We start from the raw sequence: 55,477 nt of genomic DNA on the forward strand, positions 1-55,477 counted from the left end.
TATCATCGAAGTCAATTGGTTCGAGAGGCGGCATTGGACAAAAATATTGAACTTCATTATTTGCCACCATACAGCCCAAATCTAAACTCAATAGAGCGCTTATGGAAGGTGATGAATGAAGAGATAAGAAATAACGTCTTTTTCTCTTCCGCCAAAATGTTTCGTGATGCCATCAATGGATTTTTTGATGATACTTTGCCAAAAATTGCGCAATCACTCCGAGGGCGCATTAATGATAATTTTCAGACGATAAAACCAGCACCTTCAAGTTGAATGGGTATAATTTTAGACTCTTTCCAGAATGGAATCAGAAAAATAGGGATACGCAGCATCAGTAAAAGGCAAATAGCAGATCCAAAGCCGGGATGCATTAACAAGAATAGTAGAAATATCAACACACCCTGATGGATTTGTGTTATTTTATGCACTCTTGGGTTTTCAGTAAAATCCAATATCAATGGGAATTTTACAACTTCTTTCACGTATTTCATTCGTTCAGATTAACAAAAGGGGAAGCATTTGTGCGCAACAGTCGTTTTTACTTTGCCAACCGCGAAAACGTTAGTCGCTATATTAATCGCTGGGATTTGTTACTACTCATCCTTATCTTTTCTATTCTTTTTTTTCTTGCGTGGGCTGGCAAGCAAATGGCAAGCCCCTATCAACTAGGGGAACCACTACCCATTTCCTTGGAACCCGCAAAATTGCCTTTTTATGCTTTACGTACAATTCTGCGCATGTTTATTGCCTTATTCTTATCTCTTTTGTTCACCTTTACAGTAGGTGCTTTTGCCGCCAAAAATCGCCGTGCCGAGCAAGTCATTATTCCCGCAATTGATATTTTACAATCAGTTCCCGTATTAAGTTTTTTATCAATTACCGTGACAGGTTTCATTCTTTTATTTCCTGGCAGCTTATTAGGCCCCGAATGTGCATCCATTTTTGCCATTTTTACCTCACAGGTCTGGAATATTACTTTTGGCTTTTATCAATCATTAAAAACCTTACCTCATGATTTAAAAGAAGCCGCGGCGATGTTTCAACTCTCTGCCTGGCAACGTTTTTGGAAAGTAGAAGTTCCTTTTTCCATGTCAGGTTTAATATGGAATATGATGATTTCCATGTCAGCCAGTTGGTTTTTTGTGGTTCTTTCCGAAGCGATTGCTGTAGCGCATCAGGATATTCGCTTGCCTGGCGTAGGATCTTATATTGCTCTGGCCATAGAAAAACGTGATTTACATGCCGTAGGATATGCTATTTTAACCATGATCATTGTTATTTTCCTTTATGATCAAATATTTTTTAGACCTCTCATTGCCTGGTCGGAAAAATTTAAGATGGAACCATCACCCGACGACGAAGAATATCAATCATGGCTTATTGATTTACTACGCAATAGTCGATTAATGAAACATGTTGGTCAAGGCATAAAAATAGTAAAAGACCATTTCGTGAACATTTATTGGCTGCGCAATCACACGATGAATGAAGTGAAAGAAACGGATTCCCATCGCCAGAAACATCTTGACTGGTTATGGAACGGACTTATTTTATTAACTGTTTTCACAGGTGGATGGCTACTCCTGAAATTTATTCTCGCCGAACTTAAAGTAAGTGAAATTCTGCATGTTTTACTACTTGGGGGAGCGACTGGATTGAGAGTAATTATTCTTATTCTTATTAGCTCTTTAATTTGGATCCCTATTGGCGTCTGGATTGGTTTAAGACCCCGTCTGGCGCAAAAGATTCAACCTATTATTCAGTTTTTTGCCGCTTTTCCTGCTAATTTATTTTACCCGCTGTTTGTTATTGCAATTGTTCGTTTCCATCTCAGTATTGAAATCTGGGTAACTCCACTTATGATTTTAGGTACTCAATGGTACATTTTATTTAATGTCATTGCTGGTGCCTCAACCATTCCCCGCGATTTATACCTGGCAGCCGATAATTTTGGTGTTAAAGGGTGGCAATGGTGGAAACGTTTGGCCTTACCTGGCATTTTCCCTTTTTATATTACAGGAGCCATTACAGCGGCAGGAGGCGCATGGAACGCCAGTATTGTTGCCGAATGGGTCAGTTGGGGAAACACCACACTACAAGCTACCGGTCTGGGTGAGTACATTCATGCTAATACGATAGCAGGTAATTTCCCTAAAATAGCACTGGGAACAGCGATGATGTGTGTGTATGTCCTGGTATTTAATCATCTAATCTGGCGTCCGCTCTATCGATTAGCGGAAGAGCGCTTTCATTTCAGTTAAGAGACAGCTATGTCAGAAACTATTATTACTATTGAAAATTGCCGTAAATCGTTTAAAAAAGCTTCTTCTTCTCAGGATCTGCTCGTGTTAGAAGATGTTAATTTTAAATTACGAGAAGGAGAAATCGTTGCTCTCCTTGGCAAATCCGGCTCAGGCAAGTCCACACTTTTGCGTATCATCGCAGGACTTGCACCGCCCTCGGCAGGAACAGTAACCTATCGTGGACAACCCGTTACAGGGCCAGTACCTGGCATTGCCATGGTGTTTCAATCCTTTGCTCTTATGCCTTGGTTAACTGTCCTTGAAAACGTCGAACTGGGCCTGGAGGCCCAGGGAGTCAACAGGGAAGAACGGCGGCGGCGGGCAATTGCCGCCATTGATACCATCGGCCTTGACGGTTTTGAATCAGCGTTTCCCAAAGAATTGTCAGGAGGGATGCGCCAACGCGTAGGTTTCGCTCGTGCTTTGGTTATCAATCCTGATGTTTTATTAATGGACGAACCTTTTTCCGCCCTGGACGTACTCACCGCTGAAAACCTGAAATCGGATCTGTTAGAGTTATGGCAAGAAAAGAAAACGAATACCAACGGCATTCTTCTAGTCACTCATAATATTGAAGAAGCAGCAACCCTTGCTGATCGGATCATCATTTTTGGTAGTGACCCCGGTTATATACGTGCCGAATTACAAGTCAACATCACACAACCGCGTGATCCTGAAACACCCGAGTTTCGTGCTTTAGTCGATAAAATATATACTTTAATGACTACCGGACCTAAAGAAAAAGCGAAAGGCGCACAGCGCGAACGTCAAATCAGTTTAGGATATCGCCTTCCTGATGTGGAACCTTCCGAATTATCAGGTCTGATTGAAACAATGAAGTCCTTTGAGGAGCGTATTGACCTGCCTGAATTAGCGGATGAATTAATGATGAATATTGATGATCTTTTCCCCATTCTGGAAACCTTGGAAATTTTAGGGTTTGCCCGAGTATCGGATGGTGATATTCAGTTAAGTGAATTAGGCAAACAATTTTCTGAAGCCGATTTACAGGAGCGTAAGCAACTGTTTGCCAGACGTTTGTTGGAAAAAGTCCCGTTGGCGCGCTATATTTGCCGTATTTTAGATGAAAAAATTGGCCATCGAGTTTCTGAAGAACGCTTTCTAACCAAACTTGAAGATTATTTAAGTGAAAAGGAAGCGGAACGTGTGTTACGTACAATGATTGATTGGGGACGCTATGCCGAGCTTTTTGCCTATGATTTTAATACAGGAGTTTTAAGCCTGGAAAATCCGGGTACCTCCGTTCAATAACGGTTGTTTAAAGGACGTAGAATTCAACTTATATTGGAATAAACAAACTTGGGCCGGATAACCAGGGTAAACGCATCTAAATTGAAGACATCTATCAGATGCGTTTACCTTGAGTCTAATTCCTTTTTCAATAAATTATTGTAAGCACGTTATCTACATTGACCCTCACTTTTAAAAAGGTAAAAACTCACTGTCTATTTTGGTTTCCATCTCTTTGTCATTTTCTGAACCAGGAAGGGTAAGCGCTGGAGCAGGATTTTTAAGTGCTTCGGTTAAACTGATAAATTTATAACCATTTTGCTTATACATTTGGATAATATCACTTAATAAATAACTGTTAAGCAAATTAGCGTGAAGTAAGAGGATCTGCTTAACTGGCTGGCCGTTAGCTCGATGTTCAGCCTTTAATGTCTGTTGCCAGATATAATCAAGATAACGTGCCTTCATGCGGGTTAACGCGTATTTTTCCCTCTCCCGATAGGGAACTTTGTATAGCTGCTCGTTAAAACGAAAATCTTTACTATCGACAGTAACAGGGGCAACGGTGTAATGATTTTCCTTAAGAAAATCAAGTACCTTGGGTTTGGTTATTCTATTACCTTCAGCAAGGTAAGGATAACGGAAATATTTAGGTTCTGTAAGCACGGGGCTAAGGACTTTATCAGCCCGGGCAATATCGGCGATATATTTATCCGCATTCATTCCATTCAAATTGGCATGGGAATAGGTGTGATTCCCAAGCATAAATCCTGCTTTGCGAAATTGCTCAAGAAAAGCCCACTGCCCTTTGGCTATTGCACCGGCAATGACAAAACCTGTCGCGGGTACGTCATTGTCACTAAGTGCCTGAACTATTTTAGCAAAACGTTCAGTTGCTCGCTGTTGATTACCTGCTGTATCCATTTTTGAAGCGACAAGAGGCAGGTCATCAATGGTAATGGCAATTTCACGCACCTGGGCAAAGCAATGAGATACAAACAACAAGATAAAGACTGTATATAATTTTCGCATCGATAATCCTTTATCGGCTGAGTTGTAATATGAGTGTAACAAGGGTTGCATCAGAGGAAAAGAAAAATTCTCCTCAGGCCGACTGTGTTGGCAGAGAAATTAATAAATTAACTCCATTTTTTCTCTGATTTTTATTAGAATTAGAATACAGAGAAAACTTCCCCCAGGCCGGACTGATTTTTAGCGTTTCCAATTTGGGTAAGTCATCATATTCTTTGCAAGGTTCAAGAGACGATGTTATTGTCATTTTCATTCCTTTCCTATTTCCTTGCAGTTTATTTTCAAGTGCAATCGATGTCGTGTTTTGTACCTCGAATTTCTTAATCGATTTGCCTGCTCGTTCCATAATTTCACCTTCCAGCAAGTAGCTTAAAAATGCACGCATTCCCTTTGCTGCACCACCAAAATAAAGATCATTATCTTTTTTATCACTTACTTTTTGCTCACTTTTATATTTTTTTTCTTCTATGTATTCACCAAACCGGCTAAGATAATTTTCTGGAAATCCTCCCGCATTATCGCTAATTTCCACTACGATTTTATTATCGTCTATAGATAAATTAATTGACATTTCTAATTTTTCTTTTTCGTAATCTATTGCTTGGTTTTTTGATAAATTATCAAGAAAGGCGTCAATTGTATTTTTTAATAATTCAGTAAATGAACTATTCAAACTACTAATAGCCATAGGAAGCATTTTATCGTCGTTGTCGAAAAACCGTTCGGTAAACTTTATTTTTTCATTGTCTCTATCCCATCGCAGGGCCAATTCTTTTTTTATCTCCAACCAAAGCATTTCGCCTTTTATATCCGTTAGTTCATCTAAAAATAAATTTTTTTGATGATCAAAAGTTTCTGTACAATCAGCGCATGAGTTATCACCTTTCATTAGATAGGATTGATAATATTCTAATACATCGATTTGCAAGATTACTGGTAAGTGACTACTTTTTAAAATAGTTATTTTAGCCATGACTTCTCTCATCAACAAAATTTGTTCTTTAATTTTACAATTTGATTATTAATAAATTATTAAGCCTACCGATAAAATAGATTTTTTTTTCACAAAAAAAATAGATAACGCATTGAATTTAAAGAAATTAATATAAAGTTTGGCCGGAAAAAATTATATAAACAGCATCTGCAGAAAATACTGGTAAAATTTGGTTTGACTCAGGTATTTACAGGGAGTTCAAAACGCCTTATTTCTAGTTTTACCCCCTTGTCCCGAACAAAAATCGATCTTGAATACAGTCTTGACAGAGGAATTGCTTCACTTTATTTCGTAATGATGGAAGAAAAAAACATTTGTCCAGCATTAGGGTTTTTACCATGTGCAGTAATTGCGAGAACCTCTCCTTTTATCTTAAACAAATACACTGATTTCCTCTTAAGATAGGAAATATTATAGCGTAGAGACACCTGTTTTTTGGGCTACTAAAATTTTGTCTGCCCGTCGTTTGGCAAACAAACCATTTTCAACTACTCCCGGAATAAGCTTGATAGTTTCTTCCAGAATAGTTGCTTCAGAAAGATCCAAATTATAAACATCAAGAATAATATTGCCATTATCTGTAATAAAACCATCTCTGTACTCAGGATCACCGCCCAGCTTAACAATCTCACGTGCAACAAAACTTCGCGCCAGTGGAATAACTTCAATAGCAAGAGGGAAAGAACCTAAGTCGTTGACTACTTTGGATTCATCAACAATGCAAATAAACTGATGAGCTACGGTAGCAATAATTTTCTCCCGTGTCAGAGCACCACCACCTCCTTTGATCATTTCACGGTGTTGATTAACCTCATCAGCACCATCAATGTAAAGAGGTAAATCACTTACTGCATTTAAATCAATAATGGGGATTCCTGCTGCACGCAACCGTACTTCAGTCGCTTTTGAACTCGCCACACAAGCATCAATACGATGTTTGATGGTTGCTAACTCATCAATAAAATAATTAACGGTTGAACCTGTACCGACGCCAACTACCATATCATCATCGATAAAAGCAAGAGCAGCCTTTGCCGCATGTGCCTTCAGTATACTCATTAGCTAAACTCAATCAGAAAAAATTAATTTTAACGTTATCAATCGGTTTTCAGCAAATGTTATGAAAATCTACTCATAGATAAGGCGACGTAAAGCACGACATTTACGCCACCTGTTTCATTAATTACCAGTATTTACTGTGGGAGCCGATATAGTTGCGGGCGATGGCTGATTTATGATGGGTGCAGCAGGAATTACCACCGTGTTATTTGATCGAGTGGACGCAGAAGAACTTCCTGTCGCACTGGGTGCCATACTAGGCGCAGCAGGCCCTGCACTTGGCACTTTAGTCGTTGAACGATGATGCACAACAGGCGCGTCAGCAGGAACCACCGTTGTAGTTGGTTTACGGACTGGATTACGATGAACGGGAGTATTGCCAGTAGCTGATGGAGCAGGAGATTTATAAGTTCGGCCATCATGATGACGGGCAGGCGCTTCCATACGACCATACGTATCCTGGCTATAAGAAGGCTCACCAAAAAAATTCCCCAACGCCTGGCAGCCCGTTAAGAAGAAAGGAGATAAAAAAAGAGCAACAGAGGTAACATTAAAGAAAATATTTTTTTTCATCGTGTCGTCCTTGATAGTTAATTAATTAGCTTTTTCATTCTAACTGCTGAAAAGTCACTTGTAAAATCAATTAAACCACGTATTAGCGAAGATTCACTCGATAGTCTTTATAATTCTGATTAATTAGAATAATTCTGATTTACGAATTGACGAGCGACCAGTATTTCATCGTATACTGACGTAAACTCCTCTTATAATAAATTTTTATGATCTATCAAACTATTCTTGATACCATAGGCCGCACACCCGTAGTAAAAATTAATCGCATCAGTAAAAATCTATCCTGCGAACTGTATGCCAAGTGTGAATTTTTTAACCCTGGCGGCTCAGTAAAAGATCGTATTGGTTATGAAATGGTAAAAAATGCGGAACGCGATGGGCTTATTAAACCAGGAGACACCTTAATTGAGCCTACGTCAGGCAATACCGGAATTGGTATCGCTCTGGCTGGTGCCGTGATGGGTTATAAGGTTATCATTACCATGCCTCATAAAATGAGTCAGGAGAAACAGGTCATTCTGGAGCGATTAGGGGCAACCATTTATCGTACCCGGACTGAAGCAGCGTGGGATGATCCTGACAGCCATATTTCTCTGGCCAAAGAATTACATAGAAAACTGCCTGATTCTCATATTCTTGATCAATACGCAAACCCTCATAATCCCAACGCTCATTATCTCGGCACAGCACAGGAAATTATTGAAGACTTTGGAAAAGATTTACATATGGTTGTAGCCAGTGTGGGTACAGGAGGAACCATTACCGGTCTTGCCAAACGCTTAAAAGAATACAATCCGGCTATTGAAATTGTAGGTGTTGATCCCGAAGGTTCCATATTGGGTGGCGGTGATGAAATCAAACCTTACCATGTAGAAGGAATAGGATATGATTTCTTTCCCGAAGTACTTAACAATAATTTGGTTGATCGATATATCAAGACAAATGATGCAAACTCCTTTGATATGGCTCGACGTTTGATTCGTGAAGAAGGTTTGTTAGTGGGCGGTTCCTCTGGCGCAGCGGTGTGGGGCGCTTTGCAAGCGGCATCTTCCTTAGCAAAAGGACAAAAATGCCTCGTGATTTTGCCTGACTCCATTCGTAATTACATGTCCAAATATGCGAATGACGAATGGATGAAAGAGCAAGGATTTTTATAGAGAGCCGATTTCTCCTTAAGGAGAGCCTAAGGTGAGTTTTTCTTCTCTTTCGTAAACCCAGGCAGGATCTAACTGGCCAATACACAATTCGCATGCTGCGGCATAGATAAGATCCTCAGAATTCCCGGCTGGTAACGTGACAGGATGAACTCCCTTTGCCAGCATTTGGACCGCTTCAAAAAAAGATTGATATCCATACTCAAGACCTGCGTATTTCATTCGTTTTTGTAAGTCAGCCCTGTCAGCCAATCCTCGGATACGAATAGCAAGTAAATCTTCATGACTTAACTCTTTAAGCTCAATCATTTTGCTTAACCGCCTCACATGCTTTACTAATTCGTCATATAAGCGAATGGCCAGTAATTTTATTCCATCCTCAGCATCAATATCTACAGGGATTTTCTCCTCCTTTGCATCGATATCCATAGACTCTGTTTCATTCTGCGAGTCAACATCCATGGGTTCGATTACATACTGTGCATCAATGTCCATGGGTTCTGCTTCATTCTTTGGATAAAGCTCTACTTTTTCGCCGTGATTTAACCCTTTAAAAAACTCGCTGTTATCCACCAGTGGAATATAATAATTATGATCAGCTATTAATTGAATAATGACCGGCCTACCTACTGGTTTTGCGGCTCCTCCATTAAAAATGAGTGATTTAAACAGCGACTTATTAGATTCTACCGCCTGAACGATGATGGGGATCTGTAATGCATTCGCCAAAGGGATCATAGCAAACTCATTAAGCCAGGCATCCTGCAAACGCATTGCCTTGAGCGATAGATGTCTATTACTCATAAGAACATTGCAATAATAAAGAGGATGGGCACGTAATTCATCAACGGTCACTTGTCGCAAAACAAAAGCTAATTCATTAACAAATGTTGCTCGCCCGGTGGCTTTAATACGAAAGGTAAAATAATCAGCGGGAGTCAAATAACGTTCTGTCATTAACTCTATCGTAAAATACTTATAATAGTGGTCCAGTAATTTTCTTGCCAGCTGTTGATTAAAAGCAGGGTGAAAGACAATATGACTAACCATTGCAGCAGCCACTGATCTAAATCCACAATCCTTTTCACCACCGACATCAATAAAAGCAAGATCTGTTGTTTTCCCGCTAAAAAACCCCGATGGATTTGCGCCCATGGTGTTCTCCCCGCTCTTCTTAATCTCTAAATTTATTTTAAATCATCCTGATTAAGTAAGTATTAACAGAATTTCAGTATAGTGTATAAATTAAAACTTATCAGAAATAATTATAAACAATTTGCGCGAATAAACCCGTTTATTTTGTCGGTAAAATCATTGTCCCACAAATTATTATGGCCTTTAGTTTCCATAACCAACAATTTTTTCGGTTCATTAGCCTGATTAAAGAGGGTCAACCCCTGGGTAAAAGGCACAATTTTATCCTGTTTACCATGGACAATAAGCACGGGTACTTTAATAGCAGCCATACGGTTTAAAGAATCAAATTTATCGCGTGGTTGTATAAGTAACCAAGGATAATGATATCGTGCCAAAGCAGCCAGAGACGTGTAAGGAGATTGAAGTATCAAAGCACAAGCGGGTGCCTCTATAGCCAACTGCGTAGCAACCCCGGTACCAAGTGACTCCCCATACAGAACCAGCTTTTTAGCAGGCACCCCCTGCTGATATAAAAATTGCAGCCCGGTCCGTCCATCGGTATATAAACCCTGTTCCGAAGGACTGCCTTTATTACCGCCATAGCCTCGATAATCGAAAATAAGCACCCCAAATCCCACAGTTAAAAATTGACGAATTAAAGTCATACGATGCCCCATATGTCCTGCATTGCCATGCAAATACAATAATGTGGGTTGATTGGGAGCCGCTGGCTTATACCAGGCGTTTAAAGATAGACCATCGGGAGTGTGGAGAGTAACTTGCTGCATATCTTCAGCATGAAAAGTTTGCTGGTCAGGTCTTTCTTTTGCCGGGAAATAAATTAAATGCCTTTGCAGCAAAAAAATTAAACTACTCACAACAAGTAACACTAAAAAGCTAACGATAAAAAGCTGTTTAATCATAGTAGTATCCCAAAAGGAGTTGGAGGCGCCAACCTGAAGCAAACACAGTTTGCCAGTTGTCTTTGCCAATTGCGAGCAATAACAGGGATTCTCACATTTCAAAGGCGATAATCATGTTTTTTTTATTTCCAGGATGTCTGGAAATAATGAATACTTTGCTTTAATTACAAATTTTAATTGCAGTATAGGTAAAAAAAGCGATAGCATGAAAAACTAAAAATTTATCACTAACAAAATTCTATTGTAACAAGAGACAGTTCAGTAATTAGACTTAGGAGAAAGGCATGGAACGCGATCAAGATCTAATGAAACTAAAAGAATTATTGCGTCATACGGGCGAATTTATTGCCTATTTTGAACTCGCTGAAAGTAAAATGATGGAATGGCGTCATGACATCGAACAACAGGCGCAGGCTCATCAACATAAAGCACAACAGCAGCTTCAAAGTTTACATAATGAACTGGACGCCTTACAGGAAGTATTGACTCAGGCAGGTTTGGCACGTTTCCGGCTAGCTGCCGAAAAAGCATTGCAGCAAGGAGAAGAACATCTGGAATTGCTCCACCGAACAAGTCAACAATTAATTACAGACATTGAGAACAAGCATCAGACACTTTCAGAACTGATGGAAAAAAATTTACTGCAAGTAGAGCAACATACGCTCCGCGCCATAGAATGCATTGACGCCCAATTAATGCAATATGATGTTCAACATTTTCGCAGAGTTGCAAGTGACAGCTGCGAGCAGGTCGAGCGAACTGCTACAAATGCTATCGTTAAAAGTGAACGCTTTTTACGCACGTTTCAATGGCGAGCCATGATCATAGCCATTTTTACCACCATTATTACTGCTTTTGCTATTGGTTTATATATTAATAATGAATTCCCCTGGGAAATTCATCAACATGCCATGAATGAGCGTGAAGCAGGCAAAGCATTAATCCATGCCTGGCCTGCACTATCTCAGGAAGAAAAAGCTAAAATTTTAAATAATCATAGTCACCAGAAGGCCTGATATGTGGCTAACACTCGCTATTACCAGCGTTTTGAGCCTGGTTTGCCTCCTTTTTTTACGATCAGGCTGGCAACAGCATGCCGCAATTAGAACATGGCGAAAAGCTTTTGCAATCAATAAGCATCTTTTGGTTTATCAACAACTTTATGCTGATGTAGACGGGTTTGCATTATCGAAGGCAGCAAGAACAAATCAGGATGCTTTGGAATATGTGTATGGAGAAATTGATTTTGAATCTTTCGTAGCTTTGTTAGGGCTGTGTAAACCCGATATCTCGACAGTGTTTTATGATCTGGGTAGCGGTACAGGCAAAGCGGTATTAGCTTGCGCTATGGTCTTTAATGTACAAAAATGCTGTGGCGTGGAACTCTTTGCTTCTCTTCATCAAAGCGCCCTAAAGCAACAGCAGCGTTTAAGCCATATACCAGCTTATCGTGACAAAGCAGCCCGTATTGAATTTAAACAGGCTAATTTTTTTGACACTCAATTTACGGATGCATCACTGATTTTTGTTAATGCTACTGCTTTTTTAGGTGAGACCTGGCTTGCTCTTAGCAAACATATTGAACAAGTTAAACCCGGCGCTGTGGTAATTAGCACCACAAAAAGCTTACGCTCCAATCTATTTACTTTGCTCACAAGAACTCAGGTCGCTATGAGCTGGGGAATTGTTGAAGCATTTATTCAAAAGCGTCTGGGCTGGGGAGATTGAAAAAATTATAGTAGAGGATAAAATAGAGTTACAGTTATTTGATAACATTGAATATTTTTTTTCTCTGACTATACTGAAATTAAACAAGGTCTATTGGCCTTTGTTTATGATCGTTTTGACATTTGCTAACTTTGTCAACACGCTCTGGTTAAGCTGAGAAGATGATTAATAATAAAGAAGATAGAAAATCAGAATTTCAGCAATAATGGAATAATAATTAATAGGCCTGTTATGAGGTCAGCACCTCAGGTGTCTTGGTGTGACGTCCCTGAAACGCGGCTAACAGAGGTAGGTATGATTAAATCCGAACTCATTGCGAAACTTGCTGCAAAAATGACTCATCTTCCAGAAAAGCAGGTTGCTGACTGCGTGAATCATATTCTGGAATTAATGGCTAAATCTCTCGTTGAAAATCAACGGATAGAAATTCGTGGATTTGGCAGTTTTTCCTTACATTATCGGCCACCCCGCAATGCACACAATCCCAAAACAGGAGAGAAAGTAGTGACGGAAGCCAAATATAGCCCTCACTTTAAGCCAGGTAAGGAGCTGCGAGAACGGGTCGATGCTTCTCGAGCAAAAATACCTTTAAGAAATGAAGATTAAGACTTAGCTACTCAGACCTACTTTACTTCCAGCAAGGCATCTTCTGCCTTACGTCCGAGGCAAAGTCACGCCCGTTTGCCCTTGATATTTTCCGTTTCTATCACGGTAGGATACAGCACACACTTCGTCTGATTCTAAAAATAACATTTGGGCGACGCCTTCATGCGCATAAATTTTAGCTGGAAGTGGTGTTGTATTGGAAAACTCCAGAGTAACATGGCCTTCCCATTCCGGTTCCAAAGGCGTCACATTCACAATAATTCCGCATCTCGCATACGTAGACTTCCCTAAACAAATAGTAAGCACATTACGAGGGATACGAAAATACTCAACTGTCCGCGCCAACGCAAAAGAATTAGGCGGAATAATGCAGACATCTGATTTTAAATCGACAAAACTATTCGCATCGAAGGCTTTGGGATCAACGATTGCCGAATTAATATTAGTGAAAATTTTAAACTCATCCGCGCAGCGCACATCATAACCATAGCTGGACACACCATAGGAAATAATACGTCCACCCTCTGTTTCACGGACCTGTCTTCTATGAAAAGGATAAATCATGTCATGATCCATCGCCATTTTCTCTATCCATTGATCAGATTTTATCGCCATAACGACCCTCATGCGTTTACATTATCAAAAAAATATTCTTCTATCACAAAGTAAGTGTCAGAGGAAGAAAAGAATGAAAAATCTTACTTTTTCACCAGACCTCCAGAAAAGTACAAGAAGACACGAGCAAGAGCCAGATTATACATAATTCGAGCACCGTATCGACGAAGTAAATTCCCTCTGGGGTATCGTGTCGAAGTTCTGCTATTTCTCTGCGATTTTACGCAATAACTCACCTAATTCAAGGGGCATTGGGAAGACAATCGTTGTAGGATTACTACTCGACAAAGCGCTCAATGTCTGTAAATAACGTAGTTGCATCGATTGTGGTTGCTGGGCCAGAACCTGCGCTGCCTGTGACAATTTTTCTGAAGCCTGCAACTCTCCTTCAGCGTGGATGACTTTCGCTCGTCTGTCACGTTCTGCCTCCGCTTGCTTCGCTATTGCACGTACCATACTTTCATCCAGATCAACTCGCTTTATTTCTACATTAGACACTTTAATTCCCCAACCATCTGTTTGAGCATCCAATATTTTTTGTACGTCAGAATTTAATCTGTCCCGCTCCGCCAGCATCTCATCAAGCTCGTGTTGCCCTAATACCGAACGGAGGGTCGTTTGAGCTAATTGACTTGTTGCTTCAAGGTAGTTTTCGACTTGTATAATGGCTTTTTGCGCATCGACCACGCGAAAATAGAGTACGGCATTAACACGCACCGAAACATTGTCGCGCGAAATAACATCCTGACTAGGCACATCCATCACAACCGTGCGTAAATCCACGCGAACCATCTGTTGTACAACGGGAATAATAATTACCAACCCTGGGCCTTTAACACGCCAAAAACGCCCCAACATGAAAACCACGCCACGCTCATATTCTCGCAACACTCGAAAGGTCGACATCAGTAAAAAAACACTAATGGTCAGTATAAATCCCAAAGTCACCATAATTTTCTCCTCAAACGTCAGATTTTAATTCCTCTACTTCAAGCTGCAATCCTGAAACAGCAATCACTTTTACCCGTTTATCTGCTGCAATAGGCTCGTTCGCATGAATACTCCAGATCTCACCTTTTATCACTGCTTGCCCACTAGGATCAATGTTATCCAAAGTTCTCCCTTCAGCGCCTAATAACATCTCTACGCCGTGCTGCACCTTACGTTTTCTTGATTTAACAGCCATAATCAGGAGGCTTAATAAAATAAAAATATTGACCGCAGCCATCGCATAAATTATCGACCAGGCAATCTGGTAATTCTGCTGATCACTTTGCAGCAGAAAAACTGAACCAATAATGAAGGCTACAGTACCACCTAAACCTAAAATACCAAAACTTTGAGTAAATGCCTCCGCAACAATAAAAGCCAAACCGAGGACAATTAAACCAAGTCCCGCGTAATTAACGGGTAATAATTGCAGAGCATACAAGGCTATCAACATAGCTATGGCCCCAATAACACCAGGCAGTACAAATCCAGGACTCACTAATTCAAAAAAAATGCCATAAACACCCAGAATAAAAAGTAGATAAGCAATATTAGGGTCCGTGATAACCTGTAAAAAGCGTGTCCGCCAGTCAGGGGTAAGGCGTTCAAGGGGAACGTTTTCGGTAGCTAATTGAATTTTCTGGCCATCTTGTGTAACAACCAATCCATTAAGTTGTGTAAACAACGCTTGTTCATTGACAGCAATCATATCAATTATTTTATTTTTGAGTGCCTCGTTAGCCGTTAAAGTTTCCGCGTTCAACACCGCTTTTTCAGCAAAAACAGCATCCCGTCCCCGTAGTTGCGCCAGCGAACGGATATACGCGACGGTATCATTAATCATCTTTTTATTCATCACTGTTTTAGAACCGTTACCCTTATCTGTTTCTCCCATCCCCGTGGAGAATGTGACAGGGCTTGCCGCACCTAAATGAGTCCCAGGCGCCATTGCAGCAATCGTGCTGGCATAAAGTATAAACGTTCCGGCGCTAGCGGCCCGTGCACCAACCGGTGCGACATAGGTTACTACCGGAACTTTAGAGTGCAAAATAGCTTGCACGATCTGACGAGTGGATTGATCCAAACCACCCGGCGTATCCATCTGAATGAGGATCAGTGTTGCATGTTGTGCCTGAGCAATACCTCGCACTAAATAATCCGCTGTAGCAGGCCCTATAGCGCCTTTAATCGTAAACTCTACTATTTTACTGGCATAGGCTGTAACAGTAATGATCGTAGATAACAAAAAAACAACGAAAGTGCGTAACCAAAAAAATTGGGTCATCCCGACCTCCTCTTTCTGCTAACGGTATAAGCTTAAATTGATTATACGCAATAAGTTCGAAAAATTTTAAATTTAAAAGCTATTATTTCCCAAGAATAAATACCTGACTCACGAATTGACTTTATAACGTTTCTTCCGCAGCAGAAATGCCGTAATGGGATTGGGCAAATTTCCAACTTAAATGCTGATCATAAAAAATGAACAAAAAGGAAACATTTATCGATCTAAGTGATTATTTTTTGATATAATACCAAAAAAATAATTCACTTCCTGAATTCGATCAGTTGTGAAGGAGACTTCTTATATTAAAGCGAGAACAATTGGCTGAAGCCGCAGAAATTGCATTGCCAGCTTGTTAGGTAAATAATTGTAATTAGTCAATGACAATCCTATTATTAAGATTACTTGATCAGTATGATTTATTCCTGGCTATTGAAGGAACCCTCCATGTTAATGAAAAGATATCAAAACGAGCGAGGATATACTCACCTTAATTGGCTAAAAAGCATGCACAGTTTCTCTTTTGGTGATTATTACAATCCGAATCATCGGGGATTTGCTTCCCTGCGTGTCATTAATGAAGATCGAGTCATACCCGGGGCTGGATTTGCTACTCATGCCCATAAAAACATGGAAATTATTTCTTACGTATTAAAAGGCGCATTAGCTCATAAAGACAGTATGGGGAATGGTTCTGTCATTAAATCTGGAGATGTTCAGATCATGAGTGCGGGTACTGGTGTAACACATAGTGAATATAATGCTTCGGATGATGAGGAAGTTCATTTTTTACAAATTTGGATCACACCGAATGTCCAGAATGAGTTACCCACTTACCAGCAAAAATCATTCCTGTTCGAAGAGGTACATGACAGATTTCATGTAGTAGTTTCTCCTGACGGCGAAGACAATTCTTTATTAATTAAACAAAATGCTCGAATGCTTGTAGGAAAGTTTAGTAAAAATAATAAAACAATCGTTCAGACACAACTTAATCATCAATATTGGTTACAAATGGCGCAAGGCATAGCCGAAATTAATGGTATAACCCTTTCTGCCGGCGATGGGTTAGCCTTGCAAAATGAAGAAATGATAAACATATTCTCTTTAACAGAGAACAATGTTCTTCTTTTTGATTTGTTTTGAGCAAAAATTATATTTTTTTATTAATTGGCGCAGGTTATTGCTCTATTTAAAAATATACTCCTATCTGCGCAATTAAGGCATTTGCCGAACGACCAGTACCTATAGTATCCAGGTTTAACAACCCAGGAGCCGGTATGCCATTAGCGTACTGACTTGGTTTGAAATCAACATCGTGACGATATTCAAGACTTTCCACAGTATCTTTCCAAATGGAAATATTAAAAACACCACTTATACGACGCTGTGGTAAATTTAATGCCAGAGTATCCTTCGACCATTGATAACCAAGGGCTGCTGATGCAGGTTTATCAAAAGCCATAAAGGTAACTCCTGCTTCCAGCTGGGCGGCTTGCGGTTTTGCACCTCTGCCATTGAAACTTAAATCTTCTCGCATGAAAGATCGGGAAGCTCCAACCCATTCTGCAGTTAAACTATACCGATCGAAACTTAGGTTCCCATGAACATCGATACCCGGTACTTTATGAATTAGTTCACTGCCATTGGTAGCGGACGCAAAACCACCAAAGGTAGTAAATGGCGTAGAGCCTGTGTTTTGCATGCCGGAAGAGTCCGTAAGTGAACTGATGTAACCTGCGCCAATATCACCGGAGAGTTCGCCTGACTTAATTGTATAGCCCAAATTAACCCCCCCAATACCAGAATGTCCTAAATTCGTTTCTGATTTAAAACCATATACCGCCGCATAGGGACCAAAATCTTCCTGCGATTTATATCCTACAATAAAAGGTCTTGATTTCGTTCTCGCCAAACTCAAAGGAAGAGGCGAACTAATCATTGAGCTTGAATAACGGCCAAACGGTACATACATTTGCCCGGCGGTAAAATAGAACGGTGATTGATCAAGATTTCCCACATTAACAAAACCCATATTCAGACTAAACGCTGAATTAGATACTCGGGGACCTATAGGAGGACGGGTTTCATCATAAGCAATTGACATAAAAGCCTCTACCTTATTATTTAAAGCAGCAGCTACATCCAGTTCACTGGAACCCAAATTGATATCACCCACATTTCTTCCCACATAGGGACGGTTAATCATCCCTACCGGCTCTGCTTTACCACTTATGGCAATAATAGGAATATCAGGTGTCGGATAACCAAGACCTTCATAAGCACGGTATAAACGTCGGCGCTGCTGCATTAACCTGATATCGCGATTGATACTGGAAATGTTGACAATATAGTCTGAGCCGTCAAACGCTGGCCTGTCACCTAAATAGGGAGATGTTACCACGGGTGTTCCAGCTATATAACTTATTACCTTATTGTCTGCAATAAGAGCAGTCGGATAAAAACCTATTGATTCGGGATTGGAATCCACGGCATGAACTACTAATGGACTCGTATGAAAATATTTGTTTTTTTCGTTGGTAACTGGTTTAGCTGAAGGCGTTGGGGATAATACAGCCGGCTGTTTCTTTGTCTGAACCTTTGCTGGGGATTTGGCCTCTTTTTTTACTTCCAGTTTAACTACCGGTTGTTTAATTAATTGTTTTTGTAAATGATTTAACTGTAATTGAAGTTGTTGTGTTTGTTTTTGTAACCGTTGTATTTCACGTTGCAGTTGCTGACTATCTGCCGCAAAAAGAGAACTGGACAATGCTGAGATAGCGATTATTAGTGCTTTATGTTTCAAAAGATATACTCCTGCTCGTTTTATTTTCTTCCTGGATTATTTAGGGCTGGATTATATATTGCGATGGACGCAATGACTAGAGAATGATCATGAATTTTTACTGCCTTTTTTAAAGGCAATATTATAATTGACTTCTGTACCTTCTAAATTTTAAGTATAAAGATAAGCATGACGTGCGCTTTTATGTTGAACAATATGCTTTTAAATAAAAGCATAGGAAAGATAAGTTATTTTGTTTCAAACCATGCCAACTTGAGAAAAACAATAATAATTGAAAGAATTATTCTGGCCGCGCTGAAAATATCTACAGGATTTAGAATACTATGCTTGCATTAGTCTGAAATCCCTTTCGCTCAGCTTTCAGAGCGAAAGGGGTACCAGACTAATCTTTTTGAGACACAAAAACAAGTTGATCAAATTTAAACGTTGCCTACCCATTTGGCGCCAAAATAGGGTCCATAGAGCGCAAAATTACTACTGGCTAAAGAAAGATTTTGCAAACCAACCAGTACTCTTTGAGACTCAAATGCATCGAAATAGTTAATAGCTTGATAGCCACCTTCCAGATGAAGTACGCCCTCGGCAAATCCATATCCATATTTCAGCCCCAGTTTGGCTCCCATCCCAGGTACTATATTTTTTCGGCTATTTGAAAATGCGTTCTCAACTAATCCATTTGGACCAATTACATAACCGGTAACGTGACGAGTAGAACCATAAAGGGCAGAGAAAGCGGTATTAGCGGTCACACTAAACCCATAGGCCAAATCGTATGAATAATCAATGCCAAGAACTGGACCAATGCCATCAAAAGAATCATTCCTGAATTGTTGCAAACTGGTTGCTCCTGCTGCCACCACTAGAGCCAAAGGAACCGTTCTGTAATTATCTATTGAGTCGACACGTATTTTGGCATATTGCAAACCGCCATAAAAATGAGCCCTGTTGCGAGCGCCTAAATTAACATGCTGCCCCAGTGCTAAATTGGCCTGATCAAATTTGTTATCTAAAGTCAAATGATAAGAAAGTGGTGATTGAGAAAAAGGAGTTAACTCAGAAAAGCCATTCCGTCTGGTAGTATTGTCATAATGCATCCAGGTCATACTTAAATCATTACCCGTATTAAAATGGTAGGACCCTTCCAAACGATAACCCCAACCCCATTTTGCAATCTCTCTTCCAGAATTATTTCCTGAATTGTAATTTTCATAATTAGTATAGGCAGGTTGAAAATAGAGTGCCTGCAAGCCAATATCCCATTGTCGAACTTCACAAGGTACAGTTACGTCACCCGGAACACAAGAAGGCGCAGGTGGAGCTGAATACATTCCCGCAAATGTAAAGCCACTCCCTATCAAACCAAAAATTGCTATGGTTGTTTTTTTCAACATGATCACTCCGTTTATCAAAAAAAAGCCCATCAACAGGTGATGGGCTTTACTAAAACACTGCTAGATCAGCAATTATACGTTACCAACCCATTTCAAACCAAGGTATGGACCGTTTATGCCAAAGTTACTTTCACGGACATCAACAGCAACAGGAGTAGCAGAACCACCCAGGAACACAGGGTTTACACTACGTTGTGCATTGAAGTAATTGACCCACATGTAACCAGCATCCAGAGTTATATCACCTTGTGCCATAGCATAAGTATATTTAGCACCTAATTTACCTTCAAGCTCTGGAACAACTGTAGATCTTGAACGATCACGTGATGGATAGTAGTTAGGATCAAATACAGGATCAATAGGATATAAGTCACTGCTGTAATCTATACGGTTGCTGCCAACTAACAATGCTGTAGCACCTTTTGCGTATACAGAAAGACCATTTCCTAATTGATAGCCTAGATCAGCACCAATACGGGGACCGAATCCATTGAATGTACTACGATCTCTTCTGGCCAAAGCGCCCAGGTAGTAGTGACGGTGATGATGACCAATGCGACCATACTGTGCACCACCATGGAAACGGATAGTACTCCACTCGCTGAAATCAACATGCTGACCTAATTCAAAGTTTACAGCATCCCAACGTGGACGTTGATTGAAGCTGTAGAAACCATCAAAAGAACGGTCAGAACCACTAGAAGTTAAATGATACCAATTCACATTGAAATCATTGCCAGTCTGGAAGTGGTAAGAGCCTTCGATTTGGAAACCCCATGCCCAGTTATTATCTCCAAAATTACGGAGACCAGCAGGAGCAGTCACATCACCAAAACCGAAAAATCGATCACCATTGCTCAGGGTTGTTTGTAAGTATAAAGCTTGAGCACCGAAATCCCAGGCAGTTCTCTCGCAAGGAACGGTGACATTACCAGGGGTACAAACAGGACCCATAGTACCAGCAAATACTGCACTGCTACCTAAAGCAAGAACAGCTACCGCTGTTTTCTTCAAATTTAACATGCTTCATCTCCACTTTTTTATTATTAATTTCCCGTTTAGCCGTCAAACCACAACATGGTGTTGACCACAGTACGCAATCATCGCTCTATCCGAGAACGTACATAGGCAAATTATCAAGCGCCAGTTTATCAAAGTCAACACTATTTCCACAAAATTTCTCTACTAATTCTGCAAATTATTTAACCTGACAATCGATAATGTTTTTTTTATGCTCACAGTAATTAATCTGCCATCACTATCGAGTGTAAAGCTATAAATCCCGCAGCACAAACTCATCGGAGCGTTTCAATAAATCGATGATGCAACTTATTAACTATTTGGAATCAATACCTTGGCTAAACCGTTAATACTGTATCAGATAAAACTGATAACTTACAAGGTAATTAATTATTTTCGGTATTTATATCCTTATGCGGAAAAAAGTGTTTATATTTTTATGTGCATCATTGATAATTGCTAACTATTTCTTGGGAAAAAGAACGATTAACGATACCAGGTTATAACCTCGTTTTAATAACGCAACATACACTGTTTTTACACTCAATTAATTATTTGATAATCTTAATGACAACTCGACGATTAGCAGCTTTTCCTGCTTCCGTATCATTGGGTTCAGCCGGGTTTTTCACCCCAAACCAGGTTATATCCAGATAATTTTCCTGCAAGCCAAGGTTTAACAAATATTCTTTTACTGATTTGGCTCGTTCTTCTGATACTGCATTATTATACGATTTTCGTCCTGTATCATCGGTATAACCTCCAATCCAGATACGTTTTACCATTTGATCGGCGAGACTATATTCTGCAACTCGTTGTAATTGTTGTTTCGCCTTATCACTCAGCTCAAAACTATCGGTATCAAAGAGTAATACAGTCTGGCGAACACTAGAGTAATCGAAAGATAATAAATTACCAAGGCAGCGTTGATAACGTGCATAGACTTTTTGAAAACGTACAGGTGAAAGCGATACAGAAGTAGGAAAACCTTGTTCGGAAAGATATTGAAAACTGGCTTGATAACCTTCAGCCAGATAATTTAATAGTTTAATAGTCGTATTTTGCGGCAAATAAAAACCATACTCTCCCGGGTTTACTGTTGTTTTGGTTATTAGAAAAACCTGTTGCCCCGGTTTCCAGACAGGGGGTTTGGCAAAAACAACAGCCGGATGTTGGCGAGTATTCTGTTGCCATTTACTCATAATAAAATGAGCTGGTTTTGCAGCATATTGTTCAAAATAAGCAATTCCATAATCAGGTATGGTTAAAGCCAGACCGCAACGAAGGCGACTGCCACTCATTCGCCATTTTTCTTCACCCATAGGGCTTGAGTAATTAATTGTCACAGGTTGAGCAATACCTGGTAGAGTAAAGAATAGTATAATTCCTGTAAGCAGGAGTGTGATTAATTGCCGTAATCCCATTTTTTGCTCATCCAGTTTATAAATTATGTTATTCTTCAGTATCGGCAAACTCACTGGAACCTTTATTGTGCAAACTTTGATAATCACTCAGCCTGATGATTGGCATGTTCATTTTCGTGACGGTTTATTTTTGCAACATACAGTGCCCGCAACAGCGCGGCACTTCTCACGTGCTCTGGTAATGCCAAATTTGAAACCAGCGCTTACCACCATCGCCGAAGTAGTGGCTTATCGCGAGCGAATTCTGAAGGTACTCCAGGAAAATACATCCTTTTCACCTTTAATGACATTATACTTAAACGAAAATGTGACCACTGATGAGTTAGAAAAGATAAAAAATTATCCTTATATTTTAGGGGCAAAGTTGTATCCGGCTGGAGTGACAACCAACTCAGAGGAAGGAGTGCGCTCTTTACGTGGACTTTATCCTTTATTAGAAACCATGCAGCAGCAAAATCTTGTATTACAAATTCATGGAGAAATCACTCATGGTGATATTTTTTATCGGGAAGAGGAATTTATTAATACCTGTTTAGTTCCTTTAATACATAATTTTCCCAAACTTCGTATTGTACTGGAACATATATCAACAAAAACAGCCGTTGAATTTATTAGTCAGGCTGGAGAACAAGTCGTGGCAACTATTACTCCGCATCATTTGTTTTATAACCGCAATCAACTTTTTGCCGGAGGGCTCCGCCCTCATTATTATTGTCTTCCTGTATTAAAAAAAGAGAGCGATCAAAATGCCTTGCAGATGGCTGTAACAAGTGGCAATCGAAAATTTTTTGCAGGCACAGACAGTGCCCCGCATCCTCTATCTGCCAAAGAAAATGCCTGCGGGTGTGCCGGTATTTATTCTGCTCCTTTTGCTGTAGCATTGTATGCTCAAATTTTTGAGTCACTCGATTGCCTGGCTAATCTTAGTGATTTCCTGGGGCGTTTTGGTGCAGAATTTTACCACCAGCCAGTGAATCAAACCCAACTTGTTTTAAGAAAAGAAGCACAGTTGATACCTGACATTTTACCCTTGGGACAAGAACCAGTCGTCCCGGTAGCAGCAGGTGAAACCCTGCAATGGAGTATTCATGAGTTCATGTAATCAAATGCCAGGTTTACAATTGAAAGACAGGTTTCGCGGTTTTCTACCCGTTGTTGTGGATGTAGAAACAGCAGGTGTTGATCCCCAAAAAAATGCATTACTGGAAATGTGTATTGTTTTAATAACAATCAATGAAGAAGGTGTTTTTAAGCGATCGGCTACCTATTTTGAACATATTCTGCCTTTCGAAGGCGCTATACTCGACGCCAAATCGCTGGAGTTCAATCAAATTGATCCCTTTCAACCTCTGCGCTTTGCTATTGATGAAAAACAGGCATTACAAAAATTGTTCGCGCCAATTAACCGAGCCTTACAAAAAAGCAAATGCCAACGAGCTGTATTAGTTGGACACAATGCCTGGTTCGATTTGTTATTTATAAAAGAAGCCGTTAAACGAACAAAACTTGTCTCACCTTTTCATTCGTTTACTTGCTTTGATACGGCAACCCTTGCCGGCTTTATCTATGGACAAACTGTCCTGGCCAAAGCTGCAAAAGCAGCGGGTATTGATTTTGACACCCGAGAAGCTCACTCTGCAATTTACGATGCGGAAAAAACAGCGGATTTATTTTGTATTATGCTTAATACCTGGCAATTGAATAATCCGGGGTCGCAGTAATGGATGCGACCCTTGGATTAAAAAAATTATAAAGAATCAGAATGCTCCGAAAGGTATTGCGCAACGCCTTTAGGTGAAGCTTTCATACCTGCTTTGCCTTTTTGCCAGCCTGCAGGACAAACTTCCCCATACTCCTCGAAAAACTGTACCGCATCGATAATGCGCAAAAGTTCATCAATATTACGACCGATAGGCAAATCATTAACAATTTGCGAGCGTACCATGCCGTTTTTATCGATAATAAAAGCGCCGCGAAAAGCCACACCTGCTACAGGATGCTCGACACCATAGGACTGGCAAATTGTATGGGTCATATCAGCAGCAAGTGTAAATTTAACAGGACCAATACCACCTTCTTTAACGGACGTATTGCGATAGGCATTATGCGTAAACTGAGAATCAATAGAAACAGCAATTACTGAAACACCACGTTTTTCAAATTCATGCATACGATGGTCAAGAGCAATCAATTCTGATGGACAAACAAAGGTAAAATCAAGAGGGTAAAAGAACACTAATCCGTATTTACCTTTTAATTCTTCATGTAAATTAAATTTCTCAGCAATTTCACCGTTACCCAAAACAGCAGGTACCGTAAAATCAGGGGCCTTTCTTCCAACTAAAACACTCATTCATATTCTCCTTCGTTAAACATGTGGACATGCCTGTCATTACTTTTCAAATAAATGACAAACAGGCATTCTATTCATTACCTTGTGCTAAAGCGCGGCGGCAGCTTCGCGCAATATAGACTCTAACTCCCCTTGTTGATAAAGCTCTGCAATGATATCTGAACCACCAATTAATTCTCCCTTGACATAAAGTTGTGGGAAAGTAGGCCAATCAGCATATTGTGGCAATGTTTGACGAATGTCAGGATTTGCGAGGATATCAACGTAAGCAAAAGCTACACCGCAAGCATCGATGCATTGTACAGCGCGTGCTGAAAAACCACACTGAGGCATTTTGGGACTGCCTTTCATATACAATAATATTGCATTCTCAGCGATTTGCTGTTTTATTTTATCAATTGTGTCCACTAAGCACCTATTTTAAAAATAATAAAAACACCCTAATTATGGCGAAAATAAGATCAGTTAGCAACCGCATCTGTTTTTTAACTTTTAAGAAAAAGAGAATAATAATAAACCTTACTACCACTTATACTGATTCCTGCTAAACTATCACTTCACAAACATTAAGGAGTTTTTTTATGGCCTTTACTTTACCCCCTTTACCTTACGCAAAAAACGCATTAGCGCCTCATATATCTGAAGAAACTTTGGAATATCATTATGGAAAACACCATAACACTTATGTCAATAACCTGAATAAGCTTATTGCCGGAACCAATGATGAAAATCTGAGTCTGGAAGAGATCATCAAAAAATCGTCCGGGGGAGTTTTCAATAATGCAGCACAAGTGTGGAATCATACATTCTACTGGCATTGCCTGAGTCCAAATGGTGGCGGTGAACCAACAGGTCGACTGGCTGATGCCATCAAGAAGGCTTTTGGTTCTTTTGCTGCCTTTCAGGATCAATTCACTCAAACAGCGATAGCAACTTTCGGCTCCGGCTGGGCTTGGCTGGTTCAGGATAAAATGGGGGAGCTTAAAATAATCAGTACCAGCAATGCAGGGACACCAATGACAGAAAATCTGCATGCTCTTCTAACGTGTGACGTATGGGAACATGCTTATTATATTGATTATCGCAATGCACGTCCTGACTATCTGAAAGCATTTTGGTCTTTGGTTCACTGGGATTTCGCTGCTGATAACCTGCGTTAATAAGTCTCTTTTATCTGGAATTTAAACGCTAAAAGAAGGCTATTAATTTTAACAAACCTGATAGTATCCACTTAAAGACAATCTTGCGTTCCGCAGCCTGGCTGCGGAATCCGACATACATCAGGTTGCGGGACGCAAGTAATAAAAATTGGCTTTACGTTGACGCCATTGCGTGAACGCTTACCATTAATAAGGAATTTTCATGGCGTTAGTCACAAGTTACAATCCGTTGCCAATAACTTTCACTCACGGTGAAGGAGTCTGGTTATATGATGAACAGGGGCAAGCCTACCTGGATGGCTTAAGTGGCATTGCAGTTTGTGGCCTCGGCCATGCACATCCCGATGTAACACGCACCATACAACAACAGGCTGCAAAATTATTACATACTTCAAATACCTACCGTATTAAAGACCAGGAATTACTCGCAGAAAAACTGACTGCTCTCAGTAATATGGAACAGGTTTTTTTTGCTAACTCCGGCGCGGAAGCCAATGAAGCAGCTATCAAGCTTTCTCGTCTTTATGGTCATAAAAAAGGAATTGACACACCCTCCATTATCGTTATGGATCGTGCATTTCACGGAAGAACAATGGCCACGTTAACTGCCTCCGGAAGTCGCAAGGTACAAGCAGGTTTTGAGCCTCTCGTTCCTGGTTTCATTCGGGCGCCATTTAATGATATTGAGGCGCTTCGAACTATTGCTGCCAATCGTGAGGATATTGTTGCAGTCATGCTTGAACCTATTCAAGGCGAAGGAGGTATCTTTGTTGCCGATGATGCTTACTTGCAGGCTGTCTCCCAGCTCTGCCAGGAACAAGGATGGCTATTTATACTGGATGAAATTCAAACAGGAAATGGCCGCACCGGTAAATTTTTTGCCTCGATGCACGCTGATGTTAAAGCCGATATTATTACAACAGCCAAAGGATTAGCGAATGGTATCCCTATTAGCGCCTGTCTGATGGCTAATGAGGCCAGTAATTTATTTAAACCCGGTAATCACGGTTCAACATTTGGCGGAAATCCTCTTGCCTGCGCTACAGCCTTAACTGTTTTAGAGGTAATAGAACGAGATAAAATTTGTGAGCAAGTCACACGAAACAGTGTCTTGCTAAAAGAAAAACTGATGCAGGAATTGGGGGAGCTTTCATGCGTTCGCGCCATTCGTGGCAGAGGTTACATGTTAGGTATTGAACTGGATAGACCTGCCACTGAGGCACGAACTATCGGTCTTCAATACGGCGTACTTTTTAATGTAACGGCTGATACAGTAATCCGACTGTTACCCCCTCTTATTATTAATGAAGAAGAAATTATGGAATTAGTTTCCCGATTGAGTAAAACCATTCATTATTTTACAAAAAAATAACACAAAATCGGAGTAATCCAGGTCAGATTACTCGTAAGTGTTCGCGGGATATGCAAATTTTGTCTTCCAGGCTTTGTTCCATGACTTGTCTTTCCGAGCAGGCGGGAAAAACATTGATGTTAGATACTTCTTAATTACCTATTCCGTGAACACTTACGATTACTCAGGCAGAGGGGGCGGCAGGCAAAAAAACAAGCTTCCTGTCCTTTAGATAATTCATAACCCTTTCAATATTATTGATTTTTTATTTACAAAAAGGAAAAATTATACCTTGTTGCGCATAAAATATCTATTGGAAAAATAATTCAACGAGACTGATATTGATTAACAAGAACGCTGTCTCAACACCTCATACAAACTGACACCTGCTGCCACAGAAACGTTTAAGCTTTCTACACAACCAACCATAGGTAAGGCAAATAGACCATCGCAATGTTCGCGCGTCAAGCGGCGCATGCCTTCGCCTTCCGCGCCCATTACCAAAGCAAGCGAACCTTTGCAATCAACAGTATACAAGGTTTCATTCGCTTCACCTGCGGCGCCATAAATCCACACGCCATTTTTTTTAATGATTTCCATTGCACGAACCAGATTAGTCACTCGCACTACAGGGATTGATTCAGCGGCACCACAAGCCACTTTACTCACCACAGGAGTAATCGTTGCACTTTTGTCTTTAGGAATGACTACGAAATCAACTCCTGTCGCATCAGCCGTCCTTAAACAAGCACCTAAATTATGCGGATCGGTAATTCCATCCAAAATCAATAACAGACAAGGCTGCTTACTTGCTGCAAGTAATGCGGGCAGATCATTTTCGCTATATTCAGCCAATTGACCAGCGCTCGCTACGATACCCTGGTGGTTAAATTCTGCAAAACGCTGATTCATTTTTTGTGTCGACAATTTTTCTATAGGAATCTGTTGAGCTTCTGCCAGCTCCAGAATAACCTGAAGTCGTTTATCGATACGCTCTTGATTAAGATATAATTTTTTTGTAGAGCGATGGCGGTTGGCAAGCAAAGCAGCCACAGCATGGACACCATAAACATAACACTCACTCATCAAAAATCCCATTTTCTGCCGGTTCAAAATCAATTTTACGTTCATCCAGATCAACTCGTGCAAGTAGCACTGTCATCTTGTCACCGAGACGGTAAACATGACCACCACGTTCGCCTACCAGCCGATGTTTAATCGCGTCAAACGCATAGTAGTCATTTTTGAGCGATGTCACATGGACTAAACCTTCCACATAAATATCATCCAGCTCGACAAAAATACCAAAACCTGTCACGGCTGAAATGGTTCCCTGAAATACCTGCCCCAGTTTACCCTGCATGTATTCACATTTAAGCCAGGCAATAACTTCACGTGTTGCTTCATCCGCCCGCCGCTCAGTAGATGAGCAATGTTTACCCAAACGACTCATGTCCTCATCTGTATATTCAAAAGCGCCAATCTCTTTACCATCAAGCAAGTGAACAATAGCACGATGAATCAATAAATCAGGATACCGCCGAATAGGTGATGTGAAATGGGTATAGGCAGGATAGGCCAAACCAAAATGCCCATCATTTTCTTCAATGTATTGAGCCTGTTTTAGTGATCGCAACATCACTGTTTCAATCAAATGTTTTTCAGGTCTTTCCCCTAAATTGGCTAAAACCTTTTGAAAATCTTTAGGGTGTGGCTTTTTCCCTCCGCCTAACTGAAGTCCAAGTTCTCCTAAAAAGAGGCGCAAAGCGCCAATTTTATCTTCATCAGGGGTTGCGTGAACACGATATAAGGTGGGAATTTTCTCTTTTTCTAAAAAACGGGCGGTAGCCACATTCGCGGCCAACATACATTCTTCTATCAAACGGTGAGCATCGTTACGAATCACCGGTACAATTCGCTGTATCTTTCTATTTTCATCAAATTCAATACGTGTTTCAGTCGTTTCAAAATCCATTGCCCCACGACCTTTGCGCGCAGTTAATAAAATATTATAAAGTGCGTACAAAGATTGCAACATAGGCCATAAAGATTCATAGTGTGCGTCACTGTGGCCTTCTTCTAACCATTGGGCAACCTGCGTGTAAGTCAGGCGAGCATGGGAATGAAACACGGCGCGATAAAAGCGGGAACGACTTATTTTACCCTCCGCAGTAATTGCCATTTCCGCCACAACACATAGCCTGTCTACCTTAGGATTAAGAGAGCAAATACCATTGGATAAAGCTTCCGGTAACATAGGAACAACCTTACCGGGGAAATAAACGGAATTGCCGCGCCGTGCAGCTTCTTTATCCAGAGCAGAACCGGCAGCAACATAATAGCTCACATCAGCAATGGCAACATAAAGCTGATATCCTCCTTTAGGCTTAGGATAACAATAAACTGCATCGTCAAAATCTTTAGCATCATCGCCATCAATAGTAACAAAAGGCAAATGTCTTAAATCAGTACGATCCCGAATTTGATCCTCAGTCACGCGTTGAGGAATTTTGCCTACTTCCGCCAACACATCGTCTGGCCACTCAGCAGGAATTCCATGTGCATGAATAGCCACTTCAATTTCCATTCCTGGCGCCATATGATCACCAAGGATATGAATAACCTTGCCAATTGCCTGATTACGTTTACTGGGAAAAGCAATTACTTCAATCAATACCATTTGGCCGTTTTTAGCACTTCCTGCAAATTCCAGTGGAATAGAAATATCCTGTGTTAAACGTTTATTATCAGGAATCAGAAAACCGACTCCGTGCTCCGTAAAAAAACGCCCAACCACACTGACATTGGTATGTTCGATAACTTCATGGATCTTGCCTTCGGGCCTGCCTCGCCTGTCAATACCGGTTTGATACGCCAGTACTAAATCGCCGTGCATCACTGTCCGCATTTCTTTGGCTGAAAGAACCATGTCTTCACCCCCTTCATCAGGAATGAAAAAACCATATCCGTCAGGATGGCCCTGGATAGTTCCACGTTGTAAATTAATACGTCCCAGCAAACAAAATCGTCCGCGACGATCCTGCATGATTTGACCATCTCGCAGCATGGCTTTCAGACGAAAACCCAGTGCTTCCTGTTCATTCTCTTTTTTTACGTCAAGCTGCGCCAAGAGCTGCGTACGCGACATAGGACGACCAAACTCGTCCAATACCTGCATAATCAATTCGCGGCTTGGGACGGGTATTGCGTATTTTTCTTTTTCCCTTTTATAAAAAGGATCCTTCGGTTTTTTACTCACATTCACCACATTCAATAAATAGTTAAATTTAGCACTTACTGCGATGCCGCAGGTAATACAAAACCACGGCCACCTAATTGGGCAATTAATCCCGTTAGCGACATATTTTCACCAGCCCAATAAGTGCCTACTCCTTGTACAACAGGCATTTTAACATCCGACCAACTACATACAGTAATAGCACCGTTACAAGGCACCTGCTGTTCATGCCCTGGTTTCGATTCGATACAGCTTAACTCAAAAGCTTCTTTGTCTAACGCCAGCGCAGACCAGTTACCTGCTTGCAACCGACTACTCCAACCTGCACTGGCACTTGGCTCTGAAACCGGATGGGTAATCCATAAATCGGTGGCTGATACATTATGAATCATTACTAAAAGTGGTTTTTTTGCTGACAATGTAACCGTCTCATTTTGTACCGGAACCGGTTTACAGGATGAAGGAATAGTATCATCGGCGTTTGCAACTTGAGTTATCAAAATCAGCAACATGGAACAAATGACTTTCATAATTATTCTCCAATGAATTAATTTAAATAGTTGCACAAAAAGTAGAGATGAGTAAAGATTTGCAACGACGCATTTAAGATAAAGAGAAATAGTGCGTTGCAAAAAATCAAGCTTTCCGCCAAGGATATAAATGTCAATGGAATTTTGTACTACAACTGTCTTATTTAGATTATAGACTTGTCTTCAGAAGAGAAGACTATACAATAAAGGACTATGAATGTGAATCGATTGTTTTTATTACCTCTTTTATTAAGCGCTTTTCTGCTTCATGCCGAACCGCTGCGGATTGGTACGCTTGTTTATAATCCTCCTTTTGAAGTAGAAGCCGATAATAAAAAACATTTTTATGGCTTTGATATCGATTTGATGCTGGAAATCTGTGCTCGTATAAAAGCAGATTGCGATTTTATTCCCTTAACTTTTGAACAAATATTTAGCGAATTATTAGCAGATAGAATCAAATTAGGACTTGGCTCCATTAGTATTACTCCTTCAAGAAAGGCCAACTTTTTATTTAGTCTCCCTTATCTTGCCAGTAAAGGACAATTTATTACCAACAATACTTCTTCTTTTATCAACATGGACGAAATTCAAGGAAAGAGGATTGGTACAGTAAAAGGCACAGTGTTTAAAGCAGTTGTTCTTGCGCACTATAATAATGTGGGTGAAATTATTGAATACCCCACTCTTTCAGCTACCTTTCACGCCTTATCCAATGACAAGGTCGATGTTATTATTACCGACAGGCAAACAGCAAAATACTGGCACGCGACAAACAGCACTTTATTTCGTCTAATTGGCGATGCGATACCCGCAGGCATTGGTTATGGAATAATGGCTGGCAAAAAGGAAACCTATTTAATTCATCAGATTAATAACACGTTAATGGCGATGGAAGCTGATGGGAGTTATTTAAAAATTTATAACCGTTATTTCAGTAAGATGACTTTTCAATAATGAAAATATGGGTAGATGCGGATGCATGTCCTAAAGCCATTAAAGATATTCTCTTTCGCGCAGCAGAAAGAACTGCAATCCATTTAATATTAGTGGCCAATGCATTTTTAACCATTCCAGGCTCACGTTTTATCAAGACTGTTCGCGTTGATAAAGGTTTTGATAATGCTGACAACTATATTGTTCAGCATCTGGAAGCAGGCGATTTAGTTATAACGGCTGATATTCCTCTGGCCGCTGAAGTGATTGCCAGACAAGCTCTGGCACTTAATCCGCGCGGCGAATTATATACGGCTAATGATATTAAACAACGTTTAGGTTTACGCGACATGAGAGAGCAATTACGTGCCAGTGGCGTTAACGTGGGCGGACCTAAGGTATTGGGGGAGAAAGAAAAAGCTTCTTTTGCGCGAGCTCTTGATACTATTCTGGCCAAAGCAAAGCGTACTTCAATCTATTAAGTTGAAATGACACGGGTTGTCGTCAACAAATGAAAAGACATGATAAACTCTCTGTTTTTACGCCATCATTTGAGACTCTTTTTATGAGCAATGAAATTCAAGTCACTGAAATTGTCAATTTACATCAGGATAGCATTGTACGTTGGAAAGAAACGGGCATCCTCTTCAAAGAGCAACATTTTTTAGCCTTGGTTGAAGAAAATCATGCATTTAACTATCAACTCTGGCACGCAGAAGATAAAGCCAGGCGTGATGACATGGGTTATGAATTTGTTTATCAGGCTAAACGTGAAATAGATCATTATAATCAGCAGCGAAATAATCGCATGGAAGCCATGGATGAATGGCTTTTTAATACGCTGCAACCTGCTGAACCGAACTACTGTGCTGTGCATTCGGAAACACCAGGAATGATGATTGACCGATTATCCATTCTGGCTCTTAAAGCGTACCATATGGCTTTGCAAAGCAGGAGACAGGAAACCGATGAAGCGCACCGCCAAACCTGTTACCGTAAATGGCAAACTATTATTAGTCAACAAGACCAATTGAGCAACTGTCTGCACCAGCTGATTAATGAAATAAACGATAAAAAACGCACATTCAGAGTGTATCATCAATTCAAAATGTATAACGACCCGACCATGAATCCCGAATTATATTAGACTGGGGACATCATTTGTCCAAGACTGTCTGCACTTCTGGAACGAATAAAAGGTCGACTGCTTTCAGCGTGTTTTGGTGAAGGTGGGGGGAAAAAAACAGATGAAGAGCGAGAAAGGAAACCTGGACGTTGCCCCCTGCTTTTTTCTGGCTCACCTGGTGATAATGGCTTTGACTGATTGACATTATTTGGAGAAGGTTGGAAAAAAGTAGCGGAGGAGTCCGAAAAAAAGCCAGAGGATCGCCCTCTGACTTTTTCTGGTTCCCTGACTTTTTCTGGTTTACCTTGCAACGAAGGCGATTTATCAGACTCACTGGTAAGAACTTGTTTTTTTGCCTTATCTAATTTGCCAAAACCGCGAGAATACGTCCTCAGAGCAAGAGCTATAGAATGGATAAGAGAACTGGCTACCATCACGAGAAACATAATGGGCGTGTCATGATAGTGCCCTTTTTCATCTGCTTCCTGCAAAGGGTTCATTGTATAATCTATTGCCTTACAGCCTTTTCCTGCGCCAGAAAAACAGGAACGCGCTATTTCAAGGATCACTTCAAACCATTCCTGGAAAAAAAATTGAGGTGATGGATCAACAATTATTCTCTTATTAATTTTCTCTTTAATTTTCTCCAGCTGCCAATTCTTAATTTCCTTTTCAGTGGCGTCAATCTGTTTGAATAACTGCACTAAATCCCCATGAGACATTTGATCAACGGATTTCAGTAAAATTTCTTTTCCCTTTTCCGCATTTTTTTTAGTTCTATGAATTTCTATCAAAGAGTGGATAACAAACCCTGCCATGCTGACCACTCCCAATGCAACACAAACCATTAGAAAAGCTGGCGGGAAAGCAACCGAAGATAAAACAAGAATTATAGATACAGTAAACATGAAACTGGTCAGAACACCATAAAGCGCCAAACCATGTTTCAACCCTCTTAAAAAAGCCGAGATATAGGACGGCTGTTTAAGAGAAAAAAGCTCTTTTCGTTTCGCCTCAAAAGATTCGGCCTTTTTTATGAGATTGTTTAAGTGATTTTTTAATAATGTCTGATTTCCGAGTAAGCTGAGCTTTTCCAGGTCAGCATACATTAATTCCACTTCTCTACCATACAGGTATAACTCTATTTCGGCCTGCGAAATAACTACCTCACGCTGGAAATTATATTCTTCATACATACGCGTCGCTATACATGCCAGCAAACAAATTGAACAAAATGAAACCATTGCAATAAGAACGGGCGGGACTAATGAGCAAAGTCCCAGGATACCCACATATAAATAAAGACCATCGACAATACCTGCGTAACAAGATGAAAGCAAACCCATTTTCTTTACATGAATGGATTGACCTTGTATTTTTTCACGATCTCTTGCAATTTTTTCCTTAAGATTATCGCCCTTTAAATAGTCTTCGTGCTGAATTGATTTCAGCAATGCGGCATTGTCCTTCTTCATTGCTTTACGCTTATTTTTCATTGGCAACGCCCATATTCGGTTAACTACCGAAAGGCAACCTAATAACAAACCTACTGGAACAATAAGAGAGGTTAAATTTTGTCCACTTAATAAATGGATTGTCTGAAACGTGCTGCGAATTCCTTTATAAGCATTTTTCAAGCCCTTCAGTATATCGCGACAATAAGGCCATATTGTGTTAATGTAACGTTTAAATGTATTTTTCTTGTCTTTCTCGTCATCGAAATGATTAGCAAGTAAAGAAAAAGCAATTAACGTTAAGGAACTGGTAGCGGTAATCAATATGCCTTCAGGAGCAACCATCCAGTCGTGCATGACATCGGAAGAAGAAAAGTGACTGTCAGACAAATGAACATCAAAAAAATACTTGAACGTACTGTAGGAAATGCTCAGGCCATCCAATGCTCCATATATAGCATAAATAATCCTCGCTTCATGTAGAGCTTTCGCCTTCTGCTCACTCCACATTTTAAACTTCTTGGCAAAACCCGACTCGTTATTTGTCATGCTAATTAGGGCAATGGCTAAGATGGTGAGTATTATATCCAATTAGCGAATAAAGGGCAATTATATTTTCATTTTGAATGAAAATGATACAAAAATAGCGGCCATCAGTAATTTTATCACAAAGCCAACAAAAAGTGAGAGATCTCTTCAATATGAATCCAGATTATCCAGCCTCCCAAAAAGAAGGGTATCCTGACAAACCTATTCGGTTGTAATGCATTGAATTAAGTGATAATCCCTTATAATTAAGCTCTATAGTCTGTGCGCAGGCGTACAAATCTGCTAGGATTAACACTATTTAGTTATGCGAGTAAAGGGTCGTTAATGAGTTTGCGCAATGTTTTTCTTCCTGTCTTTTTACTTTTTTCAGGATATTCTATGGCAGTTGATGCAAAAATAATCTATGGCTATGTAGAAAAAGCAATCCTGGTTGATAAAAACATGACTCTATCGGCTAAATTTGACACTGGAGCCAAGTCCGCCTCCCTTAGTGCAATCAATATTCGTGAAACCAAAATAAAAGGTCAAACTTATTTGAACTTTAAAGTCCCAGGAAAAACAGGGGAAGTAGAATTTACTTCGCCCTATCTCGGAAAAGTCAGTATTAAAGTGCGTGCAGGAGAACATTTATCGCCGCAAGGTAAAACAGAACCTATTAAGCGACCTGTTGTGTTAATGTCTATTCAAATTGGCGATGAAATGCGCACTATCCCGGTCAATTTGACTAACCGCAAACGCTTTAATTACCCACTGCTTCTTGGTAGAGACGCAATTATCGCGTTTAATGGCCTGGTTGATCCAAGCCATGCCTTTTTGATAACAGCCAAAAAAGTGGAAAAAAATGAAGTCAAATAAACGTCATGTTTATGGTTTAATCACTGTTCTATTAGTATTAGGGATAGGCATTTTTTTTTATCGTCATCTTGTTCTTGATGTACCATTAACAGACACGGAAACAGTAAACAGCTGGATGATTGAAGCCAATTTACGTTTCATTGCTGATCATAATACACCTGTAAAAGCAAGTTTTACTATTCCTTATATGCCACCTTATTTTGCAATTTTGGATGAATATTTTGTTTCTCACAATTATGGAGTAACCACTAATTTAAATGGCTATAATCGCCAGACAGTCTGGTCGCTAAGACGCAGTTCTGGCGTGCAATCTCTTTATTATCGCGCTATATTTCGCGAAATTGACAGTAACGAATCATCTTTAGCCAGACCCCCCATTGTAAAAGCGCAACCTTTGATGGAAACACAAAAATCCGCTGTAGATGCAATTACTAATCAGGTACGTCAGTCCTCGGCAGACATTCAGACGTTTGCGCAGGGCACAATTAAAGAACTTAATAAAAAAGACGGGAATGCCAAACTTCTTGTAGGCAATGAATTTAATGATGACAATATCATTAACGCGGCCATTCTCATATTAAGCCAGGCAAAAATTTACGCCATGCCGGTCAAAGGAATTTATTTAAGTCAACAAAACAAGGCTGATTTTAAATCGTTTATAGTTGTTCATAATGGTAAAGAATGGACTTATATTAATCCCCGTACTGGAGGAGCAGGTTTTCCCAGGAATTTTCTGGTCTGGCAATATGGTTTTGACCCGGTTTATAATGTAACAGGCGGTAAAAAACCCTTTTTCAACCTGACAGTTTCGCCTACGCCGATTAATGCGCTGACTATTGCTAAAGCAAGAGGCTCACAAACTGATTCTCAACTATTGCGTTTTTCTTTGTTACAACTTCCTGTTAATGTACAGGAAACCTATAAAATTCTGCTGACCGTTCCGCTTGGCGCTTTTGTGATTCTATTATTGCGCAACTTTATTGGTCTCAAGACTTTTGGCACATTTATGCCTGTGCTAATCGCTCTCGCCTTTCGTGAAACTCACGTGATTTGGGGAATTACCCTTTTTACTCTCATCGTTTCCTTTGGTTTACTGGCACGCTTTTATCTGGATCAACTTCGATTGCTTCTTGTCCCGCGGCTCGCTGCAATTCTCACTGTAGTGATTGTATTAATGATTTTTATTAGCGTTATAAGCCAAAATCTGGGGCTTGATTCTGGCTTATCTGTCGCACTTTTTCCCATGGTCATTTTGACTATGACGATTGAACGCATGTGCATTACCTGGGATGAACGAGGAGCCTCTGAAGCGATAAAGTCGGGCGTAGGCAGCCTTGTGGCTGCGGTGATTGCTTTTGGCGCGATGAATTATCCTCCTCTGCAATATCTGATTTTTGCCTTTCCTGAACTTTTACTCGTATTGCTTGCGCTGATTCTATGGTTTGGTCAGTATCGGGGTTATAGACTTTCCGAGCTGTTTCGCTTTAAAGTTCTGGCTGAGAAATATTGATGTGGCATTTGTATCGTCGCTTGCATAAGCACGGCATTTTAAGCATTAATCAACGTAATAGCGATTACGTTCTCAAATACAATAACCGTAAACGATATCCTTTGGTTGATGATAAATTACAAACCAAACGTTTAGCAATACAAGCAGGAATAGCCGTTCCACAATTGTATGAAATTATAAAAAACGAACATCAGATTAAAGAGTTGGAGCATATTTTACAACCCTACAAGGATTTTGTTATCAAACCCGCCCATGGAGCAGGTGGAGATGGAATTCTGGTAGTCACCGATCGTATTTTCGGACGTTACCGCCAGATTAATGGTAAATTAACTACCCTTAACGAAATGAGCTATCATCTGTCCTGCCTCCTCTCTGGTGCTTATAGTTTAGGTGGGCATGCTGATTATGCCATTATTGAACATCGGGTCATTGTAGATCCCGTATTCAAAGAAGTAAGCTATGAAGGAATCCCTGATATTCGCATTATTACCTTGTTAGGTTACCCCGCTATGGCCATGGTTCGGTTACCTACCCGACTCTCCGGCGGCAAAGCGAATCTTCATCAAGGTGCGATTGGAGTGGGCATTAATTTAGCGACAGGTAAAACATTAGGTGGTGTTTTTCATAATGACACTATCGATTTTCATCCCGACACCCTCGCACCTATTGTGGATTTTACTGTTCCCTATTGGGACAAAATTTTAGAAATTGCCGCCAGTTGCTATGAATTAACAGGCTTGGGCTATTTGGGTGTGGATATTGTTCTGGATAAAGACCAAGGACCTTTAATGCTGGAACTTAACGCCAGGCCGGGTTTAAATATTCAAATTGCCAATCGGGAAGGCGGACTTAAACGCTATCGGCAAATTGAAGCTCGGGCCGCGCTAGGCAAAGAATCAATTAATGCGCGAATAGCTTACAGTAAACAACAATTTAGCCGTTAGCGTTCGTTTAAATTGACCGCGCCGCTCATCAGCATAACGTCAAATATTCCCTTAGCTCGCTGTTTCTCCCTTCAACCAAATCAAGATAAGCTTTTTTTATGATTGCTGTAATATTGCCTACATTTCCCTTTCCCAGCAATTTATCGTTAATAGAACGTATAGCGGTAATTTCTGCTGCGGTACCGGTAAAGAAAGCCTCATCAGCCTGATAAGCCTCATAAAGAGAAATATCCACCTCAACAACCTTAAAACCACAACGACTTGCCAGAGTAATGACGGTATCGCGTGTAATACCCGACAATATACTTCCCAGTTTAGGCGTATAAATTACACCGTCTTTTACCATGAAAAAATTCTCGCCTACTCCTTCCGTTATGTGGTCTTTATAATCTAAAAACAAAGCTTCATGATAATGAGTTCCCTGCAATTCTAAAGAAGCTAAAATGCTATTTACATAATGCCCGCATAGTTTAGCATCAACTACTGTGGAATCGGGATGAATGCGAATATATCGGCTTATTTTTATATCAATACTTTCATACGGCAAATAAGCTCCCCATGGCCAGCAAGCGATGACAAATTCAACAGGATTTCCCAGAGGATTAACTCCCATTTTACCATAGCCATAAAAAGCAATAGGTCGAATATAGCCTGCTTCAAGTTTACTATTACCTACTACTTCTTTAACCGCTGTTATAATTTCTTCTTTCGAATAGGGTAAAGTCATTTTCAAAACATTTGCTGAATAAAAAAGCCTATCGATATGTTCAGATAAACGAAAGATGGCAGAGCCTTCTGCTGTTTTATAAAATCGAATGCCTTCAAATGCACCACCGCCATAATGAAGCGCGTGAGATAACACATGAATTTTCGCGTCTGCCCAAGGGACAAGTTTACCGTTTTGCCATATTGTTTCGGTTGTTTCCATCATCTTTTTCTCCCTGCATAAGACTTCTAATCAACTAGATTTGCAATGCAATATCCCTTCCAATAAAAATAGGCTAATTTATTCGCTTTAATCCATGCCAGCTTAAAAAGAACTCTTGACTCTCTTTATCTTAAGCATAGATGTTTATCAGCAATTTCCACTATAAACTCTGAAATATTTAAGTAACAGCAGGATTTAAAAACGTACGCACTTTTTATGAAAGTGGGGGTCATGTTTGTCGGCGTGAATTTATAGTAACGTTGTTTTTTTGATGGCGCAGAGGAGTTAATTTATTATTTTATACAATCAAATTAACCCGGGAACGGAGAAGCGTCGCCTGTCTTGTAAACGTAATGCAGTTAAGTGACCGCCCCATATACATCCTGTATCTATAGCGTAAATGTGAGGATCAGGGCACTGACCTTCTAAAGCAGCCCAATGACCAAAAACCAGATCGGCATTAATCACTTTACGACCAGGCACCGCATACCAGGGAATAAGATCGTCAGGCGCATTTGCAAGAGATCCTTTATAGGTCAGAATCAACCCCCCCCGCAAATTACAAAACCGCATGCGAGTAAAATAATTAGTGATAACACGTAATTTTGTTATGCCTTGCAGATCCTCTGACCAACAATCAGCCTCATTGCCATACATCCCTGCTAAATAATCTTGGTACTGATCACCGGCTAAAACTGACTCAAGCTCCCTGGCATAACGTTTTGCCTGCATAAGATCCCAGACAGGAGCTATACCGGCATGAGACATGACTATGTTCAGCGCCTCATCATGATATAAAATATGTTGTCCACGCAACCAGTGACCAAGCTCCTCAGCATCCGGCGCCGTTAAGATTTCACGCAGAGTATCTTCACGATTTTCCCGAGAAGGGCGAACAAAAAGTTTAGCCAGCAAATGTAAATCATGATTTCCCAGAGTGATGCGCGGGATAATAGAAAGACTCTTAATAAAACGTAACACAGCCAACGATTGAGGCCCGCGATTGACTAAATCACCAACAAACCATAAACGATCGCGATGATCATCAAAATCGACTCGCTCAAGCAAGCGCTGTAAAGGATCATAACAACCCTGCACATCGCCTATGGCATAATCAACCACCGTAAGGCACCCCTGGCCGTAAGAATGCCGCTGTTTTTCTACTCTCCACCTGCCATTGTCCTTTTTTATTCAGATAAGGTAAAAATTTTTCTGAATGCACTGGATGCTGGCGAGTAAATTGACTACTGATAGCTTGCTCTTGATAAATCAGTTCCACAGCAGAAATGCTCGTGGATTTTCCCGTATGTAAATGATGAAGCTGTATTTTATCAGGTAAAGCTGTTGCATAATCTGCAAAAACAATTCCGCTATGGATTTGTTGATTGCTACTTTGTTCAAAGCGTGAATTGATATCATTCCTGGCTGCCAATCGGTGCAGACCTAAAGATAAAAAGCCATTTTGCACAGCCTGCCAATTTTTAAACTCCGGATGTTCTCGCACAAACCATTTAAACATCTCGGGGGAAATTAACAAACCACCAGGAACCATAAACAGAGGTGCTTTATTAACCATAATACGTCCGGACTCCAGTGACTGAAGCAACCACTGAATAAACTCTATACCCACCTGATTCTCTATTTTAACAGGTGATTCTGGTACGCCCACTCCAAATGTATTGGCTCGTCCATAACGAATACCACGTGCTCCTCCATAGGCTCCTAAACTTAACTGATTAAAATAACGCTGGATAGCAATCGCATCGGCGCGAACTAAAATTGCACCTAAAGTTCCCGCGGCTTCAGTATCTTCATTGAGTAAAGCAAGCCAGATAGCCAACACCTGTGTATTGGAAGCAATCCAGGCGAAACCGCTTGCTGGCATTAATAAGCGCGCGAGCAACAAGTTAAGACGACAACGAAATTCTTCATCTGTTTCTTTTTGAAATTCATAGCTGTAATGACTTCCAACTGCTATCAGATTTTCCAGGACAGGGTTCCATTGTTTTAAAAACTGTCCGTTATTATCATAAAGATTAATACTGTAATCAATTTGCAATTTGCCCACACCTTGCAAGAGTGCTGCGGACAAAAGCGCATATTGCCATAATTTTTGTTCTTCTGATAAATTGTCTTGTTCTTCGTTTAACAAATAATTTTGGAATAGACCCAATGCTGCTTCGGTACGATTTAAAGCATAATCTAATACCCCACCCTGCTGTGCATAATAACTGGCCGAGGATTCCGGCAGGTTTTGGCAATGATTTGTCAAATTATGAATGAGACTCAAGCACAAACTATCAAAACGAACATCTTCCAAAGCACTCCTTTCTTTGATTTGCTGCAATAAAAGACTTCGTTTCTCTTCACCAAGCAGGAGAGAAGAAGGAACAATTCGCGTTAAATCTTTTAAGGATTTGCCCGGTGTTAGCTTTATTTTTCTGTGTCGATGAAACAAGTCAACCTCCCAGTACAAGGGTTTACTCTTAAATTATGAAAATTTGAACAGAAATATTATAATTATTAGACTCTGGACATTATCTTCTCATCAGTCGATGAGGGCGTATTCGTGCCATATTATATTTTACACTATTTCGCAATAAAATTCGTTATTTGCACATAATCTCTTATTGAAATTTGCTCAGGTCTTGCCTGCGGATTAATTTCTAAATGACACAATTGCGCTGAATTAAGTAAAGGTTTTAAATTATTGGCTAAGGTTTTTCGGCGCATGGCAAAAGCTTGTGCTACTACCTGCTCAAGAACACGAATATTTACCGATGAGTAGGGGGATGCCTGATACGGGGTAATACGTACGACTGCCGAGTCAACCTTTGGCTGAGGATAAAAAGCCTCAGGAGGTACATCAAATAGCCATTCTACGTCACAATAATACTGTATCATCACAGTTAAACGTCCATATGCTTTGGTTCCTGGCCGAGCCGCCAGGCGTGAAACAACCTCTTTTTGTAACATAAAATGCATATCTTCAATGGAAGAAATAGAATGCATTAAGTGAAGTAATAATGGCGTAGAAATATTATAAGGCAAATTACCCACAATACGTAGCTTACTACCCAATTCACTATAATCAACAGTTAAAGCATCAGCCCCAATTAAATGCAATTTATCCTGGGCAGCAGGTAATTCAGTCAGATGAGTATGTAAATCGGTATCAATTTCAATAGCAGTCAAGTGGTTTAAATAACGGAGTAAAGGCAGAGTTAAAGCACCTAGCCCCGGGCCTATTTCCACTACTTTATCTTCTTTCCGCAACTGTAAAGCGCTCAAAATCTCATGGATAATCTGCTTGTTTTGTAAAAAATTTTGTCCAAAACGCTTACGAGGACGATGGCTCACTTCATTTCACCTGAAATTTAAATTTCAATTATAACCTACCGCTAATACCTCAGCCAATTTCATGCAATATTTTGTGTGTTTAAATAATCGTTATGCAAAGGCAAGAATGATTTTTCTTAAATTTAACAATTATACATTTGCTATCTACAGAATAATGGCTTATTTTAAATACATGGATGGTATTTCTTGCTCAGCTAACAATAGCAATCAAGGAAGCCAGAGTGTAGATATGGTGTGCACGCTTAATCTTGTATTAAGAAGCCTGAAGTATCTCTGAGGCATCCACGTTGTAACCAGAACTGTAGCAAGAATACCATCATTAATCCCTTATCCAAATACAACCCTTCTTTAACTCGCACCCCCGACACAGAGAGGTATATTATTCAGGAGCGATTTTTTTTATACTTGGGTTCAGCGAATTTGCAACCCGGGCGTAATCCTTGTTAAATCATTTAATTGAACTTCGTAAACGTATCATCCACGTTTTATTGGTCTTTACCAGCTTCTTTTTGCTGTTTTTTTTCTTTGCGAATCACTTGTTACATACTGTTTTTATACCTTTACTGAAAACGTTACCTGAGTCACAGCCTATAATCGCCACGCAAATTACCTCACCCTTGATAACCCCCATTCAGCTTGCTGTTAATGCCGCCACCTTATGCTCAATGCCTTTTATTCTATGGCAGATCTGGTGCTTTGTTGCTCCTGGGCTTTATCAACGTGAGCGTCACAACCTGCGCAGGGCCTTCCTTTCCAGTGTTGTGCTTTTTGTTCTGGGTATGCTATTTTGTTTTTATCTCGTGTTACCGTTTATGTTCCAGTTTTTTGCTAAAGCCGTACCTTCTGATGTGCGATTTATGCCCGATATGACGTATGCTCTGGATTTTATCACGAGGATGCTGTTACTTTTTGGATTTTGTTTTCAAGTTCCTTTGGTTTGTTTGACCCTGATTCATTTAAAATTGATTGATTTAGGTCTTTTAAAAACGATCAGACCTTATGTTATTGTGGTTGCCTTTATTCTAGGGATGTTACTAACACCGCCCGATGTTGTATCCCAAATTACCCTTGCGATCCCGCTCTGTTTACTTTATGAACTGGGAATTTTTTTCGCGACCCTCCATTTTTCCAAATTAAATTATTCGCAAGAGCAAAAATGATAACCAACCGAATAAAAGATTAAATTTTAACCAAATAAGCTAATTTCATGACGAGGTTAAAAATAATGCGCCAACCAAATAACCCCCTTATCGAGAAACTGACGGAAAATCGTAATCAATATCAAGAGCGCCAGCACAGCATATCGATTTATATAATAAATAAATCCTGTATAAGAACAAATCGGCTGTAATCCGGTAAGCCACCGACTTAAAGCAATGCTCACAGGCAAATAAAGGATCAATACTATTTCATGAAAAATACGCGCTTCCATAAAGTTGCCTACTAACAATAAAACGAGAAAATGAAATAGGACAACATACCGTAAAGGTCTGTATTGCAGAGGTATATAATCGTAAAAAGCAAACCAGAATAAAGGTAATCCCGCAAAGCAAAATATAAAGAGGAAGATATTTTGTTCATTTAATAACCACTGCAAATTGGCTTCGAAATAGGTATGCGTTGAAGCGCGAAAATACCATTCCATGAATGAGCCTGGCACATGATGTAAAAAAGCTAATACCAATAAACGAGTAAAACAATAAGTCAGCAGCGCAAAAAATATCGGTTTAAAAACAGTAGACAGCTTTCGCCAGTGTAGAGCGGGAATCATCAACACAAGTAAAAAACTACTTTCACGATTTAGAGTGGCCAAAAAAACCCATGGAATAAAATAAAACCATTGAGAACGTAAACAAAATAGAAATCCTGTCGCCATAAAAAAAAGAGAGGCGGAGTCTGCAGGATAAAAAAAAGTAGCCTCTCCCCCATAGTTAAATCGATAATTAATTACTGTCATTAGCGGCAAAAGCAGGATAAACAGCCAACTTAACAATTGAGCAGCTCTCTCTTTAAACTCCTGTTGCAAAAGTTTAAATAAAGCAAAATAAAATAAACTTATAAATAACCATTCCATTAAAAAAAACAATTGGTCAATTTTCAGTGGCAAAAAGGTAAGCACTCTCACCAGCATAGGGACAAGCAAGCGTTGGCCATAAGGAAGTCTTGCTGAAAAATCAACCATACTAGCAAGAGGGGTGTCAGTATATATACCTGTCAATTGGGTATGTATAAACGTATAACCAAGCAATAAAACAACAGTTACAAAACGAGATTTATAGCACAACATATCATTGTTCATGCTGAGTGGGAGACTATTCAAGATTTATTGAGGCTAACCGATAGCAATAGGGAAGGCAAGAACTGCTTAAAACTCCGGAGAGAGGAATGTATAAAACAGCAAAATTTAATGTGGGTGAGCGTGTTATTCATACGGGATTAGGCTATCGCGCTGTGATTATTGATATTGATCCTTTTTTCCAGGCTTCCGGACGTTATAACCCACAAGCCTGCAAGCGCGAATTTGCTATTCGTAATCCCTGGTATCGTTTATTAGTCGATGGCAGTAGCCAAATGACCTATGTGGAAGAATGCTTTTTAAAAAAAGATCCCAGTCAATTGACTATTGATAACCCTAATATCAAACAATATTTAAGTGAATATCAAGGGAATTATCATTCAAATCTTCCTCATCATTAATTCACTTAGTATTTATGTATAACGCAACATATAAACCAGCAAGGCAATAAAACCAATTAAAATAAGGGCTAATATCCCCATAGTTGAAAAACTTTTGCCAAGATTTTCTCGACTAAACTGCTCAGGACGCCCTTTAATATTGCGATACAACAACCATACGATAAGTCCGGCCCCGATCAAACCAAGAATTTGGTATAGAGTTTCCATCAATCATCCTCCTTTTTCTCAAAACTGAATGCATCTGAAAATAATTGGCTGGGACAAACACCCTGCGCAACCAGGCTATCTCTAATCGTATAAACCATATCAAAAGGACCGCCAATGACAAACTGCCAATGTTTAAGATCCGTTTGATGATGAGTGAGCATGCGAGTCGCCAGTGTTTCTTTATTATTGATTGAGAGTAACGAAAAATAATGAAAATGCGTGACGTGAGTTTGCCACTGTACAACTTTTTCGTTCATATACAAATCACTTTGTGACCGTGCTCCCCAAAACAATTCGATGTGACGTTTATCGCCTTCGGCGAGTAACTGTTCAATCATTGCCTTAATGGGTGCAAAACCGGTACCTCCGGCAATAAATACAATGGGTCTGTCAGGATGTAATTTATCAAGATAGCAATTACCCAAAGGTAAACGGATTGTTACCGCTCCATTTTGCTTGATTTCTGCGAGTAGCTGTTGATTATAAGGATTATCCTGGCTGTGGCGAATATGTAATTCATAGTTATGCGCACCTAAAGGGGCGTTGGCAATGGAATAACTGAATGCATTATTACCACATAGAAGCTCCAAATATTGTCCAGGTTGATAATCAATATAGCGTTCCGGTGATAGTATTATTTGTAAAATACTGTCGGTAAGCGGGTTTATAAATTCAACTTGAGCATTCACTAATGAAGTAGTCATCTATTTAATCCAAGTTGAGCCCAGTAATCATCAACCCGTTGCAAAACATCTTTATCCATTGTAATTGATTTTCCCCATTCGCGTTGCGTTTCCCCTCTCCACTTGCTGGTTGCATCCAGCCCTATTTTGGAGCCCAAACCGGAAACAGGTGATGCGAAATCCAGATAATCAATCGGTGTGTTGTCGACCATCACTGTATCACGCAAAGGGTCCATACGTGTGGTAATTGCCCAAATCACATCCGGCCAGTTGCGTGCATCGATATCATCGTCACAAACAATCACCCATTTAGTGTACATAAACTGTCTTAGAAAAGACCAGACCGCCATCATGATTCGCTTTGCGTGACCAGGATATTGTTTTTTAATAGTAACGACCGCTAAACGGTAGGAACATCCTTCGGGTGGTAAATAAAAATCGACAATTTCCGGAAACTGCTTTTGCAGCAGAGGAATAAATACTTCATTTAATGCCAAGCCTAAAATTGCAGGTTCATCGGGGGGACGGCCTGTATAGGTACTATGATAAACAGGTTCAGTGCGATGACTTATCCGCTCAACGGTGAAAACAGGAAAGGACTGTACTTCATTATAGTAACCCGTGTGGTCACCAAATGGGCCTTCCGGCGCTGTTTCTCCCGGCTCAATATATCCTTCCAAAATAATTTCGGCACTTGCGGGAACGTGTAAATCATTACCAAGACAACGCGTCAAGTGCGTACGCTTACCTCTTAACAGACCGGCGAAAGCGTATTCTGACAACGTATCCGGAACAGGTGTGACAGCAGCTAACAAAGTAGCTGGGTCAGCCCCCAAAGTCACGGCCACAGGAAAACGTTCTCCGGGGTAGACTTCTTGCCAGGTCTGGTAATCCAGTGCTCCTCCTCGATGAGATAGCCAGCGCATAATAAGTTTATTTTTTCCTAATAACTGCTGCCGGTAAATACCCATATTTTCTCGTCCCTGATGAGGCCCTTTTGTAGTAACTAATCCCCAGGTAATAAGAGGAGCAACGTCACCTGGCCAACAAGTCTGAATAGGGAGTCGGGTTAAATCAACGTCTTCTTTTTCCCAGACGTGCTCTTGACAGGCTGCGTTAGAAACATATTTAGGAGCCATAGTCAAAGCCTGTTTGAGCAAGGGTAATTTAGAAAACGCGTCTTTCAACCCTTTGGGTGGCTCCGGCTCTTTAAGAGCGGCTAAAAGTTTACCTACTTCACGCAAGGCACCAATACTTTCTTCTCCCATCCCCAGCGCTACGCGCTCGACCGTGCCAAACAAGTTAGTCAAAACAGGTATTGTACTGCCTTTCGGATGAGTAAAAAGTAAAGCAGGCCCTTCTGCACGCAATACACGATCACTTACTGCGGTCATTTCCAATGTTGGTGAGACCGGATAATCGATGTGTTTCAATAAACCGCGTGCGTCCAGTTGCGCAATAAAATCCCGAAGGTCAGCATATTTCATCAGCAGATAACTGTTAAAAAAATTAATTGTTCCGATTATGGCACAGAGAGGGCTTTAACAAAACTAACTAAGATAGAACAAATCCATCGGATATTCAGGCGTGTTGAAATTTGGATGCTCTTCTGGGTACCGCAGACCAGCTGGCGGTACGTGGGCATCATTAAAAGTCAAGTAAAACCAAGGCTAATTGGAAGCCCCGCTTCCGCGGGGATTATTGGCCTATCGTTCAAAACTTGTTACTCTTGCCGTTTCATAGCCTCAAAAAACTCTGCATTGGTCTTGTGATTTTTCATCCGTTCCAGCAAAAATTCAATCGCATCACACTCGTCCATTGATTGCAGGATCTTGCGTAAAATCCAGGTACGGTGTAATTCTTCCGGACTTAACAACAAGTCCTCACGCCGCGTTCCAGAACGATTGATATTGATAGCGGGGAAAACACGACGCTCAGAAATACTACGGCTTAAGTGGATTTCCATATTACCGGTTCCCTTAAACTCTTCATAAATTACTTCGTCCATTTTAGAACCAGTATCCACAAGAGCTGTAGCAATAATAGTCAGGCTACCTCCTTCTTCAATATTACGGGCAGCACCATAGAGCCGTTTGGGCCTTTGTAATGCATTCGCGTCCACACCCCCCGTTAATACTTTTCCGGAGGAAGGGACCACTGTATTGTACGCACGGGCCAGACGAGTAATCGAATCGAGTAAAACCACTACATCACGTTTATGTTCAACCAGACGTTTTGCTTTTTCGATTACCATTTCCGCAACTTGCACGTGACGGTTAGCAGGCTCATCAAAGGTACTGGCTACCACTTCACCCTTCACTGAACGTTGCATTTCGGTAACTTCTTCAGGACGCTCATCGATGAGCAAAACAATCAAATAACAATCAGGATAGTTTTTCTCAATGGAGTGCGCAAGATTTTGCAGCATCAGGGTTTTACCTGCTTTGGGCGGAGATACAATAAGACCACGCTGTCCGCGTCCAAAAGGAGCACATAAATCGACAACACGGGCGGTTAAGTCTTCCGTACTGCCGTTTCCTTGCTCCATAACCAATCGCTCTGTCGCAAACAACGGAGTTAAATTTTCAAATAAAATTTTACGCTTGGCACTTTCAGGTGAATCATAGTTAATTTCATCTACTTTTAGCAAAGCGAAATAACGTTCATTATCCTTCGGGGGACGTATTTTACCGGTAATGGTATCACCAGTACGCAAGCCAAAACGTCGTATCTGACTGGGCGAAACATAAATATCATCTGGTCCGGCCTGATAGGAACCATCTTCAGAGCGCAAAAAACCAAAGCCATCTGTTAATACTTCTAAAACACCTCCGCCAAGGATATCTTCTCCTTTATGCGAATGAGCTTTAAGAATGGCAAAAAGAATATCCTGCTTCCGCATGCGAGCTGTATTTTCAGCCCCCATTTCCTGAGCGATATTAACGAGATCGGCAATAGGTAATTGCTTAAGTTCACTAAGATTCATACTTCTCACTTGATGTATTGGTTAACGAAATGAATTTCCGAGATAATTTTTACATTGAAAGAACAGCTTGAGAAAACCGCTGTCCACAGACAATTTCTCAAAATTTACCAGCTCAGTCAGTCCCCTTTGTCAGCATCATTCAACACGCTTAACATTCAAATATACTGTCATCATAAAGCCGGGTAATTTCCTAAGGTGGCAGCCATGAGAAAATGGCTACATATTGAAACTATAAGCCTATCATAGCTTTTTAATGAGATCCACTAATTTTTTATTTCTCTACCTTATAATAAGGTAGAGAAAATTAATGATCTGAAAATTAAAGATTTCCCTCAACAAAAGCACTTAACTGGGATTTGGAAAGCAATCCCATTTTTATTGCTTCTACCTGACCATTCTTAAATAAAATAAGAGTAGGAATACTCATCACCCCATATTTGGAAGGCGTTTGGGGATTTTCATCTATATTTATTTTGGCAAAACTCATGCTTTCCTCATAATTAGTTGCGACCTCTTCCAAAACAGGTGTCAACGCTCGACAGGGACCGCACCATTCGGCCCAGAAATCGACCAGAACCGGTTTGCCAGAATTTAATACTTCTTGTTCAAAACTGGCATCAGTAATTGTCTTAATAGTGGTACTCATAATTAAACCTCGGTTAATAATTGTGGCCGGGAAGACATTATAGATCACCGCATACAGCTTGCAATACACTAAGTGCTGCAATTGCTGCTGTTTCAGTACGCAAAACCCTCGGCCCAAGGCATAAAGGGTTGTATTGCGCTTTAAAAATCTGCTCTAATTCTTCCGGGTTAAACCCTCCTTCAGGACCCACCAATAAACTGAGTTCCGGTTGTGCAAAATTATAATCACGCCAGGATTGGGCGCCTTTGGGATGTAAAATAAACTTTAGACCAGGGTGGGATTGTTGTAAATATTCGGTCAATGATTGTATCGTTTTAATTTGTGGTACCTGATTGCGCCCCGACTGCTCACAAGCCGCTATGGCTATTGCCTGCCATTGAAGACGCTTTTTTTCCATTCGTTCTTCATCCAGTTTCACCACAGACCGAATGGTAACGAGAGGGCTAATACTGGTTACACCCAGCTCAACCGCTTTTTGTATCACCCATTCCATTCGCTCACCTTTAGAAATAGCCTGTGCCAAATGGATAAGGCGCGGTGATTCTCTACTGATTATCCGCTCAGCCAAAATAGTCACGCTTACTTTTCTCTTATGGACCGTAGTAAGAATCGCATCAAACTCGCGGTTATCTCCACAAAACAAAATAATTCTGTCACCAGGTTGCATCCGTAAAACAATGCCCACATGTTGACCTGCCTCGGCAGATAAATCCAACGATTGACCTACACAATAAGCTCCAGCCTGATAAATACGAATTTCTCTCACGACAATTCACCAATAATCAATAGACTTCTTCGTAAATTCGTTGGCAGAGCGCGCTCGGTGAAACCGGACGCCCTATCGATAATTTTCTCTGTCCTAGTTCCGAAGAATAATATACTAAAAGACTCTTTTCAGAGCATACCATACAATTTTACTATACCTCTAAAAATCTTGATGCTATGTTAGCGTTTTTATTTTTACGGAGGATTCATCCATGAATAAAACGCGTATTGAAACAGACAGCATGGGAGAAATTGCTGTTCCCGCCGACCGCTACTGGGGCGCTCAAACAGAACGCTCACTTCATCACTTTAACATTGGCCAGGATTTCATGCCTCGTGAAGTCATTCACGCCTTTGGTATCTTGAAAAAAGCAGCAGCCTTAACCAATCTGGAGTTGGGTAAATTGCCTCAAGATAAAGCTGACTTGATTATTAACGCAGCGACTGAAGTCAGTGAAGGCGCATTAGACGACCATTTTCCTCTTCATGTGTGGCAGACAGGCAGTGGAACGCAATCCAATATGAATGCCAATGAAGTCATTTCCAATCGGGCCATTGCAATGGTCAATGGCGAACAAGGCAGTAAAACACCTGTTCATCCCAATGATCATGTTAATATGTCCCAATCATCAAATGATACGTTTCCCACTGCCATGCACATCGCAGCAGCTATCGCTGTCCAGGAAAAACTGCTACCGGCGGTTCGTAATTTACGCGATGCCCTGGCAGTAAAAATGCATGATTTTAAAGATATAGTAAAAATTGGCCGAACTCACCTCCAAGACGCAGTGCCCCTTACTTTAGGACAAGAGTTTTCAGGTTATGTAGCTCAGTTAGATGCCTGCATCCAGCGTATTGAACAAACGCTCCCCGAACTCTATGAGTTAGCCTTGGGAGGTTCTGCTGTAGGCACCGGTCTAAATACTCATCCTGAATTTGCTGTTAAAGCAGCAACACATATAGCTGACTTAACCCGATTGCCTTTTATTTCGGCACCCAACAAATTTGCAGCCTTAGCGTCCCACGAGCCTTTGGTTATGGCACATAGCGCATTGAAAGCCCTGGCGTGCGCTCTGATGAAAATTGCTAATGATGTGCGTTGGCTTGGCTCGGGACCTCGTTGTGGTATTGGTGAATTAATTTTACCTGAGAACGAACCTGGCTCCTCAATTATGCCGGGAAAAGTTAATCCCACCCAGTGTGAAGCACTGACGATGGTTTGTGCGCAGGTTATCGGGAATGACACGACTGTAGCCATTGCCGCAAGTCAAGGTAACTTTGAACTTAATGTATTTAAACCTGTAATTATTTTTAACCTTTTACATTCTCTCAATTTACTAGCCGACAGTTGCCACTCTTTTCGAGAGTTTTGTATTGAGGGTCTTGAAGCGAATCGTCCCGTGATCGATTATTATTTACAGCATTCTTTAATGCTCGTCACAGCCCTTAATCAACATATTGGCTATGATAAAGCAGCGAAAATAGCAAAAACAGCGCATCAGGAAAACACCTCGCTACAAGAAGCCGCAGTAAAACTGGGGTATTTGACAGCAGAGCAATTCAAAGCCTATGTAAACCCGAAAAATATGGTCAATCCTTAATCCATATTACGCTGTCTTGCTGTTTGTTCTCAGCAAGACAGTTAGACTAAACATCACTTAACTCGTTCAAGCATTGCTTTAACAAAGCAATGTTATTACTAAAAATCAACTGTATGCCGCGTTGCAATTCCCGATAAAGACCGTATTTTGAATTCACTTGACCCACTCCCACCAATTGGTTCGCCTGCTGCAATTTTCTAATATTACTATCGTTTAGCAAAAGATAATGACCTAAAACACCCCCATATTGTTTTTGCAAACTTTTCTCACAAAATTGTCTGACATTATTGTGAGCAGCTACGAGCAACATCGCTTCTGGCTGAAAGGAAGACAGGGAAGTAAAAAAAGATTCATTTAAACTAATTAAATGATAATCCTCACAAGGAACAAGTTCCTGCAAATTGTTTTTCAAAGCATCCTTAGCCGCCCTGCCAAGCGATTGTTTGAGTTCAATAAAGAGATGCATTTTTTTGCTATAACGCTCAACCACTTCTGCAAGACTAGGTATTTCAGGAACGCGTTGACGAAGCGCTTGAAAAGTTAATTCCCTGATCGCGATATCCTTGTTCCATAAACGTTTTAAAGTGGGATCATGATTGACCATTAACACATTGTCACGCGTGGGATGCACGTCAAATTCAATACCCCAGCAACCCAAATCAAGCGCACGGGCAAAAGCGGCATCGGTGTTTTCTCTAATTCGCTTAACCTTATCGTGCGCCCCTCGATGAGCAATAAGACAAACCTCAGAAACTCGCAAACCCGCTGGTTTTTGGCGCGGCAAACAGGAAAAATAATAATCTATTGAGCGTTCAATAATAGCAAGCAGCGTCATGATGCGATACTTTAAATAGTTTACTCCATTGTGCAGTTATTTTCTCGATAATGCCAGGTGTGTTAACTTAATAGAAGTCCTGGTATTGTTCTAACCAATGCCAGAAAACAATTACCCTCTTGACTTGACTGAATTCATTGTTGTTTCTGGCCTCGATTAACTATGAAATAATAGTATAAATAGTATATCTACCCGATTTTATTAAAGTCTTGCATTCTATGGATTGACATTTTATTTAATCTTAAGTACTTTACCCACCAATGCCGAGGTGGTGGAATTGGTAGACACGCTAGCTTCAGGTGCTAGTGGGGGAAACCCCGTGGAGGTTCGAGTCCTCTTCTCGGTACCATTGAGAGATTTTAAAACAGTTCTTAATGGTTCGTAGTATGCGTAATACATTGATTATTATTGAATTCAAAATCTTTGTTTTTACTAGCCACCCATGACCTGACGAATTGACGTTAATGTGTTGTAGTCCGGGTTTCATAAACAATAAAAAATATCCATATTTGATATATTTTATGATAAAATAAACAAATATTTATCAAAAAATTCAGATTAATTCTAAATTCGTACTATGTTAAATGAAGTGTTTAAAACTCATCATACTACGTTATCTATAAGTGACTTGATTGCATTTACTGAGTCACCAATTACGTGTATCTCAATAAAAAATAATCAAGGGTACCAATACGCTAATCATAATTTCACTCAATTAATGGGCCACCAATCAGTGAAAGATATTCTTTTTCATCAAGACAAAGATTTAACCGATAATAATGCTCTATTAAAAACCATTAAATATCATGATGAATGGATATTAGAAAATCAACAACCCTTAGAAGTTTCAGAAATCATCCACCCTAAAAATAAGCCTTACTTAGTAAAACAGGTTCACGGAGTATTGCATCCTGTATTTTATCAAGATGAAAAAAAACCTCGTTATGTTTTAGGCTTATTTACGCCTACATCTCAATTATTATCATTAACGGGGCCAATATTATTCAAGTTAACTTATGAAGAATTGGGGCAATTGTTAACCAAACGCAGTTATTCTATTGATTGGCAGGGCATGCATTTTCAACTAAGCCGAAACGACATTCAAATCATTATAGGTATTGTCAAAGGGCACCATGCTGGAGAAATTGCTGCTCAATTAGGTTTAAAGCAAACAACTATTGAGACTTATACACGGCATATTAAAGATAAATTGGGGATCCATGTTAAAAGTGAATTAATTGTCGCAGTTCTGGAAACTAATTTACTATCGCAGATTTTATTATGATGTATTCCCTATTAGAAAAAGCCGTCACCCAATTTCCTGAGTCCCTCGCTTTAGTAACAAGTGATAAACAAACTTATACATATCAAATGTTGTTAACTCGAGTTCATCAATGGATGCACTATTTAATCCAATTACAGGTCGAAGCACGACAGCGTATTGGTTTTATGTCATTAGATAACGACATGCATCTATTTTTTTATTTAGCTCTGGATGGCCTAGGCGCTGTCTATGTACCTTTAGATGCTGAAATGCCAACTGAACAGCTTAAATCTGGCTTAACTACTTTAAATTTAGATCACTTATTCGTTACAACTTCAGAACAGTTAACGGGAATATTTTTAGATAAAAATGCTGTATTATCCTTTCCATCGAATTTACCCGATAAAGCTATTCCTAATGGGCCAGATAATTGCTCTTATGTTATGTCTTCTTCAGGTTCAACTGGCGATAAAAAATGGATTCCCATTAATGGAGCTGGCCTGGCCTATTGGGCTAGAGTTGAAAAGGATTTATTGCAATTAACGAGTAAAGATAAAGTGCTCTCTACTCGAAGTCCAGCATTTGATGCGCGGATCTCTGAATATCTTCGTGCTTTTTCTAGCGGTGCTACCTTGTATCTTATGTCGCATTTAGATAGAAAAGATATGACGAAAATAGTTGAAAGGTGCCAGCAAGAAAAAATTACCACTTTATTAATGGTTCCTTCTCAATTAGAAAGTACGCAATTTGCTAATTATTTGCCAAAACTAGCTCAGTCCGGGTTAAAACATTTAATCGTTACGGGAGAAGCGTGTAATTGGGCTTTAGCAAAATTATGTAAACAATTAGATATTAAGCTTTGGAATGCTTATGGACCTACCGAGGCTACCTTCGGAGCAGGGTAAACGCATCTAAATTTTAAGCAATTGCCACTCAATTGATTTATAAGCTATATTTGCTTCTTTTTGAAAAAGGTTGCATCATGGAAGGTTTATTTGTAGAAATTTTTTCCCAAATTCCCGATCCTCGAATAAATCGTACGCGCAAACATTTATTTTTGGATATTATTGGCTTAGCCTTATTTTCAGTATTAGCTGGTGCTCAAAGTTACACTGAAATTGAAGATTTTTGTTGCCATCATATTGATTGGTTAAAAAATTATTTTAAGTTACCTAACGGTGTGCCAAGTCATGACACTTTTTCAAGAG

At 40.2% G+C, this 55,477-nt stretch carries 55 protein-coding genes and 1 tRNA gene; 25 read left to right on the top strand and 31 right to left on the bottom strand.

Going from position 1 to position 55,477, the window contains the following annotated elements; genetic code table 11:
* The 3 genes from T345_RS0108245 to T345_RS0108255 all read left to right on the top strand — a co-directional run.
* A partial coding sequence (locus T345_RS0108245; protein ID WP_028388934.1) for a transposase occupies nt 1-273 on the top strand: 273 nt, incomplete at its 5' end.
* A gap of 248 nt (nt 274-521) precedes the next feature.
* Nucleotides 522-2,261 carry an ABC transporter permease gene (locus T345_RS0108250; RefSeq protein ID WP_028388935.1) on the top strand — a complete coding sequence of 580 codons (1,740 nt, stop codon included), beginning with the start codon at nt 522-524 and terminating at the stop codon, nt 2,259-2,261.
* 9 nt (nt 2,262-2,270) lie between these two features.
* Entirely contained in the window at nt 2,271-3,575 is a 1,305-nt protein-coding gene (locus tag T345_RS0108255; RefSeq protein WP_028388936.1) for an ABC transporter ATP-binding protein, read from the top strand.
* 171 nt (nt 3,576-3,746) lie between these two features.
* Here the strand turns inward: T345_RS0108255 and T345_RS0108260 are convergent, their stop codons facing one another.
* From T345_RS0108260 to T345_RS0108275, 4 genes are all read right to left on the bottom strand, one after another.
* Complete coding sequence (locus tag T345_RS0108260; RefSeq protein ID WP_028388937.1) at nt 3,747-4,586, bottom strand: polysaccharide deacetylase family protein; 840 nt, start codon at nt 4,584-4,586, stop codon at nt 3,747-3,749.
* 73 nt (nt 4,587-4,659) lie between these two features.
* A complete protein-coding gene (locus T345_RS0108265) occupies nt 4,660-5,559 on the bottom strand; it encodes an ATP-binding protein (protein ID WP_028388938.1) in 900 nt (299 codons plus the stop codon).
* A 432-nt stretch (nt 5,560-5,991) separates the two neighbouring features.
* Nucleotides 5,992-6,639, bottom strand: coding sequence for a ribose-5-phosphate isomerase RpiA (gene rpiA, locus T345_RS0108270; protein WP_028388939.1), 648 nt, complete (start codon nt 6,637-6,639; stop codon nt 5,992-5,994).
* A gap of 120 nt (nt 6,640-6,759) precedes the next feature.
* Nucleotides 6,760-7,212, bottom strand: a complete 453-nt coding sequence (locus tag T345_RS0108275) for a hypothetical protein (RefSeq protein ID WP_028388940.1) — start codon at nt 7,210-7,212, stop codon at nt 6,760-6,762.
* Between the two features lie 206 nt (nt 7,213-7,418).
* Here T345_RS0108275 and T345_RS0108280 point away from each other — a divergent pair, with 206 nt between their 5' ends.
* The gene (locus tag T345_RS0108280) at nt 7,419-8,369 is read left to right on the top strand and encodes a pyridoxal-phosphate dependent enzyme (protein ID WP_028388941.1); all 951 of its coding nucleotides are present in this window, start codon (nt 7,419-7,421) and stop codon (nt 8,367-8,369) included.
* 15 nt (nt 8,370-8,384) lie between these two features.
* Here T345_RS0108280 and T345_RS0108285 read toward each other — a convergent pair whose 3' ends face one another.
* A complete protein-coding gene (locus tag T345_RS0108285; protein WP_028388942.1) occupies nt 8,385-9,521 on the bottom strand; it encodes an OTU domain-containing protein in 1,137 nt (378 codons plus the stop codon).
* 110 nt (nt 9,522-9,631) lie between these two features.
* Nucleotides 9,632-10,426 carry an alpha/beta hydrolase gene (locus tag T345_RS0108290; protein ID WP_028388943.1) on the bottom strand — a complete coding sequence of 265 codons (795 nt, stop codon included), beginning with the start codon at nt 10,424-10,426 and terminating at the stop codon, nt 9,632-9,634.
* Between the two features lie 284 nt (nt 10,427-10,710).
* On the opposite strand from T345_RS0108290, the gene T345_RS0108295 reads away from it, so the two are divergent.
* The 3 genes from T345_RS0108295 to T345_RS0108305 all read left to right on the top strand — a co-directional run bounded on the left by T345_RS0108295 (nt 10,711) and on the right by T345_RS0108305 (nt 12,760).
* The gene (locus T345_RS0108295) at nt 10,711-11,442 is read left to right on the top strand and encodes a hypothetical protein (protein ID WP_028388944.1); all 732 of its coding nucleotides are present in this window, start codon (nt 10,711-10,713) and stop codon (nt 11,440-11,442) included.
* Between the two features lies 1 nt (nt 11,443).
* Nucleotides 11,444-12,154: a class I SAM-dependent methyltransferase gene (locus T345_RS0108300; protein WP_028388945.1), complete on the top strand. Its 711-nt coding sequence runs from the start codon at nt 11,444-11,446 to the stop codon at nt 12,152-12,154.
* Between the two features lie 294 nt (nt 12,155-12,448).
* A complete protein-coding gene (locus T345_RS0108305; protein WP_028388946.1) occupies nt 12,449-12,760 on the top strand; it encodes an integration host factor subunit beta in 312 nt (103 codons plus the stop codon).
* A 48-nt stretch (nt 12,761-12,808) separates the two neighbouring features.
* On the opposite strand, the gene dcd is transcribed toward T345_RS0108305, so the two are convergent.
* The 3 genes from dcd to T345_RS0108320 all read right to left on the bottom strand — a co-directional run bounded on the left by dcd (nt 12,809) and on the right by T345_RS0108320 (nt 15,650).
* Complete coding sequence (gene dcd / locus T345_RS0108310; RefSeq protein ID WP_028388947.1) at nt 12,809-13,375, bottom strand: dCTP deaminase; 567 nt, start codon at nt 13,373-13,375, stop codon at nt 12,809-12,811.
* Between the two features lie 204 nt (nt 13,376-13,579).
* Nucleotides 13,580-14,326 (bottom strand): slipin family protein, encoded by a 747-nt coding sequence (locus T345_RS0108315; protein ID WP_028388948.1) that lies wholly within the window; start codon nt 14,324-14,326, stop codon nt 13,580-13,582.
* 10 nt (nt 14,327-14,336) lie between these two features.
* The gene (locus T345_RS0108320; RefSeq protein ID WP_028388949.1) at nt 14,337-15,650 is read right to left on the bottom strand and encodes an NfeD family protein; all 1,314 of its coding nucleotides are present in this window, start codon (nt 15,648-15,650) and stop codon (nt 14,337-14,339) included.
* A 447-nt stretch (nt 15,651-16,097) separates the two neighbouring features.
* Here T345_RS0108320 and T345_RS0108325 point away from each other — a divergent pair, with 447 nt between their 5' ends.
* Entirely contained in the window at nt 16,098-16,796 is a 699-nt protein-coding gene (locus T345_RS0108325; RefSeq protein WP_028388950.1) for a pirin family protein, read from the top strand.
* Nucleotides 16,797-16,842: 46 nt separating this feature from the next.
* Here T345_RS0108325 and T345_RS0108330 read toward each other — a convergent pair whose 3' ends face one another.
* From T345_RS0108330 to T345_RS0108345, 4 genes are all read right to left on the bottom strand, one after another.
* Nucleotides 16,843-18,456 carry an LbtU family siderophore porin gene (locus tag T345_RS0108330; protein WP_028388951.1) on the bottom strand — a complete coding sequence of 538 codons (1,614 nt, stop codon included), beginning with the start codon at nt 18,454-18,456 and terminating at the stop codon, nt 16,843-16,845.
* A 419-nt stretch (nt 18,457-18,875) separates the two neighbouring features.
* On the bottom strand, nt 18,876-19,847 hold the full coding sequence (locus tag T345_RS0108335; protein WP_028388952.1) for an Lpg1974 family pore-forming outer membrane protein: 972 nt from the start codon (nt 19,845-19,847) through the stop codon (nt 18,876-18,878).
* A gap of 72 nt (nt 19,848-19,919) precedes the next feature.
* Entirely contained in the window at nt 19,920-20,870 is a 951-nt protein-coding gene (locus tag T345_RS0108340) for an Lpg1974 family pore-forming outer membrane protein (protein WP_028388953.1), read from the bottom strand.
* Nucleotides 20,871-21,418: 548 nt separating this feature from the next.
* Complete coding sequence (locus T345_RS0108345) at nt 21,419-22,291, bottom strand: OmpA family protein (RefSeq protein ID WP_131777783.1); 873 nt, start codon at nt 22,289-22,291, stop codon at nt 21,419-21,421.
* 67 nt (nt 22,292-22,358) lie between these two features.
* Here T345_RS0108345 and pyrC point away from each other — a divergent pair, with 67 nt between their 5' ends.
* A complete protein-coding gene (pyrC, locus tag T345_RS0108350; protein WP_028388955.1) occupies nt 22,359-23,393 on the top strand; it encodes a dihydroorotase in 1,035 nt (344 codons plus the stop codon).
* A complete protein-coding gene (rnt, locus tag T345_RS0108355) occupies nt 23,380-24,012 on the top strand; it encodes a ribonuclease T (protein WP_028388956.1) in 633 nt (210 codons plus the stop codon). Before pyrC ends, rnt begins: the two co-directional genes overlap by 14 nt.
* Nucleotides 24,013-24,038: 26 nt before the next feature.
* On the opposite strand, the gene T345_RS0108360 is transcribed toward rnt, so the two are convergent.
* Nucleotides 24,039-24,644 (bottom strand): peroxiredoxin, encoded by a 606-nt coding sequence (locus T345_RS0108360; RefSeq protein WP_028388957.1) that lies wholly within the window; start codon nt 24,642-24,644, stop codon nt 24,039-24,041.
* Between the two features lie 87 nt (nt 24,645-24,731).
* On the bottom strand, nt 24,732-25,052 hold the full coding sequence (gene grxD / locus T345_RS0108365) for a Grx4 family monothiol glutaredoxin (protein ID WP_028388958.1): 321 nt from the start codon (nt 25,050-25,052) through the stop codon (nt 24,732-24,734).
* A 173-nt stretch (nt 25,053-25,225) separates the two neighbouring features.
* Here grxD and T345_RS0108370 point away from each other — a divergent pair, with 173 nt between their 5' ends.
* Together T345_RS0108370 and T345_RS0108375 are read left to right on the top strand one after the other, a co-directional pair.
* Entirely contained in the window at nt 25,226-25,804 is a 579-nt protein-coding gene (locus T345_RS0108370; RefSeq protein ID WP_028388959.1) for a superoxide dismutase, read from the top strand.
* A gap of 202 nt (nt 25,805-26,006) precedes the next feature.
* On the top strand, nt 26,007-27,176 hold the full coding sequence (locus tag T345_RS0108375; RefSeq protein WP_028388960.1) for an aspartate aminotransferase family protein: 1,170 nt from the start codon (nt 26,007-26,009) through the stop codon (nt 27,174-27,176).
* Nucleotides 27,177-27,500: 324 nt separating this feature from the next.
* On the opposite strand, the gene rlmB is transcribed toward T345_RS0108375, so the two are convergent.
* From rlmB to T345_RS0108390, 3 genes are read right to left on the bottom strand one after another with little or no spacing between them, the layout of a single operon-like run.
* Nucleotides 27,501-28,241, bottom strand: coding sequence for a 23S rRNA (guanosine(2251)-2'-O)-methyltransferase RlmB (rlmB, locus tag T345_RS0108380; RefSeq protein WP_028388961.1), 741 nt, complete (start codon nt 28,239-28,241; stop codon nt 27,501-27,503).
* Nucleotides 28,234-30,414, bottom strand: coding sequence for a ribonuclease R (rnr, locus tag T345_RS0108385; RefSeq protein ID WP_028388962.1), 2,181 nt, complete (start codon nt 30,412-30,414; stop codon nt 28,234-28,236). The genes rlmB and rnr overlap by 8 nt, the downstream gene beginning before the upstream one ends.
* 35 nt (nt 30,415-30,449) lie before the next feature.
* Nucleotides 30,450-30,923, bottom strand: a complete 474-nt coding sequence (locus tag T345_RS0108390) for a hypothetical protein (protein WP_028388963.1) — start codon at nt 30,921-30,923, stop codon at nt 30,450-30,452.
* Nucleotides 30,924-31,142: 219 nt separating this feature from the next.
* Here T345_RS0108390 and T345_RS0108395 point away from each other — a divergent pair, with 219 nt between their 5' ends.
* From T345_RS0108395 to T345_RS0108405, 3 genes are all read left to right on the top strand, one after another.
* A complete protein-coding gene (locus T345_RS0108395; RefSeq protein WP_165476862.1) occupies nt 31,143-31,880 on the top strand; it encodes a transporter substrate-binding domain-containing protein in 738 nt (245 codons plus the stop codon).
* The gene (locus T345_RS0108400; protein ID WP_028388965.1) at nt 31,880-32,341 is read left to right on the top strand and encodes a YaiI/YqxD family protein; all 462 of its coding nucleotides are present in this window, start codon (nt 31,880-31,882) and stop codon (nt 32,339-32,341) included. The genes T345_RS0108395 and T345_RS0108400 overlap by 1 nt, the downstream gene beginning before the upstream one ends.
* Nucleotides 32,342-32,424: 83 nt before the next feature.
* Nucleotides 32,425-33,006, top strand: a complete 582-nt coding sequence (locus tag T345_RS0108405; RefSeq protein ID WP_028388966.1) for a DUF4254 domain-containing protein — start codon at nt 32,425-32,427, stop codon at nt 33,004-33,006.
* Here T345_RS0108405 and T345_RS13900 read toward each other — a convergent pair.
* Nucleotides 33,003-34,949: a hypothetical protein gene (locus tag T345_RS13900; RefSeq protein WP_051555207.1), complete on the bottom strand. Its 1,947-nt coding sequence runs from the start codon at nt 34,947-34,949 to the stop codon at nt 33,003-33,005. The two genes, T345_RS0108405 and T345_RS13900, sit on opposite strands and share 4 nt — an antisense overlap.
* A gap of 363 nt (nt 34,950-35,312) precedes the next feature.
* On the opposite strand from T345_RS13900, the gene T345_RS0108415 reads away from it, so the two are divergent.
* Genes T345_RS0108415 through T345_RS0108425 form a run of 3 tightly spaced genes read left to right on the top strand, consistent with a single transcriptional unit; the run spans nt 35,313 to nt 38,297 of the window.
* Nucleotides 35,313-35,843: an ATP-dependent zinc protease family protein gene (locus tag T345_RS0108415; RefSeq protein ID WP_028388967.1), complete on the top strand. Its 531-nt coding sequence runs from the start codon at nt 35,313-35,315 to the stop codon at nt 35,841-35,843.
* Complete coding sequence (locus T345_RS0108420) at nt 35,830-37,353, top strand: inactive transglutaminase family protein (protein WP_028388968.1); 1,524 nt, start codon at nt 35,830-35,832, stop codon at nt 37,351-37,353. The genes T345_RS0108415 and T345_RS0108420 overlap by 14 nt, the downstream gene beginning before the upstream one ends.
* Nucleotides 37,353-38,297 carry an alpha-L-glutamate ligase-like protein gene (locus tag T345_RS0108425; protein WP_028388969.1) on the top strand — a complete coding sequence of 315 codons (945 nt, stop codon included), beginning with the start codon at nt 37,353-37,355 and terminating at the stop codon, nt 38,295-38,297. The genes T345_RS0108420 and T345_RS0108425 overlap by 1 nt, the downstream gene beginning before the upstream one ends.
* A 28-nt stretch (nt 38,298-38,325) precedes the next feature.
* On the opposite strand, the gene T345_RS0108430 is transcribed toward T345_RS0108425, so the two are convergent.
* The 4 genes from T345_RS0108430 to rsmA all read right to left on the bottom strand — a co-directional run bounded on the left by T345_RS0108430 (nt 38,326) and on the right by rsmA (nt 42,585).
* Nucleotides 38,326-39,228: a branched-chain amino acid transaminase gene (locus T345_RS0108430; protein WP_028388970.1), complete on the bottom strand. Its 903-nt coding sequence runs from the start codon at nt 39,226-39,228 to the stop codon at nt 38,326-38,328.
* A 303-nt stretch (nt 39,229-39,531) separates the two neighbouring features.
* Entirely contained in the window at nt 39,532-40,347 is an 816-nt protein-coding gene (locus tag T345_RS0108435) for a symmetrical bis(5'-nucleosyl)-tetraphosphatase (protein ID WP_028388971.1), read from the bottom strand.
* Nucleotides 40,340-41,683: a TraI domain-containing protein gene (locus T345_RS0108440; protein WP_028388972.1), complete on the bottom strand. Its 1,344-nt coding sequence runs from the start codon at nt 41,681-41,683 to the stop codon at nt 40,340-40,342. Before T345_RS0108440 ends, T345_RS0108435 begins: the two co-directional genes overlap by 8 nt.
* Nucleotides 41,684-41,814: 131 nt before the next feature.
* Nucleotides 41,815-42,585: a 16S rRNA (adenine(1518)-N(6)/adenine(1519)-N(6))-dimethyltransferase RsmA gene (gene rsmA, locus T345_RS0108445; RefSeq protein ID WP_028388973.1), complete on the bottom strand. Its 771-nt coding sequence runs from the start codon at nt 42,583-42,585 to the stop codon at nt 41,815-41,817.
* A 440-nt stretch (nt 42,586-43,025) separates the two neighbouring features.
* On the opposite strand from rsmA, the gene tatC reads away from it, so the two are divergent.
* Nucleotides 43,026-43,745 (top strand): twin-arginine translocase subunit TatC, encoded by a 720-nt coding sequence (tatC, locus tag T345_RS0108450; protein WP_028388974.1) that lies wholly within the window; start codon nt 43,026-43,028, stop codon nt 43,743-43,745.
* A 56-nt stretch (nt 43,746-43,801) separates the two neighbouring features.
* On the opposite strand, the gene T345_RS0108455 is transcribed toward tatC, so the two are convergent.
* Nucleotides 43,802-44,872, bottom strand: coding sequence for a hypothetical protein (locus T345_RS0108455; protein WP_242604598.1), 1,071 nt, complete (start codon nt 44,870-44,872; stop codon nt 43,802-43,804).
* 98 nt (nt 44,873-44,970) lie between these two features.
* Here T345_RS0108455 and hspQ point away from each other — a divergent pair, with 98 nt between their 5' ends.
* On the top strand, nt 44,971-45,282 hold the full coding sequence (hspQ, locus tag T345_RS0108460; protein WP_028388976.1) for a heat shock protein HspQ: 312 nt from the start codon (nt 44,971-44,973) through the stop codon (nt 45,280-45,282).
* A 12-nt stretch (nt 45,283-45,294) separates the two neighbouring features.
* Here the strand turns inward: hspQ and T345_RS0108465 are convergent, their stop codons facing one another.
* From T345_RS0108465 to T345_RS0108490, 6 genes are all read right to left on the bottom strand, one after another.
* Nucleotides 45,295-45,489 (bottom strand): hypothetical protein, encoded by a 195-nt coding sequence (locus T345_RS0108465; protein ID WP_028388977.1) that lies wholly within the window; start codon nt 45,487-45,489, stop codon nt 45,295-45,297.
* On the bottom strand, nt 45,489-46,193 hold the full coding sequence (locus tag T345_RS0108470) for an NAD(P)H-flavin reductase (RefSeq protein ID WP_028388978.1): 705 nt from the start codon (nt 46,191-46,193) through the stop codon (nt 45,489-45,491). Before T345_RS0108470 ends, T345_RS0108465 begins: the two co-directional genes overlap by 1 nt.
* Nucleotides 46,190-47,659 carry a 4-hydroxy-3-polyprenylbenzoate decarboxylase gene (gene ubiD, locus T345_RS0108475; RefSeq protein ID WP_028388979.1) on the bottom strand — a complete coding sequence of 490 codons (1,470 nt, stop codon included), beginning with the start codon at nt 47,657-47,659 and terminating at the stop codon, nt 46,190-46,192. The genes T345_RS0108470 and ubiD overlap by 4 nt, the downstream gene beginning before the upstream one ends.
* Before the next feature lie 236 nt (nt 47,660-47,895).
* Nucleotides 47,896-49,158, bottom strand: a complete 1,263-nt coding sequence (gene rho / locus T345_RS0108480; RefSeq protein ID WP_028388980.1) for a transcription termination factor Rho — start codon at nt 49,156-49,158, stop codon at nt 47,896-47,898.
* Nucleotides 49,159-49,477: 319 nt separating this feature from the next.
* Nucleotides 49,478-49,804, bottom strand: a complete 327-nt coding sequence (gene trxA / locus T345_RS0108485) for a thioredoxin (RefSeq protein WP_028388981.1) — start codon at nt 49,802-49,804, stop codon at nt 49,478-49,480.
* Between the two features lie 37 nt (nt 49,805-49,841).
* A complete protein-coding gene (locus T345_RS0108490; RefSeq protein ID WP_028388982.1) occupies nt 49,842-50,570 on the bottom strand; it encodes a 16S rRNA (uracil(1498)-N(3))-methyltransferase in 729 nt (242 codons plus the stop codon).
* 211 nt (nt 50,571-50,781) lie between these two features.
* On the opposite strand from T345_RS0108490, the gene fumC reads away from it, so the two are divergent.
* Nucleotides 50,782-52,170, top strand: coding sequence for a class II fumarate hydratase (gene fumC, locus T345_RS0108495; protein ID WP_028388983.1), 1,389 nt, complete (start codon nt 50,782-50,784; stop codon nt 52,168-52,170).
* Between the two features lie 46 nt (nt 52,171-52,216).
* Here the strand turns inward: fumC and T345_RS0108500 are convergent, their stop codons facing one another.
* Complete coding sequence (locus T345_RS0108500) at nt 52,217-53,005, bottom strand: glycerophosphodiester phosphodiesterase (protein WP_035918566.1); 789 nt, start codon at nt 53,003-53,005, stop codon at nt 52,217-52,219.
* Between the two features lie 262 nt (nt 53,006-53,267).
* Between T345_RS0108500 and T345_RS0108505 the strand changes: the two genes are divergently transcribed.
* The 4 genes from T345_RS0108505 to T345_RS0108520 all read left to right on the top strand — a co-directional run.
* Nucleotides 53,268-53,354: transfer RNA gene (locus T345_RS0108505), tRNA-Leu, on the top strand.
* Between the two features lie 228 nt (nt 53,355-53,582).
* A complete protein-coding gene (locus tag T345_RS0108510) occupies nt 53,583-54,290 on the top strand; it encodes a helix-turn-helix transcriptional regulator (RefSeq protein ID WP_084273771.1) in 708 nt (235 codons plus the stop codon).
* The gene (locus T345_RS0108515) at nt 54,287-55,174 is read left to right on the top strand and encodes an AMP-binding protein (protein WP_084273772.1); all 888 of its coding nucleotides are present in this window, start codon (nt 54,287-54,289) and stop codon (nt 55,172-55,174) included. The genes T345_RS0108510 and T345_RS0108515 overlap by 4 nt, the downstream gene beginning before the upstream one ends.
* Nucleotides 55,175-55,251: 77 nt before the next feature.
* Nucleotides 55,252-55,477, top strand: a 226-nt coding sequence (locus T345_RS0108520; RefSeq protein WP_028388987.1) for a transposase family protein, incomplete at its 3' end; no start/stop codon positions are given.

Source organism: Legionella fairfieldensis ATCC 49588, assembly GCF_000621525.1.
Lineage (GTDB): Bacteria > Pseudomonadota > Gammaproteobacteria > Legionellales > Legionellaceae > Tatlockia > Tatlockia fairfieldensis.

What these genes read in the sequence shown, in the direction of transcription:
- T345_RS0108255 (WP_028388936.1), top strand. Translation starts at nt 2,271, where the DNA reads ATGTCAGAAACTATTATTACTATTGAAAATTGCCGTAAATCGTTTAAA.
- T345_RS0108260 (WP_028388937.1), bottom strand. Translation starts at nt 4,586, where the DNA reads ATGCGAAAATTATATACAGTCTTTATCTTGTTGTTTGTATCTCATTGC.
- T345_RS0108265 (WP_028388938.1), bottom strand. Translation starts at nt 5,559, where the DNA reads ATGGCTAAAATAACTATTTTAAAAAGTAGTCACTTACCAGTAATCTTG.
- rpiA (WP_028388939.1), bottom strand. Translation starts at nt 6,639, where the DNA reads ATGAGTATACTGAAGGCACATGCGGCAAAGGCTGCTCTTGCTTTTATC.
- T345_RS0108275 (WP_028388940.1), bottom strand. Translation starts at nt 7,212, where the DNA reads ATGAAAAAAAATATTTTCTTTAATGTTACCTCTGTTGCTCTTTTTTTA.
- T345_RS0108280 (WP_028388941.1), top strand. Translation starts at nt 7,419, where the DNA reads ATGATCTATCAAACTATTCTTGATACCATAGGCCGCACACCCGTAGTA.
- T345_RS0108285 (WP_028388942.1), bottom strand. Translation starts at nt 9,521, where the DNA reads ATGGGCGCAAATCCATCGGGGTTTTTTAGCGGGAAAACAACAGATCTT.
- T345_RS0108290 (WP_028388943.1), bottom strand. Translation starts at nt 10,426, where the DNA reads ATGATTAAACAGCTTTTTATCGTTAGCTTTTTAGTGTTACTTGTTGTG.
- T345_RS0108295 (WP_028388944.1), top strand. Translation starts at nt 10,711, where the DNA reads ATGGAACGCGATCAAGATCTAATGAAACTAAAAGAATTATTGCGTCAT.
- T345_RS0108300 (WP_028388945.1), top strand. Translation starts at nt 11,444, where the DNA reads ATGTGGCTAACACTCGCTATTACCAGCGTTTTGAGCCTGGTTTGCCTC.
- T345_RS0108305 (WP_028388946.1), top strand. Translation starts at nt 12,449, where the DNA reads ATGATTAAATCCGAACTCATTGCGAAACTTGCTGCAAAAATGACTCAT.
- dcd (WP_028388947.1), bottom strand. Translation starts at nt 13,375, where the DNA reads ATGGCGATAAAATCTGATCAATGGATAGAGAAAATGGCGATGGATCAT.
- T345_RS0108315 (WP_028388948.1), bottom strand. Translation starts at nt 14,326, where the DNA reads ATGGTGACTTTGGGATTTATACTGACCATTAGTGTTTTTTTACTGATG.
- T345_RS0108320 (WP_028388949.1), bottom strand. Translation starts at nt 15,650, where the DNA reads ATGACCCAATTTTTTTGGTTACGCACTTTCGTTGTTTTTTTGTTATCT.
- T345_RS0108325 (WP_028388950.1), top strand. Translation starts at nt 16,098, where the DNA reads ATGTTAATGAAAAGATATCAAAACGAGCGAGGATATACTCACCTTAAT.
- T345_RS0108335 (WP_028388952.1), bottom strand. Translation starts at nt 19,847, where the DNA reads ATGTTGAAAAAAACAACCATAGCAATTTTTGGTTTGATAGGGAGTGGC.
- T345_RS0108340 (WP_028388953.1), bottom strand. Translation starts at nt 20,870, where the DNA reads ATGTTAAATTTGAAGAAAACAGCGGTAGCTGTTCTTGCTTTAGGTAGC.
- T345_RS0108345 (WP_131777783.1), bottom strand. Translation starts at nt 22,291, where the DNA reads ATGGGATTACGGCAATTAATCACACTCCTGCTTACAGGAATTATACTA.
- rnt (WP_028388956.1), top strand. Translation starts at nt 23,380, where the DNA reads ATGAGTTCATGTAATCAAATGCCAGGTTTACAATTGAAAGACAGGTTT.
- T345_RS0108360 (WP_028388957.1), bottom strand. Translation starts at nt 24,644, where the DNA reads ATGAGTGTTTTAGTTGGAAGAAAGGCCCCTGATTTTACGGTACCTGCT.
- T345_RS0108370 (WP_028388959.1), top strand. Translation starts at nt 25,226, where the DNA reads ATGGCCTTTACTTTACCCCCTTTACCTTACGCAAAAAACGCATTAGCG.
- T345_RS0108375 (WP_028388960.1), top strand. Translation starts at nt 26,007, where the DNA reads ATGGCGTTAGTCACAAGTTACAATCCGTTGCCAATAACTTTCACTCAC.
- rlmB (WP_028388961.1), bottom strand. Translation starts at nt 28,241, where the DNA reads ATGAGTGAGTGTTATGTTTATGGTGTCCATGCTGTGGCTGCTTTGCTT.
- T345_RS0108390 (WP_028388963.1), bottom strand. Translation starts at nt 30,923, where the DNA reads ATGAAAGTCATTTGTTCCATGTTGCTGATTTTGATAACTCAAGTTGCA.
- T345_RS0108400 (WP_028388965.1), top strand. Translation starts at nt 31,880, where the DNA reads ATGAAAATATGGGTAGATGCGGATGCATGTCCTAAAGCCATTAAAGAT.
- T345_RS0108405 (WP_028388966.1), top strand. Translation starts at nt 32,425, where the DNA reads ATGAGCAATGAAATTCAAGTCACTGAAATTGTCAATTTACATCAGGAT.
- T345_RS13900 (WP_051555207.1), bottom strand. Translation starts at nt 34,949, where the DNA reads ATGTGGAGTGAGCAGAAGGCGAAAGCTCTACATGAAGCGAGGATTATT.
- T345_RS0108415 (WP_028388967.1), top strand. Translation starts at nt 35,313, where the DNA reads ATGAGTTTGCGCAATGTTTTTCTTCCTGTCTTTTTACTTTTTTCAGGA.
- T345_RS0108420 (WP_028388968.1), top strand. Translation starts at nt 35,830, where the DNA reads ATGAAGTCAAATAAACGTCATGTTTATGGTTTAATCACTGTTCTATTA.
- T345_RS0108425 (WP_028388969.1), top strand. Translation starts at nt 37,353, where the DNA reads ATGTGGCATTTGTATCGTCGCTTGCATAAGCACGGCATTTTAAGCATT.
- T345_RS0108430 (WP_028388970.1), bottom strand. Translation starts at nt 39,228, where the DNA reads ATGATGGAAACAACCGAAACAATATGGCAAAACGGTAAACTTGTCCCT.
- T345_RS0108455 (WP_242604598.1), bottom strand. Translation starts at nt 44,872, where the DNA reads ATGTTGTGCTATAAATCTCGTTTTGTAACTGTTGTTTTATTGCTTGGT.
- hspQ (WP_028388976.1), top strand. Translation starts at nt 44,971, where the DNA reads ATGTATAAAACAGCAAAATTTAATGTGGGTGAGCGTGTTATTCATACG.
- T345_RS0108465 (WP_028388977.1), bottom strand. Translation starts at nt 45,489, where the DNA reads ATGGAAACTCTATACCAAATTCTTGGTTTGATCGGGGCCGGACTTATC.
- T345_RS0108470 (WP_028388978.1), bottom strand. Translation starts at nt 46,193, where the DNA reads ATGACTACTTCATTAGTGAATGCTCAAGTTGAATTTATAAACCCGCTT.
- ubiD (WP_028388979.1), bottom strand. Translation starts at nt 47,659, where the DNA reads ATGAAATATGCTGACCTTCGGGATTTTATTGCGCAACTGGACGCACGC.
- rho (WP_028388980.1), bottom strand. Translation starts at nt 49,158, where the DNA reads ATGAATCTTAGTGAACTTAAGCAATTACCTATTGCCGATCTCGTTAAT.
- trxA (WP_028388981.1), bottom strand. Translation starts at nt 49,804, where the DNA reads ATGAGTACCACTATTAAGACAATTACTGATGCCAGTTTTGAACAAGAA.
- fumC (WP_028388983.1), top strand. Translation starts at nt 50,782, where the DNA reads ATGAATAAAACGCGTATTGAAACAGACAGCATGGGAGAAATTGCTGTT.
- T345_RS0108500 (WP_035918566.1), bottom strand. Translation starts at nt 53,005, where the DNA reads ATGACGCTGCTTGCTATTATTGAACGCTCAATAGATTATTATTTTTCC.
- T345_RS0108510 (WP_084273771.1), top strand. Translation starts at nt 53,583, where the DNA reads ATGTTAAATGAAGTGTTTAAAACTCATCATACTACGTTATCTATAAGT.
- T345_RS0108515 (WP_084273772.1), top strand. Translation starts at nt 54,287, where the DNA reads ATGATGTATTCCCTATTAGAAAAAGCCGTCACCCAATTTCCTGAGTCC.